We start from the raw sequence: 55,172 nt of genomic DNA on the forward strand, positions 1-55,172 counted from the left end.
GACGAACGACTCGGTGCCGAGCGCCCGGCGCTGCGCGTCGTCGGGCATGCGGAGCAGGAAGATGTTCTCCCCCTGGCTGGCGTGAGCCTCCAATGCCTTGACCTTGCGCTCGAAGTACGCCGAGACGTCGACCACGGTGGTGATCTCCTCGTCCGGCGTGCCGAAGTCGTCGGGGAGCTCGAAGTCCGTCATATCGGCGCCGGTGCTGCGGAGATACTCCATCATCTCCTCGATCCCGGCGCGGGGGATGGCGGTGTGGTAGAACTTGCGCGGAATCCCGGTCGACTCGGCGGCGGCGATCGCGATGCGGTGCGCCTGGATGTGGTCGGGGTGCCCGTAGTTGCCGTTCTCGTCGTAGGTCACCACCACCTGCGGGCGGTACCGCTCCATCAGGTCGGCGAGCCGGGCGGCCGCCTGCTCGACGGGCACGTTGGCGAACACGCCGGTGTCGGCGTTCGCGTCCCAGCCGACCATCCCGGAGTCGGGGTAGCCGAGCAGCTCCACGTGGTCGATGGCCAGGTGAGCGACCGACTCACGCAGCTCGCCGAGTCGGCGGCGGCTGACGTCGGCCGGGTCGTGGCCCGGCTCGCCGGGCTTGACCCCGCCGGGGCCGTCTCCCTGCTCGCCATTGGTACAGGTCACCAGGACCGTGCGAATGCCCTCGTCGGCATAGCGCGCGAAGACCCCGCCGGTGCTGATCACCTCGTCGTCGGGGTGCGCATGAACGGCCATCAGTGTGAGTTCGGATTCCATGAGCCCCAGCATGCACGGCCGGGGCGACAGATATGGACCCTCAGCGGAAACGGCGGCGACGGCGTCGCCAGATCTTCGCGCACTCCGCGCAGGTGTCGGGCGGTGGCGCGGAGGACGACTCCCCTTTCACCGTCATCACCACGCCGCAGTAGGCGACCACGGTGCTCCCGACCGGCCGGGCGGGCGGCGGATAGCCGTGCGTGACCTCTTCGCCGCTGTCGCCGGTCGGCCGCAGCGCGAGCTCTGTCGAGGATCTCGGCGTCACCCCTCAACGGTACGACGCGCCGTCCAGAAGATCCGGGACAGGTACCGAACGGAACATCCAGCCCAATCCAGAGACCGCATCTGACCGAACGGCCCATCCGGACCAATCCCGACTGAGCACATCTGACCGCATCCGGCCTCATCGTCCCGCGAGTCAGATTGCGCCCGAATTGATCAACTGCGAACATGCTTTCCTTCCCCCAGGATCACCAGGAGTTCGCATGCGTCGCAGCGCGTGTCTGGTCGCCGCCACCGTCGCGGGGACCCTGATCGGCTCGGTTCCGCTGACCATTCCGAACGCCGTCGCCGCCACCACCGCCCCGAAGGCCCCTATCGCCGCCCAGGCGTCCCAACCGTCCGGGATCGCCGCGAAGGGCGCCTACCTCTACGACTCGACCAAGGGCAAGAAGCTGTGGGGCGTCGCCACCACGACCAAGCGCCCCATCGGCAGCATCACCAAGGTGATGACCGCGCTCGTCGTGATCCGCGCCGGCGGTCTCGACCGCAAGATCACCGTCAAGAAGAGTTACGTCGACCACGTCAAGGGCAACGACGCCACGACCGCCGGACTGAAGGTCGGTGACAAGGTGTCGGTCGGGCAGCTGCTGAACGGCATGCTCCTGCCGTCCGGCTGCGACGCGGCGTACGCCCTCGCCGACGTGTACGGCCCGGGGCAGACGAAGTTCGTCGCCAAGATGAACAAGACCGCGAAGTCGCTCGGGATGACGAGCACCTACTTCCGGACGTCCGACGGGCTGCCCACCTCCTCGCACAAGGAGGGGTACTCCACGCCGAGCAACCTGATGAAGCTGGCGAAGGCGGCGATGGCGAGCTCGTCGTTCCGCGCGGTCGTCGCCCGCAAGACGTACTCGGTGTCGAAGACCAGCGGGCACCGCGCGTACAAGTGGACCAACACGAACCTGCTCCTCGGCTCCTACAGCGGCGCCATCGGCATCAAGACCGGCCACACGGACGGCGCGGGCTACTGCCTGCTGTTCGCGGCCCGGCGCGGCGGCCGTACGCTTTACGGGGTGGAGCTGAACAGCACGACCACCTCCCCGAACCGCCGGTTCACCGACGCGGCCAAGATGCTCGACTGGGCGTACGGCACCAAGTCGGCGCAGATGCGGCTTCGCTCTCTCCCCGCAGGTACGGCCACGGACTGACAGACTTGACTCATGGTTGACGACGAACGCTGGAAGGCCCGTTTCCGGGCCGCCCGGGTGAGCCTGCCCAGCTGGGCGCACGACGCGCCACACCGCTCGGTGTACCGCTCGAACACCACCGGGACCTGGGAGATCTACACCTGGGACCGTACGACCGACGAACGCCGGCAGGTCACCGACCGGCCCAACGGCACCTGGATCGGGGGCATCGACCCGACCGGCGAGTGGATCTGGTGGTTCGCCGACACCGACGGGGACGAGTTCGGGGTGTGGCGGCGCCAGCGGTTCGGCGGCGGGGAGGACGCGCCCGCCGTCCCCGCTCTGGAGCCGTCCTACCCCGCCGGCCTCGCCGTGGGATCCAGCGGTCTCGCCGTCATCGCCCGGTCGACGGACGGCGGCACGACGATCCACGTGTGCCCGCCGGGAGCCGACCCGTACGTCCTGTACTCGCACGCCGAGGACGCGTACGCGATCGACCTGTCCGAGGACGAGGCGCTCGTCGCGATCAACCACAGCGAGCACGGCGACAGTCGGCACATGGCGCTCCGGGTCGTGCGCGCGGACGGCGAGACCGTCGCCGACCTGTGGGACGGCCCGGGCAAGGGGCTGGGCGGGCTGTCGTTCTCCCCGGTCGCCGGCGACCAGCGACTGCTCGTCGAGCACGAGCGGCGCGGCAGGCCGGAGCTGCTGATCTGGAACCCTGTCGGCGGCGACGTGCAGGAGGTCGTCCTCGACCTACCCGGCGAGGTCGGCGCCAACTGGTACCCCGACGGGTCGGCCCTGCTCGTCTCGCACTCCCACCACGCGCGCGACGAGCTGTACCGCTACGACCTGGCGAGCGGCGCGCTGGAGCGGATCGACACGCCGCCCGGGACGATCGGGTCGGCCACCGCCCGCCCGGACGGCACGGTCGAGTTCTCCTGGTCGTCGTCGGCGTCGCCGCCCGTGATCCGCTCGACGTCGGGCGCGGTGGTGCTGGCCCCGCCCGGCCCGCCCGCACCCGAGTCGGTGCCGGTCGAGGACGCCTGGGTGACGGGTCTCGGCGGCGACATCCACGCCCTGGTCTCCAAGCCGGCGGGCTCGGGCCCGTACCCGACCGTCTTCGACGTCCACGGCGGGCCGACCGCGTACGACGACGATTCCTTCTCCCCGGACACCGCCGCCTGGGTGGACCACGGCTTCGCCGTCGTGCGCGTGAACTACCGGGGGTCGACCGGATACGGCAGCACGTGGCGCGACGCCATCGAGGGCCGTCCCGGACTGACCGAGCTGGAGGACATCAAGGCCGTCCGCGACTGGGCCGTCTCCTCCGGGCTGGCCGACCCCTCGCGGCTCGTGCTCACCGGCGGGTCGTGGGGCGGCTACCTCACCCTGCTCGGCATCGGCACGCAGCCGGACGACTGGTCGGTCGCGGTGGGCATCGTCCCGGTGGCCGACTACCTCGCCGCGTACGAGGACGAGATGGAGGCGCTGCAGGCGTTCGACCGGTCGCTGTTCGGCGGTTCGCCGGCCGACGTCCCCGAGCGGTACACGGCCTCCTCACCGATCACGTACGTCGAGCAGGTCACCGCCCCGGTGCTGGTCATGGCCGGCGAGAACGACCCGCGCTGCCCGATCCGCCAGATCGAGAACTACCTCACCCGGCTGCGGGAGCTGGGCAAGGAGCACGAGGTCTACCGCTACGACGCCGGGCACGGCTCCCTCGTGGTCGAGGAGCGCATCCGGCAGATGGCCGCGACCATCGACTTCGCCCGCAAGCACCTCGACATGACGTGAGCCCGGGACCGGCCGGACGCGCGCAAGCGCTCCGCCGGTCCCGCTATGTGCGCAGGTCGCGGTAGGTGGCCAGGGCGTCGCGCACGACGCCCCGCATGCCGGGAACCCGTGCCAGGGCGACGAGGCGGTCGATCAGCGGAACCGTGCGCTCGATGAGCCGGTAGGTCCTGGCCGCGTCCGGCGAGCTGTCGTACACCCAGTGCAGGATCACGCCCATCGAGTAGAGCCACAGCAGCTCCGGCAGGTCGGCGCGGATCTCCGCATCGGCCTTGAGCGTCGAGCCCTCCACGACCTCGCGGTAGATGGCGACGGCGGCCTCGCGGATCGGCGCCGACTCGGCGCTGAACGGGCTGAGCGGGCTCGTCGGCTCGGCCGCGTACTTGAAGAACTTCCCGGCGAACTCCTTGTACGGCTGCAGCACGTCGATCCGCGCGCGGACCACGCCGAGCAACCGCGCACGGAACTCCCGCTCCCGCTCCAGCACGGCCCGGCACGCTTCGGTGTGATCGTCCTGGGAGTGCTCGTAGTAGAGCTGGATCAGCTCTTCCTTCGAGGAGAAGTAGTAGTAGGCGTTGCCGACGGACACCCCGGCCTCGGCGGCGATCGCCCGCATCGTGGTGGCCTCGTAGCCACGCTCGCGGAACAGCCGCAGGGCGGTCTTCGCGATCAGTTCTCTCGTCTGCTCGGACTTGGTCGGTGCGCCCACAGCCGACACTGTACGACCCTCCGCGGACCATCCGTGTCGGTCAGCGACAGGCCATAACTACGTGCGGAATCGGGAAAGCGGCGCGTCCCTTGCCGGAGTGTCGCGCTTGACGCGATCAATGCTGCGACTGGCGCTGCGACAGTACGGGAGGGCTTCATGTCGATTCGCACTACCGTCATCGCCGGCTGCGCCGTGGGGTTCTGCACGTTAATGGCAGGTCCCGCGGCCATGGCGCGCACTCACAACCCGGCGTCCGCCCCGAACCTGCTGCACCAGCGGCTGGCCAGGGTGCTGCTCCGGGCCGGGGGGATCCGCTCGATCTCCTCCGGGCACTGCGCACGGCGCGCGAATCCGCACTGCACCTCGTTCGAGGGGCTGCGGGCGGCGACGTTCAGTGGGCTGCTGGCGCTGAAGCAGGCCAGCCACTGCCATCTGACCGTCTCCGGCGGTACGGAGGCGGGCCACGCTGCGGGCCGCTTCAGCCACCACTCCGGCTACAAGCTCGACGTCCTGCCCAACCGGTGCCTCGACGGCTACATCCCGCGCCACTTCCAGCGTGTCGCGACGCGGGGCGACGGCGCGACGCAGTATCGCGGGCCGGGGCCCGTGACGCTCGCGCGCGAGGGGTCCCACTGGGACCTGACCTTCGGTGCCGCTCCGGGTTCACCGATCGGGCACAGGGGCGTCAAGCCACCGACCGACCAGGGGGGCGGCAAGCCGGGCATCGGGCAGGGCGAGGACAAGCCGATGACCGGGCGCGACGACGACGAGCTCCCGACCGGCAGCGGAGACGACGACGCCCTCACCGGCGGAGCCGAGAAGAGCGGAGGCGGCAAGACCGTCCCCGTGACCGGGAGCGGCAAGACCGTGCCCGCAACCGGAGACAGCAAGATCGTTCCCGTGAGCGGAGACGGCAAGACCGTCCCCACAACCGGAAACGGCAAGACCGTGCCCGTGACCGGAAACGGCAAGACCGTGCCCGTGACCGGAAACGGCAAGACCGTCCCCGCGGCCGGAGGCACCAAGACCGCCCCCGCGACCGGGAGCGACAGGACCGGCACCGGGAGCGGGGACGCGAAGGCCGCACCCCGAACGGGCAAGGAGGAGAGACCGGGCACGCGACGCGGCACCGGCAGGCATGGGCTGAGGCGCGGAGCCCCACCGTCGGTGGGCGCGCCCGGATCCACCGAACACAGGATCGACCGCAGGCACGTCGATGGCGTCTCGGGGTGGTACGACCCTGAGGATGACGACGACGACTGAGGGTTTCCCGTGAAACATGGGAGGCGGGGTCGGACGGACCAGGTCCGTTCGGCCCCGCCGGCCTGTGTGCCTGGGACGTTGCGCCGACCGTGGTCGTCAGTCGTCCAGGTGATCCGCCACGCAGGCCAGATAGAGGGCCAGCCGGTCCGCGTCGCCGTCGGCCCGGTCGCCCTCCCGGCGAGCGATCTTGTCGAGCCGGTAGACCAGCGTGTTGCGGTGGATGTTCAGCGCGGCCGCGGTCCGGACGAGGTTGAAGCCGTGCTCGGTCCACACGGTGATCGTCTGGCGGAGCACGGGCCAGTCGGGGCGCTCGCACAACTCCGCGACGTAGGTCTCGGCGAAACGCCTGCGCACCCGGTGCGGAACCGCCGCGAGCAGCTGATGCACCCGCAGTTCGTCGATGGAATGCACCGAAGCGGCGGGCCGGGTCCGCGATCCGAGCCGCAGCGCGGCCTTCGCGTCCTCGTAGGAGTCCCGCAACTCCGGCACCGAGGCGGCGAGCCCGCCGACGCCGACCCTCGCGGACAGGCCGAGCCGGCGCTGGACGTTGTCGACGAGCGCGCGGCCCAGTGACCGCACGCCGGGCGGATCGTCCACGGCGGCCGGCCTGGCCGGACCCCGGTGGAACACGGCGAACCGACCGGCCGCCACGGCGGCGACGAGGTCCTGCGGAGAGGCGAACGTCTCCCGGATGAGGCGCAGCAGCGTCGATCGCAGGTTGTGGCCGTCCGGCGCGATGGCGGTCGCGGTGTCCTCGAGCTCGAGGAGCATCGCCGTCCGCGGGACGCCCAGGTCATAGCCGAGTTCCTCGGCGCGGAGCGCCAGCTCGTCGGGGGTGACGAGGTCGGCGTCGAAGTGTGCGATGTCGCGGACGAGGTCCTCCAGGACGCGTTCGCGCAGCAGGTGGGACCGCAGCAGCAGCGACTCCCGCAGGAGGATCTCGGTCTGCCGCTGGACGACCAGCCCGAAGCGCCGCACCTGTGCGGGTGCGCCGGTGATGCCCACGGTGCCGGCCGCCTGCCCGTCGATGACGATGGGCAGGGTGACGCCCGGCCGTACGCCGCGCAGGAGGCGGGCCTGCCCCACCGTGTGCGCCGCGGCCTGCAACGTCCGCATGACCTCCACCGACGCCTCGTGGAAGGAGCCGATACGGCCGGCGTCCCCGCTGCCGATGACGACGCCGTCCGGATCGGTGATCAGGACGTTGAATCCGATGATGGCGCTGGTGTCGCCGGCGATCTCCTGCGCCAGCGCGGGGGTCAGCGCCGAATGCCACCCTGGCCCGAGCCCCTGGGACATGCGCGCTCCTCGGTCGTACGTGTCGTACGAGCACAGGGGCCTATTTACTCACATGTTCGTACGAATCGGCTAATGACCTGGGCCGATGCCGCTCTCTACCGTGTACGCAATCGACGGCGAAGGCCGGCCGGGACACGGTCCGGCGGGTCCTCGCAACGGCTGGAGACCCTTCTCAGAGTTAGGCCGACGTACTCATGTGGTGGAGAAAAACCCGGCCCGGATCCCACGCCCTCATGGCCGCCACGGCGGCGCTGACCGCCCTCGGCTCCCTCAGCGCCTGCGGTGGCTCCGCCAGCGGGAGCAGCGCGAAATCAACCTCCAACCCGTACAACACCCTCAAGCCCGGCGTGCTCAAGGTGACGATAGAGCCGTACCAGCCGTACACCGCCCGCCAGGGCGACAAGCTCGTCGGCATCGACAGCGAGATCCTGCAGGCCGCCGCCGCCAAGCTGAACCTGAAGATCGAAACCCAGGTCACCGACTTCAACGGCATGCTCGGCAGCATCCAGAGCCGCCGCGCCGACATCACGATCGGCGGCATCGCCTGGACGAAGAAACGGCAGGAGCAGGGCCTGTTCACCGACCCGCCGTACTACTCGCCGCCGGCCATGGCCGTGCACAGCGGCAAGCAGTACTCCACGGTCCAGAGCCTGCAGGGGCTGAGCCTGGGCACCGTCACCGGCTACGTGTGGGTCGACTCGATCAGGTCGATCCCGGGCGCGAAGCTGCACGCCTACCCCAACGCGCAGGGCGTGTTCAACGACCTGTCCGCCGGCCGCATCCAGGTCGGCTTCCTGGACCCGCTGTTGGTGATCTACACCCAGCAGAAGCGGCCCGACATGCACTTCACGACGCAGTACCTCACGCCGCCGACCGACGCCGAGGTCAAGCAGAAGCCCACGTACGACGCCCTCCGGCCGTACATGACGAGCTTCTACATCCCCAAGCAGGAGCCGAAGCTGGAGCAGGCCATCTCGACGCAGATCCGGCAGATGTACACGGACGGCGAGATGACCGCGCTGATCAAGAAGTACGGCGGCGACCCGAACCAGTTCCTCAAGCCCTCCCCGTGGATGGCGGGTCAACGGCAGGGCGTCGACCGGCCGGCCGGGTGGCAACCCCCGTCGATCTGACGGCGAGCGGAAGGACCGCGATGTTCAAGGTTCCCTGGTCCGACTACACCGGCTCGCTGGTGCAAGGACTGCTGCACACGCTGGAGTACACGGCGCTCGGATTCGCAGGCGCCGTGATCCTCGGGCTCGCCGTCGCCCTCCTGCGGATGAACCGCCTGCGGATCGTACGGCTCCCCGCGACGATCTACACCGAGGTGTTCAAGAACATCCCGTTGCTCGCGATCATCTTCATCACCTACTTCGGGCTGACCTCCGTGGGCGTGAAGCTCAGTGCGCTGGAGGCCGGGTCGCTCAGCATGGTGATCTTCTACGCGGCGTACCTCTCGGAGATCTTCCGATCCGCGCTCGCCGGCGTACACGACGGCCAGCGGGAGAGCGCTCACGCCCTCGGCCTGAGCGGCCTCGGCACCCTCACGCACGTGGTGTTCCCGCAGGCGCTGCGCCTGGCCCTGCCCGGTACCAACACGATGCTGGTGGACCTGCTCAAGTCGACCTCGCTGCTCGTGACGATCTCCGCGGCCGAGCTGATGACCCAGGCACAGCTCATCACCTCCGACACGTTCCGTGCCCTGGAGGTCTACATCGTCATCGCGGCGATCTACTTCGCCGTCTGCTACCCGCTGTCCCAGGCGTTGCTCTGGCTGGAACGGCGGGTGCGCGCGGGCACGCCGCTGTTCCCCGGGCGACGTCGGCGCCTGCGTAAGGCCCGCGCGCTGCTCGCGGTCGCCGAGGCCGAGCCCGTGCTGGAGGCGAAATGACAATCGAAAGGCCCGCCGTGACGAAGGCCGCTCAGCCCGCCGACGACGGCCCCGTCGTACGGATCGACGGTCTCGGCAAGTCGTTCGACGGCCGGGTCGTCCTCGACGACATCGGCCTGGACGTACGGTCCGGCGACATCGTCAGCATCCTCGGCGCCAGCGGGGGCGGCAAGAGCACCCTGCTGCGCTGCGTCAACCTGCTCGAACGGCCGGATCGGGGGACCATCGAGGTCGCCGGCGAACCGGTCTTCGCGAACGGCCGCGTCGCGTCCGGCGACCTGGCCCGCCTGCGGCAGCGCGTCGGCATGGTGTTCCAGCGGTTCCACCTGTTCCCGCACCTCACCGCCGTCGAGAACGTCGTGCTCGCGCAGATCAAGGCGGCCGGCGTCCGCGAGGACGAGGCGATCGCCACGGCCGTGCGCCTGCTCCGCCGTGTCGGCCTCGCGCACCGAGCGCTCGCCTTCCCCGAACAGATGTCCGGCGGCGAGCAACAGCGGGTGGCGATCGCCCGCGCGCTCGCGCTCCGGCCAGCCGTGCTGCTCTTCGACGAGCCGACCTCGGCGCTCGACCCGGAGTCGACCGGGGAGGTGCTCCGCGTCATGCGCGACCTCGCCGACGACGGCATGACGATGATGATCGTCACGCACGAGGTCCCGTTCGCCCGGGAGATCTCCGACTGGGTGGCCTTCATCGACAGTGGGCGCGTCGTCGAGGAGGGCCCTGCGGCGCAGGTGCTGGACGACCCGCGGCAGACCCGTACGCAGGCCTTCCTCCGGTCCTACCGCAGTTCGGGAAGGTGAACGGTCCTGTCTGCTGAAAGCCGTGCTCCGGTCGTCGTCATCGGCGGCGGAGCGATCGGGCTGTGCACCGCCTTCCACCTCCGGCGCCTCGGCGTCCCGGTGCACGTCGTCGACCGGGGGCCCGTCGGGGGCGGCTCCTCGTGGGGCAACGCCGGCTGGGTCTGCCTCAGCCACTCCGCACCGGTGCCCGCGCCGGGGGTGATCTGGTACGCCGCGCGGTCCATCGGCCGGCCCGACTCCCCGCTCTACCTGCGTCTCCAACCCACACCGGCGTTCCTCCGCTGGCTGGTGCTGTTCCAGCGCAGCTGCGCCCGTACGGTCTTCGACCGCGGGTACGCGGCCGTCGCCGAGTTCGCCCAGGCCACCTTCGAGCGCTTCGCCGAACTCGCCGACGCCGACGTGGTGACCACCCTGACCCGCCCCGGCCTCGTCCACGCCTACTCGTCCATGGCGGAGGCGCGACGGACGCACGGGATCCAGCGGGCGATGGCGTGGGCCGGGTACGACGTTCCCGGCGAGATCCTCACCGGCAAGGAGGCCATGGCGCTGGATCCCGCCCTCGGCGGCAAGGTCGAGGCGGGCTACCTCGTCCCCGGCGAAGGCGTCGTGAACCCGACCGCGTTCGTGGCCTCGCTCGCCGACCGGCTGCGGCACGACGGCGTCGGCGTCACCGAGCACGAGGCGGTCCGCGGGTTCCGCATCCGCGACGGCCGGATCGCGGCGCTGCGCACCACGAGCGGCGACATCGAGTGCTCCTCCGTCGTCGTGGCCGCCGGCGCCTGGTCGGTGGACCTCCTGCGGTGGCTCGGCGTCCGCCTGCCGTTGCAGGCGGGCAAGGGCTACAGCTTCTCCATCGACCTCGACCCGGCTCCCGAACATCCGCTGTACCTCGGCGACAAGCACATCGCGGTCTCGCCCATCGGGGGCGCCACCCGCATCGCCGGGACGATGGAACTCAGCGGCAACAACCGGCGGCTCGACTGGCGGCGTGTCGTCGCGATCGCGCACGCCAGCCGTGACTACCTCGGTCACTGGTACGACAGCGCCGACGACCTCATGGCCCTCATCCACGATCCGTGGGTCGGCGGGCGCCCCATGATGCCGGACGGACTGCCCGTGCTCGACCGGGTGCCCGGCAGCCCGAACGCGTACGTGGCCACCGGCCACGGCATGCTCGGCATCACGCTCGCGCCGGTGACCGGCAAGGCGATGGCGGACTACGTCGTGACCGGCCGGCGCCCGGCCGAACTCGCCGCCTTCCGCGCCGACCGGTTCCGCGGCCTGCTGGCACACCGACCGGGTGGTGGCGTCACGTCCGGCGGAAGAGCACCTGGCCCGGCCAGTTGCGGACCGTGAACGTCTCGGCCGGGGTGAAGCCGTTGCCGCGGTAGTAGTCGACCAGGCGGCCGTCATTACCGGCGTAGCAGTCGACGCGCAGCAGGCCGACGCCCAGGCGCCGGGCTTCCGCACATGCGTGTTCGAGCAGCGCGGCGCCCACGCTCTGACCCGCGAAGGGACGGGAGGTGACGAGCCAGTTGATGTACAGCTCCGGCTCATCGGCGGCCGGGACGTGATGCGGTGCCACCGACGAGACGGTCATGGCGCCCGCCGGCGCCTCCAAGACCTCGGCGATCCAGGCGGTGCCGGTGCGCACCTTGTCGGTGATGCTCCGCACCTGTTTCGGGTTCGCCGACCACGGCTCGGTGCCCCACTGGTCCGAACGGCCGATGGCGGTCAGCCAGGCCACCGCGGCGTCCAGCATCTCAATGATCACTGGCACGTCGGCCACTCCGCCCTGACGGATCCTCACTCTTCCGGCTCCTTCCGCTCAAGCTTGAGCTCAGTAGGTCTGCCGCCGCGCACCGAAGGGGCGCTACCGTTCGGGCCCGGCGCTCAACAGCGCGAGGGCGTTCTGGATGCCTTGCTCGAGGATGTCATCGGCGAGCCGCCGGTCGGTCAGAGCGCGGGATAGTTGCAGCGTCCCGACCATCGCGGCAAAGACGCTGAGCGCCTTCGTGCGTGCTGGCCGCGAATCGTCCGGCGCCAGACGAGCGGCGATGTCGTCGATGACGACCAGCAATCCGTTGGTGAACGCCTGTCTGGTCGGATCCGTGCAGCGCCCGATCTCGTCGAGCAGGGCGGCAGATGGGCAGCCGTCCTCGAGGTTGTCGCGGTGCTCGACCGAGAGGTACGTACGCACGAATTGTTCAAGTCCGGCGAGGCCTGGCCCTATCGCGCCGAGGCTCTCGCACTGTGCGCGGAGTTGGTCGGCGACCACGGAGGTGACCAGGTCGTCCTTGGAGGCGAAGTGGGCGTAGAAGGCGCCATTGGTCAGTCCCGCGTCCGCCATGAGTGTGGCGACCCCTGAACCGTCGATGCCGTCGCCCTTGAACCGGCGGCCGGCCGTCTCGATGATCCGCCGCCGCGTCGCCTGCTTGTGCTCCTTGCCGTACCGCACCACCACATGCTCCTTGTCCGGCCAGCTGGCTGCATGCCCACCGACCCACCCCGGATGAGAGTACGACCATAATCTAATTTCCCGAAGACTCTTGCCCCCTGAACCCGTCTCACTCTATGGTCTTACGATCATAAGCTAAAACCCAGGAGGCAGACGATGACAGCAACTCGACCGGTGGCGCTCGTGACGGGTGCGTCCTCGGGCATCGGGAAGGCCACCGCCCTCGCGCTCGCCGAGGCGGGCTTCCAGGTGGTCGGAACAAGCCGGAACACGACGAAGGTCACCCCTATCAAGGGCGTGACCTTCCTCGACCTCGACGTGGTCAGCGACGAGTCCGTCACGACCGCGGTCGGGCAGGTGATCGAGCGGTTCGGCCGGATCGACATCCTGGTCAACAACGCCGGTGTCGGCTCAGCGGGCGCCGCCGAGGAAAGCTCCGTTGCCCAAGCCCAGCGCATCTTCGACACCAACGTCTTCGGCGTCATCCGCATGACCAAGGCCGTCCTGCCGCACATGCGCGCTCAGGGAAGCGGCCGCATCATCAACGTCTCGTCCGTCCTCGGGTTCCTCCCCGCGCCCTACGGAGCCGTCTACGCCGCGTCCAAGCACGCGGTCGAGGGCTACTCCGAGTCCGTGGACCACGAGGTCCGCCAACACGGCGTCCGGGTCCTTCTCATCGAGCCCGCCTTTACCGAGACCGCGTTCGACGCGAACCGCCCGCAACCCGAAACACCGCTGGGGATCTACGCGCAGCAGCGGCAGATCTCTGACCAGGTACTGGCAGCAGCGATCAAGGACGGCGACGATCCCGCCCTCGCCGCCAAGGTGATCGTCGCAGCGGCGACCGATTCCAAGCCGAAGCTGCGGTACACCGCCGGCGCGCTGGCCCGACGCGTCAGCACGTTGCACCGCATCGTTCCCTCCCGGGCCTTCGACCGGCAGATCCGCAAGCTCAACCGGCTCCCCGGTTGACAGAGAAAACCATCAATTCACCAGGAGTATTCAGTGGACCTTTCCACCAGTACAGTCCTTGTCACCGGAGCCAACCGGGGGCTTGGCCGAGCGCTCGCCGCCGAACTGCTCACCCGCGGCGCCACGGTCTACGCCGGCGCCCGCAACCCCGACCAGGTCGACCTGCCGGGCGCCAAGCCGATCGCGCTCGACATCACCGACCCCGCCTCCGTCGCCACAGCCGTCAGGGCAACCGGCGACGTGACGGTCCTGATCAACAATGCCGGCTCGAACACCTACACCGACCTGCTCGCAGGCGACCTGGACAATATCCGCCTGGAGATGGACACCCACTACTTCGGCACCCTCTCGGTGGTCCGTGGCTTCGCCCCCCAGATCGCGGCCAACGGCGGCGGTGCGATCCTGAACGTCCTGTCCGTCCTGTCCTGGCTCAGCTTCGGGCCGGGCGGTGCCTACTGCGCTGCCAAGTCCGCACAGTGGTCGCTGACGAACGCGCTGCGCCTGCAACTCGCCGACCAGAACATTCGGGTCGCCGGACTACACGTCGGCCTCATGGACACCGACATGACCCGAGGAGTCACTGAGCCCAAGTCCGACCCTGCCGACATCGCCCGGATCGCCGTCGACGGCATCGCCGCCGGCGCCCACGAGATCGTCGCGGACGACTTCAGCCGCCAAGTGCAGTCCGGACTGGCCGCGGGCATCGAAGCGCTCTACCCGGAGCTGGCTGGGATACCGGGCTGAGCCGGACCCAGGCGCACCCGTTACGGACGCACCTGGTCAGGCTTGGCAGTGTCTCCTGCATCAACCGGGAAGGCACTACGTGTGAAGACCATCGGACTGCTCGGCGGCATGAGCAGCGTAGCCAGCGCCGAGTACTACCGACTGCTCAACGAGCGAGTCAACGCGCAACTCGGTGGCCACGCCGCGCCCGAGATAGTGCTGCGCAGCGTCGACTTCGGCATCTTTGAGCGCTGTGTCCGCACCCAAGCCTGGACCGAGGCAGCCAACTATCTCAGTGAACGGGCCCAGCAAGTCGAGCGGGGCGGCGCGGACTTTCTTCTGCTGGCGGCCAACACCCCGCATCGGGTAGCGCCACAGATCGCCGCCGCCATCAGCATCCCGTTCATCCACATCGTCGACGTGACCGCCGACGCCGCACGCGCGGCGGGCAATACCACCCTCGGCTTGCTGGGCACCGAACCCGTGATGGAACCCGGCTTCTACCGCGACCGGTTCGCGGCGGGCGGCATCGACGTCGTCGTGCCCGAGATCGAGGACCAACAACTGGTCCACCACAGCATCTTCGCGGAGCTGACCAGGGGCGTGATCAGCGACCGCACTCGGCAGCAGTACATGCGGATCATCGACGGCCTGGTCGAACAGGGCGCACTGGCGCTGGTACTCGGCTGCACCGAACTCGGTCTGCTGATCACCCCGAATGACGTGTCCGGCCTACCGCTGTACGACACCACCAGCCTGCACGTAGACCGAGCCATCGAACTCGCCCTTGAACTACGGCCCCTCCCCAGCTGATCCGTCACCGCGCCACGCGCAGCAGCCGGTTCCCGTGATCGTCGTTTTTGCGCTGGAAGCTACGACGACCCCAAAGGTCCGGCGATCCTCAACCGGCCGTGGGGCTCAGGTCAGGAAGCCGCGGAGCAGCGCGCCGGTGCCCTCCAGGTGCTCGACGATCGCGCGGCGCGCCGCCTCCGGGTCACCGTCCAGGATGGCGTTCACGATCGCGGCGTGCTGTGTCGAGGCGTGCTCGATGTTGCGCTCGAGCACCGGGATGGCGTTCAGCAGGTCGTTCAACCGCATCCGGGCGTCGGCGCAGGCACCCGCGAGCAGTGGCGAGCCGGTCAGCTCGGCGATCGTCAGATGGAACCGGGTGTCGAGCCGCCGGTAGTCCTCCGGCGCCGCCGTGTCGGCGTCCCGCAGGCACGACCGGAGCCGGTCGACCTGCTCGTCGCGCAGCCGCCGGCCGGCCAGCAACTGCCCCGCTCCGGTCTCGACCGCCATGCGGTAGATCAGAGCGTCGCTGAGCTCCTCGCCCATGCCCGCGGCGACCCGCTCCAGGTCGCCCCGTCGCGGGGCTCGGGGCCGGTAGGTCACGAAGGTCCCGCCGAACCTGCCGCGCCGGGACTCGACGTAACCCTCCTCCTGCAGGGCGCGGATCGCCTCGCGCAGCGTGACGCGACTGATGCCCAGCTGCGGGGCGAGCTCCCGCTCCGGAGGGAGACGCTCACCGTGGCCGACCACCCCGAGCTTGATCGCCTGGAGGAGGCGCTCCACGGTCTCCTCGAAGGCGTTGCCCGCGCGGACGGGCCGGAAGACCGTCGAGGGCGCCAGAGCGGCCGGATCCCGCTCGTCACTCAACGAAGACCGCCCTTCAGCACCGGCGACGCCCCTGCCCGGCGGACGCGATCCGGCCGGGCGAGCGGCGCGGGGGACGCGGTCCTGGGCTCATGCGCATCAGCGTAATGCGGTCGGCGAAACGGACGGCCGGGCCACCGCTGGACAGGCGCACGGTCTGCCGCGCCGCCACGACACCGCCGGGCGGGCTGTTTCGGGCCCGCCCGGCGGATGCGGTCAGGCCTGCGACGCTTCGGGGGCGGGTCCGCCGGCTGCGGCCGGACCGTCGGCGATCGTCGGTTCCGGCTCGTCGATCGTGCGGCGGGGCCCGGTGAACCAGGTCCGCGCCGACAGTGCCCACCAGCCACCGACCAGGGCCAGCACGATACCGAGGGCGATCGGGGCGTAGTTCACTGCGCTCCAGTCCCATTTCTTGTTGCCGGGAACGCCGGCCGGAGCGATCGGCAGGATGAAGTAGATCGAGATGACGGCGATCTCGATGATCGCGATCCAGCCGAACAGCTTGTACTTGCGTCCGAGCGTCCACGGCCCCGGCTGGAACCGGTCGCCCATCCGTACGCGCAGGTAGATGGGGATGAGGAAGGCCAGGTACAGACCGATGACCGCGATGGACACGACGGCGTAGAACGCGACGGGCGTGCCGGTCGGGCTCTTGTAGAGGGCCGGAAGGGTGAGGACCAGGGCCGCGATCGACCCCATGATGATCGCGTTCACCGGAGTGCGGTTCTTGTCCACCTTCGACCAGAGCCGCCAGCCGGGCACGCCGCCGTCCCGCGAGAACGCGTACGTCATCCGGGACATGCTCGTCACACAGCTCATGCCGCAGTAGAACTGGCCGATCACCGAGATCGCGATCACGATCTTGGCGAGCGCCGGGCTGAGCGCACTGGTGAAGATCGCCGGTGCGAAGCCCTGTGCGGCGTTGATGCCCTTGACGTCCGTCGCGGCGAACAGGAAGGACAGCAGCAGGATCCAGCCGCCGACCGCGGAGTAGGCGATGGACCGCCACAGCCCCTTGGCGGCGGTGCGCGCGGCGTCCTGGGTCTCCTCCGAGACGTGCGCGCACGCGTCGAACCCGGTGATCGTGTACTGCGTCAGCAGGAAGCCCAGCGGCAGCACGTAGAACCAGTAGGTCCCGCCGGAGAAGCCCGAGTTGTTGATCCGCTCGGTGAACACGAACTTCAGGCTCTGGTGCGAGTCCGGGCCGAACACCAGGATGAGCACGATCGCGGCGACGCCGAACACGTGCCACCAGACGGAGATGTTCTGCAGGATCGCGACGAGGTGGTGCCCGTAGATGTTGATCAGCGCGTGCAGGGCCAGGATGACCAGGAACAGCACGAACACGAAGCCGAGGCCGCCGTCCCAGCCCTTGTGCAGCATGCCGAGCAGGACGTTGAGGAACGTCGCGCAGCCGTAGTCGACCGACGCGGTGACGGCGATGAGGCCGATCAGGTTGAGCCAGCCGGTGAACCAGCCGTGCACCGGCCTGCCCATGGTGGCCGCCCACCAGTAGATGCCGCCGGCGGTCGGATAGGCCGAGACCAGCTCGGACATGCAGAACCCGATGATCAAGATGAAGCCGGCGATGAGCGGCCAACCCCAGGTGATGGCGACGGGACCGCCGTTGTTCCAGGCCTGCCCGAAGGTCGTGAAGCACCCGGACAGGATCGAGATGATCGAGAAGGAGATGGCGAAGTTGGAGAAGCCGCTCCAGGACCGCTCCAACTCCTGTTTGTAACCGAGTTCTGCGAGTCGTCTGGCGTCATCGTCGAGACCGGTGGCCATGGGGCCTCCTCGGATCGGGGGTGGTGGAGGTCGGGGGTTGGCCGGCGCGCGCCGGGTCTGCGGAGCGTCGGGGGTCTTGGGCTGTCCGTAACCCGTTCGAAACACGGCCCGTAGCGGCCCTTTCACTGTCCCGGAAGTGTGCGAGCCGGAAGACCTCCCGTCAAGGGGGTACTCACTCAGCTGTGGACGCCAGGGGTTGACAGATGCCCAGGTCTAGCCATCAATGGTTCTAAACCAAACCATTCCCCCTGGGCCGCCTCCCCGGTCCGGCGTCCGGAGAGGACGAAGCGTGGTCGACCGAGGTCTGCTCACACTCGAGCAACTCAAGGACGAGGCGGCGGCGGGCCGGATCGACACGGTCCTCATCGTCATCCCCGACATGCAGGGACGGCTGCAGGGCAAGCGCCTGTCCGCCCGGTTCTTCCTGGAGGAGGTGGCCGGGCACGGTTCGGAGGGGTGCAACTACCTGCTCGCGGTGGACGTCGACATGAACACCGTCGACGGGTACGCGATGTCCTCCTGGGAGCGCGGCTACGGCGACTTCGTCATGCGCCCGGACCTGGCCACTCTGCGCCGCATCCCCTGGCACGACGGGACCGCGATGGTCTTCGCGGACCTGGAGTGGGGCGGCGAGGCGCACGACGACGAGGCCGGGGCGCACGGAGACGACGCCGATGCGTCGCACGGCGCCGACGTCGTCGCCGCGCCGCGGCAGATCCTGCGCCGCCAGCTCGACCGGCTCGCACAACACGGCTGGACGGCCTACGTCGGCACCGAGCTGGAGTTCATCGTCTACCAGGAGTCCTACGAGGAGGCGTGGAACCGCCGGTATCAGGGTCTGACACCGGCGAACCAGTACAACGTCGACTACTCGGTGCTCGGGACCTCGCGCGTGGAACCGCTCCTGCGCCGGATCCGGAACGCCATGGACGGCGCCGGTCTGTACGTCGAGTCGGCGAAGGGCGAGTGCAACCTCGGCCAGCACGAGATCGCCTTCCGCTACACCGACGCGCTCTCCACCTGCGACAACCACGCGCTCTACAAGACCGGCGCCAAGGAGATCGCCGCCCAGGCCGGCATGTCGATCACCTACATGGCCAAGCCGAACGAGCGGGAGGGCAACTCCTGCCACATCCACATCTCGCTGCGGTCCGCCGACGGCACGCCGCTGCTCGCCGGCGACGGGCCGTACGGGCTGTCGCCGCTCGGCGAGCACTTCATCGCGGGGCAGCTGGCCTGCATCAGGGACTTCACGCTGCTGTACGCGCCGAACATCAACTCCTACAAGCGGTATGCGCCGGGCTCGTTCGCGCCGACCGCGCTCAAGTGGGGGCTGGACAACCGGACCTGCGCGCTGCGGCTGGTCGGGCACGGCCCGTCGCTGCGCATCGAGAACCGTGTGCCCGGCGGCGACGTCAACCCGTACCTGGCGGTGGCCGCCCTGGTCGCCGCGGGCCTGCACGGCATCGAGAGTGAGCTGCCGTTGGAGGACCCGTTCACCGGCAACGCGTACGCGTCCGGCGCGGAGCAGGTACGCCCGACGCTGCGCGAGGCGTACGAGGACTGGTGCAAGAGCTCCCTGGCCCGCGAGGCGTTCGGCGACGAGGTCGTCGAGCACTACGCCAACAACGCCCGCGTAGAACTCGACGCCTACGACCGGGCAATCACCGACTGGGAGCTGTTCCGCGGCTTCGAGCGGCTTTGACCAGGCAATCCACCGGGATAGAGATCGTGACCGACTTCAAAGTGATCAATCCGGCGACGGAAGAGGTCGTCGAGTCCGTGTCGATGGCGAGCGCCGGAGAGGTCGACGCCGCCGTCGAGCGCGCCGCCGCCGCGTACGAGACCTGGCGGAACGTCGCGCCCGGCGACCGCGCGCGACTGCTGCGCGCCTTCGCCGCCAAGGTCGAGGAGAACATCGACGCGCTGGCCGCCCTGGAGGTCGCCAATGCGGGCCACCCCGTCGGCCAGGCCCGCTGGGAGGCCGGGAACGTCCGCGACCTGCTGACGTACTACGCGGCCGCGCCGGAGCGGCTGTTCGGGCGGCAGATCCCGGTCGCCGGCGGGCTCAACGTGACCTTCCAGGAGCCCCTGGGCGTGGTCGGCGTGATCGTGCCGTGGAACTTCCCGATGCCGATCATGGCGTGGGGAATGGCGCCCGCGCTGGCCGCCGGCAACACCGTCATCGTCAAGCCCGCCGAGGCGACGCCGCTCACCGCGCTGCACATCGGCCGGCTCGCCCTGGAGGCCGGCCTGCCGGAAGGCGTCCTGCAGGTGCTGCCCGGCGAGGGCCCGGTCGCCGGGCAACGGCTCGTCGAGCACCCCGGAGTCCGGAAGATCGTCTTCACCGGGTCGACGAGGGTCGGCAAGCAGATCATGGCGGCCTGCGCCACGGACGTGAAACGGCTCACCCTGGAGCTGGGCGGCAAGAGCGCCAACATCGTCTTCGCCGACGCCGACCTGGAGCGGGCGGCGGCGACCGCGCCGTACGCCGTGTTCGACAACGCCGGGCAGGACTGCTGCGCGCGTTCGCGGATCCTCGTCCAGCGCGACGTGTACGACCGGTTCATGGAGCTGCTGGAGCCCGCGGTGCTGGGCGTGCGGGTCGGCGATCCGCGAGCCGAGGACACCGAGATCGGTCCGTTGATCAGCGCCGCCCAGCGGGAGCGGGTACGCGGCTACGTCGCCGGCGACATCGCGATCCAAGGCCGATGCCCGGAAGGTCCCGGTTTCTGGTTCCCGCCGACCGTCCTCGCACCCGCACCAGATGACGAGGCGTTCCAGCGGGCCTGGAACGATGAGATCTTCGGGCCGGTCGTGAGCGTCCTGCCGTTCGACGACGAGGCCGACGCCGTACGGATCGCCAACGACACGGCGTACGGCCTGTCGGGATCGATCTGGACCCGCGACGTGAGCCGCGCCCTTCGCCTCGCGCGGGCGATCGAGGCCGGCAACCTGTCGGTCAACTCCCATTCCTCGGTGCGGTACTGGACGCCCTTCGGCGGGTTCAAACAGTCCGGGTTCGGCCGCGAACTCGGCCCCGACGCGCTCACCGCCTTCACCGAGACCAAGAACGTCTTCATCGCCACCGACTGATCGCAGCTTCACCATCGGAGGGAACACGAATGCAGCGTCTGCAGGACCGCGTCGCCGTCATCACCGGCGGCGGCAGCGGGATCGGGCTGGCGACCGCGCGGCGCTTCGCCCAGGAGGGCGCCAAGGTCGTCGTCGCCGACCTCGACGAGACCACGGGCAAGGCCGCCGCCGATGAGGTCGGCGGCCTCTTCGTCCGGGCCGACGTCACCAGCGAGGACGACGTCACGGCCATGTACGCCGCGGCGAACGAGACGTACGGCTCGGTCGACATCGCCTTCAACAACGCCGGGATCTCACCGCCGGACGACGACTCGATCCTCGAGACGGGACTGGACGCGTGGCGGCGCGTGCAGGAGGTCAACCTGACCAGCGTGTACCTCTGCTGCAAGCACGTCATCCCGTACATGCGCGCGCAGGGCAAGGGCTCGATCATCAACACCGCGTCCTTCGTCGCGGTGATGGGCGCGGCCACCTCCCAGATCTCCTACACGGCGTCCAAGGGCGGCGTGCTGGCGATGTCCCGCGAGCTCGGCGTGCAGTTCGCCCGGGAGGGCATCCGCGTCAACGCCCTCTGCCCCGGGCCGGTGAACACCCCGCTGCTCCAGGAGCTGTTCGCCAAGGACCCCGAGCGGGCCGCCCGCCGCCTCGTACACGTCCCCGTCGGCCGCTTCGCCGAGGCCACGGAGATCGCCGCCGCCGTCGCCTTCCTCGCCAGCGACGACGCGTCCTTCATCACCGCATCGGAGTTCCTCGTCGACGGCGGCATCTCCGGCGCGTACGTGACGCCGCTATGAGCGTCCCTTCTCCCGTCGTGGGCATCACGGCGTACGTCGAGCCCGCCCGCTTCACCGTCTGGGACATGACGGCCACGTTGCTGCCCCACTCCTACGTCGAGCACGTCGTCCGGGCCGGCGGGCAGCCGGTGCTGCTGCCGCCGGTCGGCGATCCGGCGCCGCTGGTCGAGCGCCTCGACGCCCTGATCGTGGCCGGCGGGGGTGACCTGAACCCCGCCCGGTACGGCGCCGAGGCGCACGAGCGGACGGCCCAGGTCCGCGACTTCCGCGACGAGGCGGAACTCGGCCTCGTACGGGCCGCGCTCGAACGACGGCTCCCCGTCCTCGGCATCTGCCGTGGACTGCAGGTGCTCAACGTCGCGCTCGGCGGAACGCTCCACCAGCACCTACCGGAGGTCGTCGGCGACACCCGGCACTGCCCGGCACCAGGCGTGTACGGCCGATTCCCGGTGAAGATCGGATCCGGGACACGGCTAGCCGCCGTGTGCGCGGAGGAGCGGATCACCGTGGCGCACTATCACCACCAGGCGATCGATCGGCTCGGCACCGGGCTGATCCCGACCGCGTGGGCGGACGACGGCCTGGTGGAGGCCGCGGAGCTCACGGGATACCCGTTCGGGATCGGCGTTCAGTGGCATCCGGAGGCGGGGGACGACGGCGCCCTCTTCGCGGCTCTGATCGCCGCGGCGGACGGAGGAGCCCGCTCCGGACCGGACGACGGAGCCCTCGACGATGATCGCGCTTGGCCGAGGTCCGACGCCTGACGCTGCTAGGGCCTGTCTCGAAGTCCGCTGTCCTACTGCGCGGCTGTTGCAGGCGTTAGCCTTGCGCGAGTTCGTAGCTGTAGTACACCAGGCCGTCACCGAGCTGTCGGGTGTTGACCAGGTGCAGCGGCTTCTTGGCGCTGGCCTCATCGAACAGACGCCGGCCGGTTCCCACCACAACCGGAAAGACGACCAGCCGCAGTTCGTCGAGCAGGTTGTGTTCGATCAGTGTGCGTGCGAGCTGGTAGCTGGCGTAGATCAGGATTTCCCCGTCCACTTTGCCCTTCAGCTCCGAAACCTCCTTGACCGCGTCGCCGCGCAGGACGGTGACGTTGGTCCACCGAGGGTCGTCGACAGTCGAGGACACGACGTACTTGGGCATGCTGCGCACCCTGTTCGCCCACTCGGGGCTCACACGGCCCTCCGCCAGGTTCTGCTCTGTCATCCGGTCCGCGAACCACTCATTGGTCCGCCCGCCCAGCAGCAGCACCTCGGCATCCAGCGCCTCCTGCGTCTCACGGACGGTCCAGTCTTCGAGGTCCTTGGCTCCCACGAACTGGTGGAACCAGCCGCCGTGTTCGAAGCCCTCCGCGCCGTCCGGGTCTTGGACCACTCCGTCGAGTGTGACGTTCGAGGTGAGGACGATCTTTCCCATTTCCGTGCTCCTTTGACGAGGTTGTCGGTTGTCACGGGTATGGACGCCGCGATACCGGAAAAGGGGGCGCTGCCCGAGCGCCCCCTTCGCGCAGCGGCCGGCGTCTGTACGGGGTGGAACCGCACACACGGAGAGAGGCGGCGGGAGTGGAGTTGGCGAGAACGGACCTGGTGTCGAGGGCGCGGGCCGGCGACGGCGAGGCGTTCCGAGCGCTGACCGAGCCGCATCGTCGCGAGCTACAGGTGCACTGCTACCGGATGCTCGGATCGTTTCAGGATGCCGAGGACGCTCTTCAGGACACGATGTTGGCCGCGTGGCGTGGCCTCGACCGATTCGACGGCCGCGCCTCGGTTCGCACATGGCTCTACCGCATCGCGACCAACCGGTGCCTCGACGCGTTGCGCGCCGAGCGCCGGCGTCCCGCGAAGCAGTGGGACGTTCCGGGAGTCGAACCGCCGGAACCGACGGGCTTCGGCGAAATCCATTGGCTCGAGCCCTATCCCGACACCCTTCTGGACGGTGCGATCAGTGTGCCGCTGGGTCCGGAGGCCCGCTACGAGCAATCCGAATCCATTTCCCTGGCGTTTGTGACCGCCCTGCAGATCCTGCCGCCTCGCCAGCTCGCCGTTCTCATCCTGCGCGACGTCCTCGGATTCCACGCCAACGAAGTAGCCGACATGCTCGACACGACCGTCGAATCGGTCAAAAGCGCCCTCAAACGCGCACGTGCGGGCATGCAACATCGACTGCCGGTGACGGCTGCCGGAGCCCAGCCGCCCGCCGCCGACTCGCCTGCCGAGAACGCGATCGCGGCGAAGTTCGTCAGCGCCTACGAATCCGCCGATATCGATGCGTTGGTGGCGCTGTTGACCGACGACGTCTTCATGTCGATGCCACCGATACCGTTGGAGTACCGGGGCCGAGACAGCGTGGCCCGCTTCTGCGCCCTTGTTTTCGGCTCGGCACCGAGATTTGAACTGGTGCCGACGCGAGCCAACGGTCAACCGGCGTTCGGTGTCTACCGACCCACCCCCACCGGTAGTCAGGGAGTCGGCCTGTTCGTGCTCACCCTCGCCGGCGACCGAATCAGCGCCATGACCCGCTTCGAGGAGATCGTCCTCCCTACGTTCGGGCTGCCGCCATCCCTGCCACGTGCACGGTAGAACGCCGTCGACTCATGCCACGTACCGCCGTCATGTCCACCCGATTTCGTGGCGCGTGCCGCCCAGTTTTGCCCGTCGGGTGGGATCTATCTGGGTGACGAGTCATCCGGCGCACCCCGCCGTCACCGACTGACAGGAGTTCGTATGACCCCCGCATCTCTGACGTTCGTGCTGGTCCATGGCGCATTTATGACCGGCGATATGTGGAAGCAGACCGCAAGCGTGCTGCGCGGCGACGGGCACATCGTGCACACCCCGACCCTGGCCGGGCACGATCCGGGCGATCCGATGACGTTGGCGCACGCCGACGCCGTCGCCTCCCTGACCGGGTATCTTCACGACAATGGCCTGTCCGACGTGGTCCTGGTCGGCCATTCGATCGGGGGCGCCTACATCGCCCAAGCCGCCGCACAGGCGCCGACCCGGATCAAGCGGTTGGTGTTCTTGAGCGCGTTCGTTCCCGGTGTCGGCCACGCACTGGCCGACGAATTCCCACCAGCGGACGCCGCCTTCTTCGACATGACCGATCCGGCACAGGGTTTCCTGCTGCCGTTCCCGGTGATCCGCGAACGCGCGTGCAACGACATGGATTCCGCTGCCGCGACAGTGATCTACGCCCAGATGTCGCCCCTTCCGGTCAGATATTTCACCGACAAACTCGACCTCGACACGTTTCACGAGCTGATCGCGTCGGGCGGACTGCACGCCAGTTATGTGAATCCGATCAGCGACATGGCGCTGCCGCCCGGCGAATACGCCTCCTTCCCCCGATTCGCCCAACGTCTGGGTCCGCTTGCCCGGATCCTGCAGATCCCGGGCTCGCACTACGTGATGTTCAACCGACCCGCGGACCTGGCCGAGACGCTCGTCTCGGCAGGCTGCGACTGATTCGATACGAGGACGATGCGGTGACAGCGGAGTTGATCGCCAGGTGCCGGGCCGGTGACGCCGACACGTTCCGCGAGCTCGTCGAGCCCTTCCGTCGAGAACTGATGTCGCACTGTTACCGGTTCCTCGGTTCGATTCACGACGCCGAGGACGCCCTGCAGGAGACGTTGCTGGACGCTTGGAAGGGACTGGGCGCGTTCGAGGCGCGGTCCTCGGTCCGGACTTGGCTCTACCGCGTCGCGACGAACCGCTGTCTCAAGATATTGCGGTCGGCGGGCAGGAGGCCTCGAATGGCGAGTTCCGGTGAAAGCTCGGCCAGGTTCGAGCTGCCCGAGCCATCCGCGCACGGCGAGGTGGTGTGGCTCGAGCCGTACCCCGACGTCCTGCTCGAGGGCCTCAGTGACCCCGCTCCCGGCCCCGAAGCGCGCTACGAGTCCACACAGGCGATATCGCTTGCTTTCGTGACCGCCGTCCAGCTTCTACCGCCACGTCAGCGGGCCGTGCTGATCCTGCGCGACGTGCTCGGCTACCGTGCCGCCGATGTCGCCGAATTCCTCGACACCACGGAGGGATCGGTCACCAGCGCCCTCAAACGCGCCCGCGCCGCCATGCAACAGCGGGCACCCCGAGACGCGCAGCAACCGCCCTCACCCGACTCACCCGCCGAGCGGCTGCTCGTTGAGCGGTTCACCCGGGCCTTCGAAAGATGCGACGTCGACGGCGTCGTCGCATTGCTCGCCGACGACGTTCGCTTGACGATGCCGCCGCTGCCGGTCGAATACCTCGGCCGCGAGGCGGTTACCCGTTTCCAGGCCGCCGTTTTCGCCCAAGCCCCTCGTTATCGTCTGGTCGCGACGCGAGCCAACGGCCAGCCGGCCTTCGGCGTCTATCTCCTGGACGCCCGCACCTCCGCCTGGCACGCCACGGGCCTGATGGTCCTCACCCTCGCCGCCGACCGCATCACCGCTCTGACCCGGTTCGACAACAGCATCCTGGCCCGATTCGGCCTCCCCCGCACCCTCCCCGGATGAGCGCCGCCCACTTCTGCGTGGCGGTGGGATCTGAACGGATGACGGCGCACTGCACGGTGCACCGAAACGTTCAGACGAGATCGAAGGAGCCGACGATGGCCAAGTTCGTGTTCACCTACCGGATGCCCCCGTAATTCACCCAACCGGAACACCGGAAAATCGACTACGGAGGCAAGCGCTATGCGGAAGATAATCGAGTACGTCCTGGTCTCGACCGACGGGGTCTACGAAGACCCCGTGGGCATGATGCGGGTCGGCGAATACCAAGATGAGGCATACCTGCGTGACGGCTTGGGCCTGCTGACCGCGTGCGACGCAATCCTGTTCGGCCGCAACACCTACGAGGCATTCGCCGAACTCTACGGCGGCGGCGGAACCCACAAGCCGATGTGGGCCGACCGGCTCAACACAATCCCGAAATACGTGTTCAGCTCCACACTGGACACGGCCGACTGGGGCAATCCCACCATCGTTCGAGGCGACGTCGTCACCGAAGTGACCCGGCTCAAACAGCAAGACGGCGGGAACCTGCTCATCCTCGGCCACGGCCAGTTCGGGGAAACCCTACTGCGGGAACGGCTGATAGATGTCATAGACCTCACCATCTACCCCCTCCTGCTCGGACGCGGCAAGCAGTACTCCCAAGCCGTTCAACCCGCCAAACTGAAGCTCGCAGCCGTGAAGACCTTTTCAAAGGTCGTGAAGCTGACCTACGAGACCACCAACTGAGACCACGTTGTCACGGGCCGCCGACGACCGGCCCACACTCTGCGGACGCCGTGACCTGGGTGGATCCGTGGGCGACAGTGTCGCCCACGGATCCAGCTGGCTTGCTCGCTCCGGTAAGAGGTGGACCAGGGTGGTACGGCCGGCGCGTGCTTGCGGGCGAGGGCGGGCGTGATCGAGGTGCCTTGGTCTCGGCAGACCGCCCCGGATCTCTTCGAACTGGGTCCCTGCGAGCGTGGCGCCTGATTCTCAGAAACCTTCCATTCTCAGAGCAAGATCAACGAGTGGCCGCGGGGACCATGCGGGCCGCCGATCTGTGTGTCAATCGGTCGTGCTGGCGTGCGCGGCGATGATTCGCCAACCGTGCGTCTCGTCGTATAGCCAAGTACGGGTGTAGCGCATCCTGGCCGCGAACGGCGCCCCGGAGACGGTCCCTTCGACGGTGCCGAGGAACCACGTCACCCCGGTGCGCCCGTCGGCGAGCACGGTCAACTCCTCCTCGGCCACCCTCGTCACCACCTGCGTCCGAGTGCGGTGCAGTTCCAGGTCGTCCGTCTTGGTCTGAACGTTCGCACCGAAGGTGAAGATCAGTCGATCATCCAACAGCCCATCCAGCGCCTCGACATCCCCAGCGAGCTGCGCGGCCTGGAGTCGGCGCTCGGCGTCCCGCAAGTCCTCCATGAGGCACACCCTCCCAGCCGGCGCCGTATCCGCGCCAGGACGTTCACGCTCGGCTGATCTTCGCAATCCGATCCAGGACTCCGATCGCCGGTGAGAATCCACTCCCGATGACATGGCATTGGACACGTAGGACACCTCCTGCCGCGCCGCTCAACGCAAGATTCAGGGAACGAGACGACCAGCGCCTCAGCCCTGCCCAAGGTGAGGTCGGCGACGGCACTTGGCGGCTGACGACATGACCCCAGGCGCGTTCAGTCCGCCGTCGCACCGGCTGGGTTCGCGTCATCGCCGAGATAGGTCCCGTATCCCTCGACCACCAGCGGGCCGTCGAAGATCAGCACCTCGTTGACCAGGCCGCCCTTCTGATTGCGGTAGTTGATGACGAGGCAATCGACGCCAACGTAGGTGTGGAGGACCTCAAACCGCAGGTCGGGAATGCGCCGCAGCCCCTCCGTCCAGTAGGCGCGCAGCGCCGCCTTGCCCTGGATGGTCCCATCACCACCGACAAGCTGAGCCGCGACCGGCGAACGGAACGTCACGTCCTCCGCGAAGTGGGCCAGCAACGCGTCCAAGTCATGGGCGTTCCACGCCGCCACCCAGCCGTCCACGAACTCCCGCACCGCAACATGATCCATGCACGGATTATGTCCGACGCCCTGGCGGCCGGCTGCGTCGGCGCGTCCCGGCGGTGCGTCGCACCGCCGGGACGGCCCTGAAAGATCAGGCGGTGAACTCGGCGGCGACCACCTCGGCGATCTCCGCGGCGTTCAGCGCGGCGCCCTTGCGCAGGTTGTCGCCGCAGACGAACAGCTCCAGCGTGTTCGGGAAGTCGATCGCCTGGCGGATCCGGCCGACGTACGTCGGGTCCGTGCCGACCACGTCGGCGGGCGTCGGGAAGACGCCGTTCGCCGGGTCGTCCATGACCACGACGGTCGGGGCGGCGTCCAGGATCGCGCGCGCGCCCTCCACCGTGACCGGCCGCTCGAACGTCGCGTGGACGGCCAGCGAGTGGGTCGTGATCACGGGCACCCGTACGCAGGTCGCGGAGACCTTCAGGTCGGGGATGCCGAGGATCTTCCGGGACTCGTTGCGGAGCTTGAGCTCCTCCGAGGCCCAGCCGTCCTCCTTGAGCGAGCCCGCCCAGGGCACGACGTTGAGCGCCATCGGGGCCGGGAACGGCGACTCGGTCTCGCCGAGGCGGTTCTGGATCGCCTTGCGCACGTCGCCGGCGGTCTGGCCGAGCGTACGGTCGCCGGCGACGGCCTCGATCTCGGCGTACATGCGCTCCGTGCCGGCCACGCCCGCGCCGGACACCGCCTGGTACGAGGCGACGACGAGGGACTCCAGGCCGTACTCCTCGTGCAGCGCGCCCATCGCGGCCATCATCGACAGGGTCGTGCAGTTCGGACAGCAGATGATGTTCCGGGGCCGGTTCCGTACGGCCTCGGCGTTGACCTCCGGGACGACGAGCGGAACGTCCGGATCCATCCGGAACGCGCCGGACTTGTCGACGACCACCGCGCCGCGCTCGGCGGCGATCGGCACCCAGACCTTCGACACCTCGTCGGGCACGTCGAACATCGCGATGTCGACGCCGTCGAAGACCTCCGGGGTCAGCTCCTGGACGACGAGCTCCTCGCCGCGTACGGGGAGCCGCTTGCCGGCGGACCGGGCGGAGGCGACGAGACGGATCTCGCCGTAGACGTCCTCGCGGGAGGACACGATGTCGCGCATGACGGTGCCGACCGCGCCGGTGGCGCCGACGAGCGCGAGAGTGGGCTTCCTGCTCATCGGCCGGTACCCCCGTAGATAACGGCCTCCACCTGGTCGGCGTCCAGGTCGAACGCGCGGTGGGCGGCGGTGACGGCGGCGTCCACGTCGTCCTGGTCGACGACCACCGAGATCCGGATCTCCGAGGTGGAGATCATCTCGATGTTGACGCCCGCGTCGGCGATCGAGCCGAAGAACTTGGCGGTCACGCCGGGGTGGGACCGCATGCCCGCGCCGATCAGCGAGACCTTGCCGATCTGGTCGTCGTAGCGGAGCGAGTCGAAGCCGATGCGCTCCTTGATCTTGTTGAGGGCCTTGATCGCCGTCTGCCCGTCCGTGCGCGGCAGGGTGAAGGAGATGTCCGTGCGGTTGGTCGCCGCGGCCGAGACGTTCTGCACGATCATGTCGATGTTGATCTCGGCGTCGGCCAGCGTGGAGAAGATCGTCGCCGCTTCGCCGACCTTGTCGGGAACCCCGACGACCGTGATCTTCGCCTCGCTCCGGTCGTGTGCGACGCCGGAGATGATCGCTTGTTCCATCTGGCTTCCCTCGATGCTGTTCTTGACCCACGTGCCGGTCTTGTGGCTGAACGACGACCGGACGTGGATCGGCATGCCATACCGCCGGGCGTACTCCACGCAGCGCAGGTGCAGGATCTTCGCGCCGCACGCAGCCATCTCCATCATCTCCTCGTAGGAGATGTCGGGGATGCGGCGCGCCGCGGGCACGATCCGCGGGTCGGCCGTGAAGATGCCGTCGACGTCGGTGTAGATCTCGCAGACGTCCGCGCCGAGCGCCGCGGCCAGCGCCACCGCCGTCGTGTCGGACCCGCCCCGGCCGAGCGTGGTGATGTCCTTGGAATCCTGGGAGACGCCCTGGAAGCCGGCGACGATCGCGATGGACCCCTCGTCGATCGCGTCCCGGATGCGGCCGGGCGTGACGTCGATGATCCGCGCCCTGCCGTGCGTACCGTCCGTGATCACACCGGCCTGGGATCCGGTGAACGACCGCGCCTCGTGCCCGAGGTTGGCGATGGCCATGGCCAGGAGTGCCATGGAGATGCGCTCGCCGGACGTGAGCAGCATGTCCAGCTCACGTGCGGGCGGAAGGGGGCTGACTTTGTTGGCGAGATCGATGAGCTCGTCCGTCGTATCACCCATGGCGGACACCACGACAACGACGTCGTGGCCGTCCCGCTTCGTGGAAACGATCCGCTGGGCGACGCGCTTGATGCTTTCAGCGTCGGCGACGGAGGAGCCACCGTACTTCTGCACGACAAGAGCCACGCGTGAGCACTCCTCGGATGGGGATCAGGCAGTCGAGACCCGAGTCTACCGAGGTCAGCCCAATACCCGGCCAGATTTGTCCCGATATGCGAGATTTCCCGAAAGTCGTGTAACGCTCCGGAAACCTTGCGACGGAAAGGGATCCACGACGGATCTACCCCGCGACGGGCTCCTCCATGACGTCGAGCCGCGCGCTCGCCGACACGGCGTACAGCGCCCGAAGCGCCGCACCACAGTGGTTGCCCCAGTGGTTGAAGTAGCTGTACTGCCACCACCACAGCGCCTCGAGCTTGCGGTCGGCGTCATAGTGACGCAGCCCGTGCACCAGGTCGCTCGCCACGTCCACGAGATCGTCCGAAAGGCGATATGCGGTGGTCTCGGGATCCTTGTACGGATCGAAGACCTCGGTGTACTCATCGACGTCGGTCAGGCGCTCGGCAAGCCCCTGACGGGTGGAATCGAGATCCGGGTCCTCCCCGACGTCCGGCTCCCAGTTGTCCGGCAGGATCACGTCGGTGCTGGCCCCGAGCTGGGCCCCGGCGAGCGCGATCTGCGACACCTCGAGCAGCAGCAACGGCACCGCGTGGCCACCGGCCTCGCCACGCGCCACGGCGGTCAGCCCCGTCAGGTAGTTTCCGGCGTGCTTCGCCACACGGTCGGCGAGCGTCATCCAGCTGAGCTCAGACTTGCTGTCCTCAGACATCGAGCAGCCTCCGTCCTTCGAACGCGCGACCGAGCGTGACCTCGTCGGCGTATTCCAGGTCGCCTCCCACCGGCAGTCCGCTGGCCAGCCGGGTGACGGTGAGTCCCATCGGTTTCACGAGCCGGGCAAGATAGGTGGCGGTCGCCTCCCCTTCGAGATTGGGGTCGGTGGCAAGGATCAGCTCGGTGACCTCACCGTCGGCGAGGCGCTGCATGAGCTCCCGGATGCGCAGATCGTCGGGGCCGACGCCCTCGATCGGGCTGATCGCCCCGCCGAGCACGTGATAGCGGCCTCGGAACTCCCGCGTCTTCTCGACCGCGACGACGTCCTTCGGCTCCTCCACCACGCAGATCACGTGGGTGTCGCGGCGGGCGTCACGGCAGATCCGGCACTGTTCGGCCTCGGCGACGTTTCCGCAGACGCTGCAGAACCTGACCTTGTCCTTGACCTCCCGCAGCGCCTCGGTCAGCCGCGTGACGTCGGCGGGATCCGCGGCGAGCAGGTGGAAGGCGATCCGCTGTGCGCTCTTCGGTCCGACGCCGGGCAGCCTGCCCAACTCGTCGATGAGGTTCTGGACAACCCCTTCGTACACGGCCCCTCCCTTCTCCTCGTCGACGCGCTCACCGGGAGCGCCGTCTTCGGTGATGTCGTCCGGGAGGCTCTTCTGACCTGGGCAGTGGGCGGACGATCCTCATGCGACGCTCGGCGACCATGAGTCACATCCCCGGACGTCCTTCGAGACCTCCCTGATCGAAGCGCGTCCGGCGAGCGTGGCGAGGCGGGTGCCGCCGCGAGGACGGCACCCGGCCGCCCGAGCTCACATACCGGGCAGACCCAATCCACCGCCCAGGCCGCCCAGGCCCTCGGTCAATGGTCCCATCTTCTCCTGCGCCAACTTCTGCGCCTCTTCCACGGCGTTGTGGATCGCCGCGAGGACCAGATCGGCGACCGTCTCGGCGGTGTCCGACGGGTCCGCGGGGTCGATCGCGGCCGGATCAATGACGATCTTGGTCACTTCGTTCTGCCCGTTGACCGTCGCGGAGACAAGGCCGCCACCGGCGGTGCCCTCGACCTCCGCCTGCGCGAGTTCGCGCTGCAGGCTCATGAACTGCTCCTGCATACGCTGCGCCTGCTGCAACATGTGCTGGATATTCGGCTGGCCACCGGGTTCCACGGTGCTCTCCTCATTCAGATCGTCCAATGAGACGAGACTACGGGGTCCGCCCCGAATCCGGTATGTGGCTCTGCGCAACCGGTACGGCCGTGCCGAAACGCCTCCCGCCCGCCCGACGAGGCCCGTACGAAAGGCGCGGGACCGATCGAGGCGGGGCGGCATGACCGCGTCGTTACCGATCCTTTTGCCGATCGTCAGGTGTTGTCGAACTCCTGGATGACCTTTCCGCCGAGCACCTGCTCGATCAGGGCCATCCCGGTGAGCACGGCCTCGCTGTCCGCGTCGGCGTCGCCTTCGGGGTCGACCTCGTCCGCCTCGTCCACAGGCTCGGGTGGCGGTGGCGGAGGCGCGCTGGGCGGCGGAACCGGCGCCGACTCAGGCGGCGGCGTCGTACGGGTCTCGCGCGGCGGGGTCGCCGGGGCACCCCACCCACCGGGATCCGGTGGCGGCGGTGCCGGCCGCGAGGCCTGCCCCGAACCGCCCTCGAGAACCGCGTCGATGCGCCACTCGACGCCGAGGATCTCCTTCAGCGCGTCACGGAGGACGGCGTCCTTGCCCCCGGTCGTGAAACCGCGCCGCTTGCCCTCGTTGGCGAACGCGAGGGTCAGCACCTCCCCCTGCAGCGACGCGACCTCGACGCCCTCCATGAGGACGATCCAGGCGACCTTGCTCCGCTGCTTGACCGCCTCGAGAATGTCGGGCCACATCCGCCGGATCGCGGCGACGTCCACCCCACCGGCCGGGGCACTGGGGGCCGCCGACGGCTCGGAGGCGGACTGGCCGTACGAAGACGCAGAGCCGGAGGACTGGCCGGGCGCCGATGTCGATGCTGACGGCTGACCGTGGGAGGACGCCGGGCCGGCCTCGGATGGCCGGCCGGACGACTGCCCGCCACTGGAGGGCCGAGCGGGAACCGGCCAGTCCGCACTCCCGCCCTGGACGCCGGCGGGCCCGTCACCGCCGGGGGGCCGCCGGTCCCCCTGGGACGTCCGGGTCTGACCTGTGGCCTGCGACCCATGCGCGGCGGAGGGCTGCGGCCGATCGGCCTCGGGCGGAGCCGCGACCCGTGCCTGCGGAGACTCCGACTGCGGCCGCCCTTGGGCAGGGGGCGGCTGAGACGAGGCCACGGGCGAAGGCTGCGGCGCGGATGCCGCCGGGGTCTGGGGGGTGTGCGGCATCGGCGCGGCGGCCGGGGCCGCGCCGCCGACCGCGACGCGGCGCTCGAGCCGCTCGAGGCGGGTGAGCAGCGACGCCTCGTCGTCGTACGCGCCGGGCAGCAGGATCCGGGCGCTGATCAGCTCGAGCAGCAGCCGCGGCGACGTCGCCCCGCGCATCTCCGTGAGGCCGGTGTGCAGCAGATCGGCGGCGCGCGTCAGCTCGGCGGAACCCAGCCGCGACGCCTGCGCCTGCATCCGCTCCAACTCGTCCGGCGGAACGTTCAGCAGGCCCGTCGCGCCGGAGTCGGGGACGTTCGACAGGATGACGAGGTCACGGAAGCGTTCCAGCAGGTCGGCGGCGAACCGCCGCGGGTCCTGCCCGCCTTCCATCACACGGTCGATCGCGGCGAACACCGCCGCCCCGTCATGAGACGCCACCGCGTCCACGACCTCGTCCAGCAGGGCCGAGTCGGTGTAGCCGAGCAGCGACACCGCGCGGGCGTACGTGATGCCCTCTTCACCCGAGCCCGCCAGGAGCTGGTCGAGGATCGACTCGGAGTCACGCGCCGACCCCGCGCCGGCCCGCACGACCAGCGGGATCGCGGCGGGCTCGTACGGCACGGCCTCCTTCTGGAGGATCTCCTCCAGCAACTCACGGAGGGTGCCCGGCGGGATCAGCCGGAACGGGTAATGGTGGGTCCGCGACCGGATCGTCCCGATGACCTTCTCGGGCTCGGTCGTCGCGAAGATGAACTTCAGGTGCGGCGGAGGCTCCTCGACGAGTTTCAGCAGCGCGTTGAACCCCTCACGGGTCACCATGTGCGCCTCGTCGATGATGTAGATCTTGTAGCGCGCAGCCACCGGCGCGAAGAACGCGCGCTCCCGCAGATCACGGGCGTCGTCGACACCACCGTGGGACGCCGCGTCGATCTCGATGACGTCGATGTGGCCCGCGCCAGAGGGCCCGAGCGCCACACAGGACTCGCACACGCCGCACGGATCCGGAGTCGGACCCTTCTCGCAGTTCAGCGAGCGGGCGAGGATGCGCGCACTCGACGTCTTGCCGCAACCACGCGGCCCACTGAACAGGTAGGCGTGGTTGATGCGCCCATTGCGCAACGCCTGCTGAAGCGGCTCGGCGACGTGCTCCTGCCCCTTGAGCTCGGCGAACGTCGCTGGCCGGTACTTGCGGTACAGAGCCAGACTCATGGGGGTCCGTCCTCGTCGAAAAAGAGGACCCCCCGCACACCCGTCAGAGCCTGCTTATCCTTGCTGCCTTCCGGCCCTGGGGAGGTTCACAGGATGGACGCCGTGCGAGGGGTCTGCCCCGAGTCTATGGCATCCGGCGGACGGGTTCGGCCCGTACGCTCTGCTTCATGGCAGGGGATCTCGAGGACACGCGGACACCTATCTTCCACATCGCCGAGCGGTCAGAGTGGGAGGCCGCACGCGACGCCGGCCGCCCGTACGAGGTGTCGACCCGCGGCCGTACGCTGGCCGAGGAGGGCTTCATCCACGCCTCCCGGGACGAGGAACAGGTACGCAAGGTCCGACGCGCCTTCTACGCCGACCTCGACGATCTGGTACTTCTGGTCGTCGACCCGGAGGGTCTGGACGTCCGGCACGAGCCCGTCGGAGACGACGTCTTCCCCCACATCTACGGCCCGATCCCGCCGAGCGCGGTTATCGAGGTTCGCACACTGCCGGAGAACCGGTAGGCTCTTCGGCGGAGGATTCGCCTAGTGGCCTAGGGCGCACGCTTGGAAAGCGTGTTGGTGGCAACGCCTCGCGAGTTCGAATCTCGCATCCTCCGCCAGCTGATCAGGCACGATGCCGGGCCGGTACCCCTGGGGTACCGGCCCGGCATGTCTCTAGTCTCATTTGCGCTCACTCAGAGGCCGGTGCGACGAGGCATTTTACGGACTGTCTTCAGGCCACGGCGGCGGTGGAGGCGGAGGGACACGCCCGGCGCTGATACTCGCCGGACGTACACGGCGCCCGATAGGGTCGGATTGCCTCTCTACAGTGAGAGTGGCGTGGGGTCTCTTCTCGACCGTAGGAATCACCGAAAGGTGATCACAACCGAGGAGGTCGCATGCCTCTCTGGCGTCGGAAGCCCGACTCCCGTCGGGGACTTGGCAAGAGGGGCTGGAACCACTCGGCCATGCGACGGGCGCGTATGGACATGAGAGCGGCGGTCATGAATCTGGTCGCTGCGATCATCCTCTTGGCCCTCGCCGTGTGGCCGATGGCGCACCATCTTCTGATCGCGCGCCACGGCCGCTAGATCGCGCCAACGATCTAGCGGACGCAACGGTTTCAACCTGCCCTCCGCTGTGACGCCTACCAGTGACATAGCGGAGGGCACCTTTGTCCCAATCAAGCTGCCGTCAGCGACGACGCTAAACCGGTGTACACACACAATGCCTGTTGGACGCGACAGGTGGCAAGCCACCACGCCGCCATCGATCGACCCAAATGCACGCCACAGACCCTTCCCATCGCATGCATTTGCGCAGCTCAGAGGAATTTTACCCTCGCCACCCAACTAGGCAACCAGCCAACGATGCCAAGCCGGGTACAACAGTAAATCCCCCCACAAGGGACACATGCCCCTCTGACACGTTTGCCCAGCTCAGAGCCGTACCGATCGGCCCACCGGCTGCCAGCAGGCGGCTCGCTAGCAGCGGCATTGGCCGATTGACGACAAATGATCTTTTTCGCCAGCAGGTAGTCAGGTATCAACAGGCAGCCCAGTAACACGTACAGGTGCACGCGCACCTGTACGTGCAGGAGATACAGCAACCCCAGACACGTTCGTCCAGCTCAGAGCCATGTCGGCCAGCCCTTTGGCTGTCAGCAGGCGCCTCACTTCGCCGACAGCGGCGATGACCGGTTGAAAGTCAGGTGCTGGCTCGTTAGCTGCAGAAGGAGCCCACCAAGGCCAACCTACGCACGACGATCGCCGCAATGATCGACATCAAGCGAGGGGGGTCTTCGATCAACGAGGCGCCACGGGTCGCGGTTGCGTGCACGGACGTGGTGTATGAGTTTCCGCTGATCAGAGGCATAGCGTCGTGAACTGAGACGGCCATCGCGTGATCCTTCGAGATGCGAAGTCAAGGGAGACCAGCGCGATGGCCGTGGACAACAGTGTGGACCCTGCCGGGTGGTTCGCCGAGCAGATCGGGGCGTGTGAGCCGGATCTGCTGCGGAAGATGGTCAAGACCATGGCCGAGGCGCTGATGAGCGTCGAGGCGGATACGATCTGCGAGGCCGGCTACGGCCAGCGCAGCGACGGGCGCGTCAACCGGCGTAACGGCTACCGGGAGCGGGACTGGGACACCCGCGCGGGCGCGATCGAACTCGCGATCCCGAAGCTGCGCTCGGGGTCACACTTCCCCGAGTGCCTGCTGGAACGCCGTCGTCGGGCCGAACAGGCCCTGATCTCGGTGGTGGCCACCTCGTATCTGCTGGGCGTCTCGACCCGCCGCGTCGACAAACTCGTCGACCAGCTTGGCATCAAGGGCATCTCCAAGAGCCAGGTCAGTGAGATGAGCAAGGTCTTGGACGTTCAGGTCACCGCGTTCCGCAACCGGGCTTTGGACGCCGGTCCTTACACGTTCGTGTGGATGGACGCCCTGACCCAGAAGGTCCGCGAGGGCGGCCGGACCGTCAACGTCTACGTGCTGGTCGCGACCGGCGTGAACGCCGATGGGCACCGGGACGTCCACGCGGGTGGTGTATGAGCCAACCTTCCCGTGATCCTGTTTCTGCAGGTCGCGACACGGTCACTACTTCCGCAACGAAGATCTGATCACCCGATCGGTACGTCAGTCTGTGCCGCTGTCCGAAGGAATTGCTGGGTTTCACGATCGGTCGAATAGATTATCGTGCCAACCATGCCCCGAGTGAACAGCACCTTATATATATTGCGGACCAGTCGATCGGCCGCCTCGTCCGTTACCGTACGTCGCCGGAGTGCAGGGTCATGATTTTCTCCGCGTACAGTAACCAGACGCCCTTCACGATATACAAGATCTGGGCCGATAATCACGCCGTTCCAGTCGTACTCGAAGCCCTGAGCGGTATAGACGGACCCGACCTGTTCGAAGCCACCGTCCATCGTTGACCACAACGCACTGGGCGGCGCGGTTCCGACAGCCCGTTCGCCCTTAACACTCCAGGGCCTGGCCCAGTCGCCAATCGCCACGTCCGGGACTAGGGTACGGTGGTCACGCGGGTCACTCCACGGCCAACAGTAGCCAGCGGTAATCCGGGCCGAATATCCGCGCTCTAGATTGCCACGCAGTACCGCTTCCATTTCATTTGGCGAATCAGCCAGGATGATTTTAAATCGATCATCGCCTGTCCACAGCAGCGGTCCACCTTCAGCCAGGCCGAGCAGCCTCAGCACCCATTCCTCGTATTTGCGGCTGCCGCCGCATCTGAATTGCTCGTTAAGTACGACTTCGATGACTTTCAGCCCCTTAGCTTCAGCGTGGCCGCGAATCTGCGCCAGGGAACCCATCTCTCCAGGGTGTACAACCTGATATTCGTCAAGAAGGAAGACCGGCACACGTGCCGCGTCAATCAACTCCTCGACTTGCGGTCGGTCAGTGCGCAGCGAAGCTGGAGTAAAGCGGTTGGATGACACAGCCCGAATCCGGTGCGCCTCATCGCAAATGAGGACATCCAAGCCGTTCTTTGGGGCGTCGATGAAGCTATTGAAATACTTGAAGAGATTCTTTGTCTGGGACGAGCCTCTGGCCACATAGCGGCGCATCGTCTGCGTAAATGCTCTAGACCCCGTGGCATGCGCAACGGAGAGGCCTTGCCGGGATAGGTTTCCAAGCAGCGATAGTCCGATTGTACTTTTCCCGCTGCCAGGCCCACCGGTGACAACAACAATGGTCTTCTGATCCCCCAACCTTGCTTTTTGAACTGCGTGCAATACGAGCTCGTAAGCCAGACGCTGCTCGTCGAGCAGGGTGAACTGCTCTCGATTCCTGATCTCCTCTCCAGCGAGTTTTAGGAGCTGCTTGGATGGCCGCACCTTGCTTTGCAGCAGCCGGTCGCCCGCCTGTCGTCCTGGCTGAGCGGCGAACCGACGACGAAGGTATTCCAGAAACGCACCCCGAGTGGCTGCGGTGAACAAGCGCGCACGGCTATCTTCTGCGGCATCGTGGAGATCGGCTACATCATCCGGGGCCACGTCGTACAGGTACGTCACGGCGTGTACCGCGTCCGGCCGATCTGCCAGGGCAGGGATGAAGTCGACGATGTAGTCGCGGTAGCTCTTGGCCTGAAGCATCGGGTGCAGAACGGGCTGGTCAGACGCGCCACCGCCCACGAGGCTTCGACGAGGGTCGTCCTCCCATATCTCGGCACGGCTCCACTGCTTGAGCTCCAGCACTACGTAGGTGTCGGCACCAGTCCGTCGATCAAGTCCGGCAAGTACGACGTCGGCCCGTTTGCTGGTTAGAGGAAGCTGATACTCGATCAGCATCTCGATCTGGCCGAGCCCCGCATCGACAAGATCCCATGCCAAGGTGGGCAAGCTGCGATCCCACGACCGACGCTCTGACCTCGAGGCCAGCAGATCGTTCACCGTCCGGAGATGTTCAGCGATCGCCTCGCTGACCGGTCGCTCGGATAGCAACAGCAGTGCCTCAGCGGTACTACGAAAGGCCGTCATTGAGCTCCTGCCTGGCATACACGAGACCTGAGGTTACCTCGACGCCAGTCTGACGGGTTGCCATGTTCGAACGCTTGGGCGACAAGCACGCCCTGGTCGGCTATGGTTTCGCCTGAAACCACGGCCCACCAGGCTTCCGCCCCAGTGCGGACATGCCTTCACCCGGAGGAGTTTCATCATGCTTTCGTGCTGCACGCAGGCGGTCGCCGCATGAGCGAACTGCCCAAGCCCTCAGAGCCTTTCACCGGACGGATGCGCCGTATGGAGCGCAACGTAGATGCCTTCACCGGGCTCCTCTTGAAGATCATCCGACACTGCTGCCAGGTACTGGACACTTCCTGGCCTCTGATCTGGAGGATTGCCCTGCTGTGTCTGGCGGTCTCCCTTCTCCTGAAGGGCCAGCCGCTAGCGGTGCTTGAGCGGTTCCGTCGTTAGTCGCCTGAAGGCCCGGAACCGAGCAGCCACGATGCTTCCGGTATCTCAGACCGGATCGACGTAGTCTCATTTCTCGCCTCATTCGCCCTCGTTCACGAGCGTCTGCAGGCACCCGCTGGACTGCTCCGGCCCTGGCCGTGGACGCTCCCGATCTCGGCTGTACGTACATCCGCAGACTTGGAAAGCGTGTTGGTGGCAACGCCTCGCGAGTTCGAGTCTCGCTTCCTCCGCCAGCCTGAGCAGGCAGAACACCGGGCCGGTACCCCTGAGGTACCGGCCCGACGCGCTTTCTGGTCTCGGTTGGCCATGTGAACTTGCGAGCGGCGACATCGCCGCACGGCGGCATACGAACAATCCTCATGTCGTCCACCAGTGCCGCAACGTCGTCGAACGTTGCTTCCGCCGCCTCAAACCAGTGGCTGTCGCCAGGCATAGCGCCAGGGCCGGTGTCCGACGGACACTGGCCCTTCGTGATCTCTGGTCTCAGTCGCCTCGTCACGGCCGGCCTGGGCTGAGCATCGCAACCCGGCGTCTTTGGCGGGTCTATCACTCGTGATGAGGTCACAGCGCGGTCACAGGTTCGCGGACCGGGGTGTGACCGCCTGTTGCCTAGAACGGTTCACGACGTGACTCCCAAGCAAAGGATCATCGTTGTGAATCGTGCGACGACGGCCCGGGTCGCTGGTTTGGCCTGCGCGATGCTGACGCTGAGCATCGCCGCGCCCGCGACCGCCGCCACCGCTGAGCGGGCCGGCCGCAGCCGGCCTCAGGTCGGGAATGTGCGGAAGGCGATGGAAGCCCTCGCCAAGTCCGCCGGAGTGGTGGGCGCGATCGGCGAGGTGTACGTCGACGGCAAGCGCGTCGGCAAGGGGTCGGCCGGCTCCCGTCTGCTCGGAGGTAAGCGCGGCAGGATCCCCGCCGGTTCCCGCTACCGCATCGGGTCGCAGACGAAGCAGATCACCGCCACGGTGCTGCTGCAACTGGTCCAGGAGGGCCGGCTCAGCCTGGACGACAAGCTCAGCAAGGTCCTGCCGGAGGTGGCTGCGCAGGGTCTGGTGGAGCGGGCCGATGACATCACCGTGCGGGAGTTGATCCGGCACACCTCCGGCATCCCGGATTTCTTCGACAGCGGACGGTTCGACGACTTCGACTTCACCACCTACTACCGTCCGGTCGATCTGGTGAAGGCCTCCCGGAGCCTGCCCCGGACCGGGGAACCGGGAGAGAAGTTCTCCTACTCCAACACCAACTACGTGCTCATCGGAATGATCATCGAGCGACTCACCGGCCGTACCCTGTCGGATGAGTTCACCCGGCGGATATTCGCACCGCTCAGGATGAAGAGCACGTATCTGACCTTCAAGCCTCCGCAGGGCATCAAGGGGCCGCACGGGCATGGCTACTTCCCCGATGCCGAGGGTAGGCCACGCGACGCGGATCGGCAGAATGCGAGCTTCGGCGGCGCGGCCGGAGGGATCGTCTCCACCGCGCATGACATCAGCGTCTTCCGGCGTGCGTTCAGTCAGGGCAGACTCCTGCCGCCCGCGCTTCAACAGGAGATCGTGCCGCCGGCGCCCAAGCCACAGGCGAGTGGGGCGACGCCGCCCCCTCGCGTATGCGGCGGTGAGCCCGCGCTGGAGCTGCAGGCGGGAAGTGGGCCGGGATTCGCCGCCGTCACCTTCGCCACGCCCGACGGCCGCCTGCAGTTCGCCGTGTCGGCCACGCTGAGCGTTTCCAACATGACCTTCGACCCGGCCGCTCTCAACAAAGCCGCCGAAGCAGTGCTCTGCCCCACGAAATAACCTAGGTCGGCGCACCTGGCGGACTCAGGTCACCAGGCCGTTGCGGTAGGCGTAGACCACCGCCTGCACGCGGTCGCGCAGGTCGAGCTTGGTGAGGATGCGGGACACGTACGTCTTGACGGTCTCCTGACTGATCACCAACGTCGCGGCGATCTCGCGGTTGGACAGGCCGTCGGCGATGAGGCGTAGTACCTCCAGTTCGCGCGGGGTCAGCGCATCCTCGTCCGGCGTGCTCTCCGCGGGGCGGATCCGGGCCGCGTACCTGCCGACGAGCTGTCGGGTCACCTCGGGTGCCAGCAGCGCGGCGCCGGTCGCGACGGTGCGGATGCCGTGCAGCAGTTGTGCGGGTGGGGCGTCTTTGAGCAGGAATCCGCTCGCTCCCGCGCGGAGCGCCTCGTAGACGTACTCGTCCAGGTTGAACGTCGTCACCACGAGCACCTTGGTGGGATGTTCCACCCCGGCGCCGGCGAGCAGGCGGGTCGCCTCGATGCCGTCGAGGACCGGCATCCGTACGTCCATCACGACCAGGTCCGGGTTCAGTCGGCCGGCGAGGTCGACCGCGGCGCGGCCGTCTCCGCACTCGCCCACCACCTCGAGATCGGGTTGCGCGTCGATGATCGTGGCGAACCCGGTGCGGATCAGCGCCTGGTCGTCGCAGACCAGGACCCGGATCGGCGCGTTCACGACGGGTTCTGCGCGGGGATGCGTGCCCGCACGAGGAAGCCGCCGTCCGGCCGTGCGTCCGCGCTGAACTCGCCGTCCAGGGCCGCAACGCGTTCGCGGAGCCCGGCCAGGCCCCGGCCGCTCCCTCCGAGGGAGCCGGTCGGTGAGCCGGAACCGTCGGTGCTGACCTGCACGGTGATCTCTCTTTCGTCGTAGCGCACGCCGACCACGGTGCGGCTGCCGTGGGCGTACTTGAGGGCGTTCGTCAGGGCTTCCTGCACGACCCGGTAGGCCACGAACTCGGCGCTGCGGGCCGAGTGCGCCGGCCTGCCCTCCTTGGTGAACTCCACCGGTTGTCCGGCCCGGCGGGTCTGCTCCACGAGCGTGTCGAATTCGCCGACGGACGGTGTCCTGGCGTCGGTGTCGTGGTCGGGTTTGAGCAGGTCGAGCAGGTGCCGCAGGTCGGTGATGGCCTGCCGGCCGGTGTCGGTGACGGCGGTCAGGGTCTGATCGAGGCGTTCGGGGGCGGCGGTCAGGTAACGTGCCGCCTCCGCCTGCACGACCATCGCGGTCACGTGGTGGGTCACGACGTCGTGGAGTTCGCGGGCGATTCGGGTGCGCTCGGCGGTGCGGGTGGCCTCGGCGACGTGGCGGCGGCGTTCGGCCTCGGCGGCCCGGGTGGAGCGCAGCCAACATCCGATCCCCCAGGCGAGGACCAGCGCCAGGTAGAACACCACGAATCCGGACAGCCGCTCGGCCCCGCCGAGCCGATGAAGCGCGATCGCCAGCGGAACGTACGCCGCTGAGAAGAGGACCGCGGTGACGCGCCGGTGACGTTCCAGGTGGGCGCCCGTGCTCATCAGCGCGATGGGCAGTGCGGTGCCCGCTACCTCGTGGTAGCCGCGGAGCTGATCGAGGGCGAAGCCGACCACCACCAGGACGGCACAAACGGCCGGCCACCGTCGGCGCACGGCGAGTGGGAGGCACTCCAGGGCGACCGCCACGACGGCCAGCGCGTCGAAGGGGCGGGTCGGCAGGTCGCCGAGCTGCGTCCCGAAGCCGTGGAAGGCCGGCAGGAGCGATCCGACGGTCAGCACCAGCGCGAGCGGAAGATCCCGGACCATGACGTCACACCGCCGCCACAGGTCCGTGACCCACCGGAGATCGATCACTGGGCGAGGGTAGCGGCCGCGGCGGCGCGGGCGCTGCGCCGGCGAGGGACCAGGTTGCCGCGCCGGTGGGCCACCCACAGGAACACGACCGTCATCAGCACGCCGATCACGACCGTGTACGGGCTTGCCTCCGGTCCGAACCGGCCGCCGGTGAGCAGGGCCGGGCCCGAAGTCACGCCGTGCAGCAGCCCCTCGGTCTTGCCATTGCCGGACACTTCGGTGCCGAAGATGCCGGCCTCGGCGAAGTTCCAGCCGAAGTGCAGGCCGATCGGCACCCACAGGGAGCGGGTGGCGGCGTACGCGGCGGCGAGCGTGCCGCCGGCCTCGATCGCGATGGCGATCGCGCCCCACAGGGTGGCGTCCGGGTTGAGCAGGTGCCACCCGCCGAAGAGCACGCTGGTCAGCACCAGTGCCATCCACGTGCCGACGCGTTCCTCCATGATCCGGAACAGGACGCCGCGGAACATCAGCTCCTCGGTCACGGCGGCAGCGGCCATGAAGCCGAACAGCCCGACCGCGCCCGTCACCGACCCGAAGCCGTCGACCCGGTAGTCGCCCAGGAAGGCGATGTTCACGATGACGGCGCCGAACCATCCGACGCCGATCAGCACCCCCAGGCCGATGCGGGTGGTGGCGCCTTTGGCCGCCACCTCCACCGGTGCGCGGCGCTCGGACCACCGCACCGTCCAGGCGTACACGAACACCGCGAGCACGGCCGTCGCGACGCCGACGACCAGGCTCAAAAGTGCGTTCCCCCGCACCGCGGTCACGACCTGGCCGCCGACGAAAGCGACCGCCACTACGGGCAAGAGTTGCTTCAACAAGCGCATGACGACTCCCTTGCGCGATTCCTCTGCGCGATTCCTCTGCGCGATTCCGCTGCGAGATTCCGCGGCCGGAGCGCCGCGGCGATGTCGAGAACGCTATGGATTCGACGGCTTGGAATCGTCACCGCGCAGTGGACACTCGCGGGTAGCTCGCACGGGGGACAACGGGATCCCGTCGCGTGTCACTGAAACAGGTCGCCAGACCGGTCAGGAATCGAGAAGCGCCGGTCAGCGGGCCGCGCCTAGCGTTACGGCCATGGACATCACCATTCACTGGACCTTTCTCCCGCACGACGACCCGGACGCCTCCCTGGCCTTCTATCGCGACGCTCTCGGCTTCGAGGTCCGCCAGGACGTCGGAAGCGGCAAGATGCGCTGGCTCACGGTCGGCCCTCCCGGCCAGCCCGGAACGTCCATCGTCCTGCACCCGCCGGCCGCCGACCCCGGCATCACCGAGGACGAGCGCCGGATCATCGCCGAGATGATGGCCAAGGGCACCTACGCCCGCCTCGTCCTGGCCACCGCCGACCTCGACGGCACGTTCGAGAAGGTACGGGCGGGCGGCGCCGAGGTCGCCCAGGAGCCGACGGAGCAGCCGTACGGGACGCGCGACTGCGCCTTCCGCGATCCCGCGGGCAACATGATCCGCATCAACGAACTCCGCTGAGCCTCCCGGACAACGCATCGGGCCGGCACCCAATGGGGTGCCGGCCCGATGCGTTAACAGCTCTCATTCAGGTCGAGGACCAAAGCGCCTCTGTGGAGAGTCGCGCGTCTCGATCGCCGATGTCAGATGAAGCCGTCAGCACTTGATCATGTACAGCCCCGACTGGCGCTTGTCACCGATCTGCTCGTGGTTCTTGTTCTCGAACCACGCCACCGACTTCACCCCGTGCCAGGTGCCCTTCTTGCCACACTTCAGGTCCTTCGACCCGATGCCGCCCGAGACAGGGTGGGGGACCGAGCCGCAGTTCCTGGTGGACTTGTAATTGCTCACCTGCACGCAGACCCGGGTGATCGAGGTCTTGGCCTTACTGAGCTCGTAGAAGGCGCTGGCGTGCAGCCAGACGACCTTCTTCTTCACGAGGCGACTCGGCTTCTGCGCCGTGAGCTTCACCGACTGCACGCTGACGGAACCGGTCGCCGCGGTGGCGGCGTCGGCGGCCGGAGCGGCCAGTGTCATCGCTGCGAAACCCGCGGCGATGGCGACAGGCGCCAGCTTCGCTCGTTTCATGAGTTGTACCTCCTTGGCGGGGAAGCTGCGTACAAGGAGTTGATCTTGCCCGACCGGCGACGGCCTGAGACAGAGTCCGAAGGCCCATCTATCCAGGCTGCGAGTTGAAGCTCAGGACCTATGGAGAACGCCGGATCGGGCCGTACGAACACGTCGCGACGGAGCGAGAGCGGGCGGCCGCTACGCGCCGGGTGCCGACAGTGAGGCATTGATGTTCGCGACGCGGCCGTGCTGGTCGAAGTCGATGGCCGCTTCGAAACCGGGCCCGGTGAGGGTGAGCTTGGCGTAGTCCGGGCTGAACGCCGCGCCGAGCCCCCGCCGTACCGCGTAGGCGTGCAGCGCGCGCCGGTGGTCGGTGATCCAAAGGCCGGAAAGCGCCTGCTGGATGAGGCGCATGACGCGGGCGGGCTCGGGCGGTGGCAGCTGGAAGTCCGGGTGCTCGATGAGGAACGCGGCGCGGGTACCGCCGCCGACCGGGCCGTTGTAGGAGGTCCAGTTGGCGCTCACGGCCTTGGCGGCGTCGGTGAGGATGCCGACGACCACGGCCGGTTCGGTAGGTGAGCCGGGCAGCGCGTCGAACGGGACCTCGGGGGACGAGAGCTCCGCGATGCCGTGCTGCTGCCCGAAATCGCGCAGCGTCGCGGACAGCGCCGTCACCGGCTCCGGGAATCCGGACGGGTTCGCCCAGCCCCACATCCACGACTGTGGGCCGGGAGCGGCGCTGCCGAGCAGGTGGAGGCCGGTGCAGGTGAGGGGCCGGCTCCCGGTGAATTCGAACAGCGGAGCCTGCAGGTCGGCGTGCCAGCTGTGCTCGCCGAGGACGTCCCCCAGGTGCAGTTGGTGTTCGAGGGAGAATATCGCCGCGTCGTCGAGGAGATCGGCCAAAGTGAGGGCTTCAGGCATGTGCGGCAGCGTACTTCTCGTCCTCGAGCACCCAGGCGCAGACCTGATCGGCGGTGGCCGGGGCGGTGGCGCTCGTCGTGTCCAGGAGCCGCACCGGCGGTGTCATCGAGGCGGCCTCGGCGCGGACCCAGTCGTTGTACTCCAGCATCTCGGCGATCCGCGGCTCGGACCATTCCCGCCACGCCGGGCGCGTCCGGAGCCGGGCGGCGAGGACGTCCGGGTCGCAGGTCAGCGCGAGGTATCTGATCTCCGTGAACAGCGCCCGCTCGGGCAGCGGCTCGAACTCGGGCGGCACGACGGTGCCGCACAGCAGCACCGGCCGGCCGTTCTGCTGGATCATCGCGGCCATCGCCAGCCACGCCGACCGGAAGCGTACGGGGTCGTGGAGGCCCGCCTGCCAGAGCACGTCCTGTTCCAGAACGACGAAACGCCCGCCCAGCCGCTCGACGAGAAGCCGGGCCACGGTCGACTTGCCGCAGCCGCTGGGGCCGGTGAGGGACCACAGGGGAAGCCGGACGAACGGCTGCCGGTGACCGCACTCGGCGCAGATGACGGCCGGCGGCTCGGCGACGACCTGGGGTGAGTCCGCGCGGGCCTCGCAGCGTGCGCAGATGAGCGGATTCACCGGACGCTCAGTCGAAGAGCTCCTCGAGGAAGCTCCGTTTACGACCTTTGCGGCCGTACGGCGGGGGTGAATCCTTGTAGTGCCCATGTTGGGGGGCGTGGCCCGGGTGGTACGGAGGCGGCGAATCACGGTGCCTCTGGTACGGGGGCGGAGAGTCGCGATGCCCCTGGTACGGAGGCGGGGAGTCGGAGTAACCGCCGGGGTAGGGAGGCGGCGCGGCATAGTGCCGTTGCTCCGCCGTCATGATCTGCTCGAGCTCACCACGGTCGAGGAAGATGCCGCCGCAGCCGGCGCACTGCTCGATGTGGATGCCTTGTCGGTTGAACGTCTGCATCGGGCTGTGGCACTTGGGACAGGTCACAGCACAAGAGTAAACGATTGGCAAAGTCCCCTGGTAATGGATCGGGCGACCCGCCCGCAGCGGGGAGCCTTCCGACGACCGCCTGCCCGGCGGCCGTGGACCCCATCGGAACGGCCGGCCCTACGCGCCGGGGCCTTCGGCGGATCCGACCTCCTCCGTCTCCACGCTCGCCGCCCAGCTCGCGAGGAGGTTGAGCGCGTCCTGGGCCGGAGAGCCGGGTTCGGCGCTGAACGCGGTGAGGGTCAGGCCGGGGTCGGCCGGCAGCGGCATCGCCTCGAAGGGAAGGGTGAGGTCGCCGACGACGGGGTGGTGGAAGTTCTTGACGCCGGTGTGGTGCAGGCGGACGTCGTGCGCGGCCCACAGGGTGCGGAAGTCCTCGCTGCGGGTGGCCAGCTCGCCGATGAGGTCCTGCAGGGCCCGGTCGTACGGGTCGCGGCCGGCCTCGGTGCGCAGCAGGGCCACGGTGGTGTTGGCCGAGTCCTCCCAGTCGGGGTAGAAGTCGGCCGCGCGGGGGTTGAGGAACCGGAACCGGGCGAGGTTGACGGGCCGCGCCGGGTCGTCGAAGGCCGGTGAGTACAGGGCGCGGCCGAGCCGGTTGGCGGCGAGGACGTCCAGGCGCCCGTTGCGCACGAACGCCGGTGCGTCGGTCATCGAGTCGAGGAGGTGCTGGACGCCGGGGCGGATCCGCTGCTGCGGGGAACGGCGGCGCCGCGGCGTGGAGTTCGCCGCGCGGGCCAGGTCGAAGAGATGCTCGCGCTCGGCCTCGTCGAGCCGCAGCGCGCGCACGATCGCCTCGAGGACGCTCTCGGAGACCCCGCTGAGGTTCCCCCGTTCGAGGCGGTTGTAGTAGTCGACGCTGACCCCGGCGAGCATGGCGACCTCCTCCCGCCGGAGCCCGGGAACGCGCCGCTTGCCGCCGTACGCGGGCAGTCCCGCCTGCTGCGGAGTGATCCTGGCGCGCCGGGAGGCCAGGAACTCCCGAACGTCGTTCCTTCGGTCCACCGCCCCAGGCTACGTACGCCACGGGCGCTTTGGGGTGTCCTGTCATTACATGTAACGGCAGAGCCTTCTTTGCCCTGAGCACCGGTTGTTACATGGGTAGTGCGAGCGAAGCCACGCCTTGCCGCCGGTCGCCGACCTGGAGCGACCCGGCTACGCGCCGCTGCGGCAGGCGGCGGGCCTGAGCCGCACATATCCGCTTCCGCCGTGCGCGCCGAAGCGGCGACACCTCACCTCAGCGCGAGATCAAGGAGAACGCGATGGAACTGCTTAAGCAGCCGCCGACCGCCAAAGGGCCGGCCGAGTGGTTCACCGGTGACGTCTGGTTCAACGCGATCTACCGGGGCGATGAGCCCTCTCGGGCTCGGGCGAACCTGGTCAGGTTCACGCCCGGGGCCCGTACCGCCTGGCACTCGCACGGGCTCGGCCAGACGCTCTTCATCGTCGAGGGCGTCGCGCTCATCCAGTCCCGTGGTGGGGAGCTCATCGAGGCCCACCCGGGCGACGTCGTCCACACCCCGGCGGGTGAAGAGCACTGGCACGGGGCCGCCCCGGACCGGTTCATGAGCCACCTCGCGCTGTGGGAGGGCGACGACGTCTCCTGGCTCGAGCATGTCACCGACGCCGAGTACGAGGGCCCCCGCGTCAGCACGCGCCGCTGACCCATCGATCACATCGACCGAGCGGGCTCGGCCCGCCCGAGAGCAAGGACACCAAAATGCGCGGAGCCGTCATTCACGCTCCCGGGGACGTGCGCTTCGAACAGCGCGACGACCCGAAGATCATCAAGCCCACCGACGCGATCATCCGTACGGTCGCGACCTGCGTATGCGGGTCGGACCTGTGGGCGTACCGGGGCATCGATCCGGTCACCGAGCCACAGCCGATGGGCCACGAGTACGTCGGCGTGGTCCAGGAGGTCGGCGGCGAGGTGACCTCGGTCAAGCCGGGCCAGTTCGTCATCGGCTCGTTCGCCACCTCGGACAACACCTGCCCCAACTGCCGCAACGGCTACCAGTCCTCCTGCGTGAACCGTGAGTTCATGAGCACCTGCCAGGCCGAGTACGTCCGGATCCCGCAGGCCCAGGGCACCCTGGTGGCCACCCCCGACCGGCCCGCCGACGAGCTCGTGCCCAGCCTGCTCACCCTCTCGGACGTCATGGGCACCGGCTGGTACGCCGCCATGGCGGCCGAGGTCAAGCCGGGCTCCACGGTCGCCGTCGTCGGTGACGGCGCCGTCGGCCTGTGCGGGGTGATCGCGGCCAAGGAGCTCGGCGCCGAGCGCATCATCGCGATGAGCCGTCACGAGTCCCGTCAGAAGCTCGCCCGCACGTTCGGTGCCACCGACATCGTCACCGAGCGCGGCGACGAGGGCGTGGCCCGCATCAAGGACCTGACCGACGGCGTCGGCGCCGACTCCGTGCTCGAATGCGTCGGCACCAGCGAGGCGATGCGGCAGGCTCTGCGCTCGACCCGTCCCGGCGGGAATGTCGGCTTCGTCGGCGTTCCGCACGGCGTGGCCATCGACGGCGAGGAGCTGTTCTTCTCCCACGTCGGGCTGCGCGGCGGACCCGCCCCCGTACGCGGCTATCTGCCCGATCTCATCGACCGGGTCTGGGCCGGCCGGATCGACCCCGGCAAGGTCTTCGACCTGACCCTGCCGCTCGAGGAGGTCGCCGAGGCCTACCGCGCCATGGACGAACGCCGCGCCATCAAGGCTCTCCTGCACCCCTGACGCCCAGCGGTGGCAGCTGCATCGAACCTGCGGCTGCGGCCATCACCGCCGCTACACGAAGGAGGCAGACCGATGACGACGTGGACGAGCGACGAGCTCGACAGGATCGCGACGGCGGACGAGCTGCGGATCGCGCCGCTGCGAGACGACGGCACGCCGCGCACGCCGGTGCCGATCTGGGTCGTCCGTGACGGCGACGACCTGTACGTCCGCTCCTACCGGGGCCGCGACGGCTCCTGGTTCCGCGCTGCGCAGGCGAACGGCGAAGGCCACATCCGCGCCGGCGGCGTCGACAAGGACGTCGCCTTCGTCGAGGAGGCCGACCCCGGCGTCAACGACCGGGTCGACGCCGCGTACCGCACCAAGTACGGCCGCTACAGCGCGGCCTACGTCGACCCGATGGTCGCCCGCGACGCGCGCGCGACGACCCTCAGGATCGTGCCGCGTTGAGCGGAGGTTCCGAGGGCCCGTGACGCGGGCGACTGAGCCGTCGCGCGCCAGATCAGGGGGCGCTGATGCCGAGGACCGACCGGACGACGTCGTCGGTGTCGGAGAGGTCGGCGAGGACGAGTTCCGCACCGGCCGCCCTGAGCGCCGCCTCATCGCTCGCACCGGTCGCCACGGCGACGACCCGGGCGCCGCCCCGGTGACCGGCCAGGACGTCGTGCGGCGTGTCACCGATCAGAACGGTGTGCGCGGGATCGAACGAGCCGCCGTACTTCTCGGCCGCGCGTTCGCGGGCCAGCCCGACGAGCGGCGGGCGTTCCACGCCGTCGAACCCGAAGGCGCCGATGTCCAGGTCGACGAAGCGGTGCAGGCCGAACGCGGTCAGTTTGGCGGACGCGATCGAATCCATGTTGCCGGTGAGGACGGACTGCACGACCTCGGGCCGGGCCGCCAGTGCCGACAGTGCCTCTTCGACGCCCGGCAGGATCCGGCCGCGCCTCCGGAGGTCATCGGCGCGGTCCGCGAAGGCGGCCGCCAGCGCGTCGCCGAAGGCGGTCATCACGTCCTCGGTGGGCGTGAGGGAGTGAAACCCCAGCGTTTCGGAGATGATCGCGCGGTCGGTCCGCCCGGCCATGTGCGCGAGGCGTTCGAGAGGGCGGCCGGTGATCTCCTGGAACACCGCCGCGTAGATCTCCGCGCTGAGTCCGGCGATGCTGACCAGCGTGTGGTCGATGTCCCAGAGGACCAGAGTCCGCACGCCGGAATGCTACTGGTGGCGGTCGGCCCGGCGCCGTAGGAGCTCGGCGGTGTCCTGGTCGGCGGGCAGGAACGCCTCTAGGCGGAGTTCGGCGAGGGTGATGTCGGTCGCGGTGGCGAATGACGTCAGCGTGGTGATCAGCCGGAGTTCGCCGTCCGCCGACGCCAGCCGCATCGGCACGGAGAAGCCCAGGTGCTCCGGGCCGACCGGGACTTCGGGTACGTATCCGGCCAGTTCATCGACGAAGTCGTCGAGGCGGGGGTCCGGGCTGCGGCGTGCCCGGGCGCGGAGGTTCTCGATGACGTGCCGGCCCCACTCGCCCAGATTGCGCACCCTTCGCCCCATGCCATCCGGGTGGAGCATGAGCCGCAGCATGTTGACCGGGGGCTCGAGCAGTGCGGGAGACGCGCCTTCGGTGAACACCTCGACGGCGTCGTTGACCGCCACCACCCGGCCGTACGGGGCGATGACGAGCGCCGGGTAGGGCAGATGGCCGTACAGGATCTGCTCCAGCGCGGTCCGGACCGGGCGCAGCGCCTCCTCGTCCAGGCCCGACTCGCTGAAGACCGGTGCATAACCGGCCGTGGTGAGCAGTTCGTTGCGCTCCCGCAGCGACAGGCCGAGAGCCTCCGCCAGCCGGATCACGATCGCGCGGCCGGGCTGGGAGCGGCCGCTCTCGATGAAGCTCAGGTGTCGCTGGGTCGTGCCGGTGAGGATGGCGAGCTCGAGCTGGCTCAGCCGTCGAGCCCGGCGCCAGCGCCGCAACTCCGCGCCGACGCCGATCCGCTCCGTCGTAGTGGTCACAAACGCAGTTCTACCGGGCGTTCGGGGAGGCCGACGATTCCCTCGAGGGAATTGCCGGACGTCAGGTGCCCTCCGGAGGATCACGTCCGGCGGCCCGCCGTGGGCCGGCCGAGACTGTGAGAGGCCATTCGATGAAGAGCTATCACCTCGACCCCGGCCGGGGACTCGCCGGTCTGTCGGTCCAGGAGCACGCCGAGCCCGAGCCCGGACGGGGACAGGTGGTGGTCAGAGTGCGCGCGAACGCCCTCGGCTTCCGTGACCTGATGGTGCTCGCCGACGACTATCCCCTGCCGATCAGACCGGGCGTGGTGCCCGGGTGCGAGGGGGCCGGAGAGGTCGTGTCGGTCGGGGAGGACGTCGGCCGGGTCAAGCCGGGCGACCGGGTCGCGGCCACCGTCTTCCCGTACTGGCTCGACGGCCCGTTCCGGCGGGACAGGGCCGCGCAGCTCGGCACGATGATCGACGGGATGCTCACCGAGTACGCGGTGCTGAGCGAGGACGGCGTCGTGCCCATCCCGGAGCACCTGTCGTACGAGGAGGCCGCGGCGTTCCCACTGGCGGCGGTGACCGCGTGGAACGCCTTGACCAGCGGCGGCGCGCCCCGTCCCGGCGAAACCGTGCTGACGCTGGGGTCCGGGGCGGTGTCGCTGTTCGTCCTGCGGTTCGCCGGGCTGGCAGGTGCCCGGGTGATCGTGACGACCTCCAGCGCCGCCAAGGCCGCGCGACTGCGGGAGCTGGGCGCCGACGAGGTGATCGATTACCGGGAGAACCCCGAGTGGTCGGAGCGGGTACGCGACCTGACCGGTGGCGTGGGCGCCGATCGCGTCGTCGACGCGACGGGCCCGCTGGAGCAGTCGTTGAAGTCCGTCGCGCCGAGCGGGCAGGTGGCCTTCGTCGGCTACTGGCTGTCCGGTGCGGAGGGGGCGAAGCCGATCGATCCGGGGCTTCTCTTCGGCGCGGGCGCGGTGCTCCACCGCGTCGCCACGGGGAGCCGGGCGCACTTCCTCGAACTGAACCGCGCCGTCGCGGCGCATCGCCTGCGCCCCGTGATCGACCGGGTCTTCCCGTTCGAGAAGGTCCACGACGCCTTCGCCCACATCGAGTCCGGCGGCGGCTTCGGCAAGGTGATCGTCAGCCACGCCTGAGGGGCGACGCGGAGGTCGTGGCCGACCACCGGGCGGCCCTGACGCCGCGTCGCCCGCTCATTCCACTCGATAGACCTGCCCGGTCTGGTGGCCTTCGATGGAACGGATGTACGCGGCGGCGGCCCGGCGTACGGGCACGGCGTCGAAGCCGGCGAACGCCGCGTCGTACTCCGGGAGGGACTCCTCGAAGACCGTGGGGCTCACCGCGTTGATGCGCTGCCGGCCCGGAAGCTCGATCGCTGCGGCGCGCACGAACGCCTCCACCGCACCGTTGGCCAGTGAGGCGACCGCGCCCGTACGGATCGGGTCGCGCGCCAGGATGCCGGTGACGAGCGTGTACGAACCGTCCTCGGCGACATGACGGAGGCCCTGGCGGACCAGCTCGACCTGGCTGACGGCCTTGCCCTCCAGTCCGTCCCGGATGTCTCGCAGGTCGAGTTCGGCGAGGGGCCGCCAGGGGACGGGGCCCGCCGCGCACGCGACCGCGTCGACCGACTCGACCCGCTCGTACAGGGCGCCGATGGAGGCGGGGTCGGTGATGTCGACGTAGAGGTCGCTGTCCCTGCGGGAGGCGGTGATCACCTCGTGGCCGCGCTGGAGGAGGACCGCGTGGACGGCTCGTCCGAGGGTGCCGTTCGCTCCGATCAGGAGGATCTTCATGGCGGGAAGCATGACCCAGGCGACATTGTGAAGTCCAGCTACTTCATCTACAGCACTTGTTAAGCTCAACTCATGCTCGAGGTGAAACGCCTGACGATGCTGCGTGACCTCGCCGAGCACGGCAGGGTGACGGCCGTCGCGGAGCTCCACGGCGTGACCCCCTCGGCGGTCTCCCAGCAGCTGCGGGTCCTGGAGGCGGAGGCCGGCGCGACGCTGATCCGCCGAGAGGGACGCGTTCTGCGACTCACCGCGGCCGGAGCGGCCCTCGCGGCGGAGTCCGAGCACGTGCTCGCCGCGCTGGAGCGCGCCGAGGGCGCCGTCCGCGCCTTGGACGCCGAGCCCGGCGGCGAGCTGGACATCGGCTGCGTCCCCAGCGCTCTGCCCACCGTGGCGGCGCCGCTCGTCGCCGAGCTGGCCGTTCGGCACCCTCGGCTTCGGCCACGGATCGTCGAATCCGAGCCGGAGGATTCCGTTCCGCGGCTGAAGCAGCACGGCCTCGATCTCGTGGTGGCGTACCACTACCACCTGCTCGGTTCGCCGCCGCGCAGCGGGATCACCGCGGTCGCGCTGTTCGACGACCCCCTCATGGTCGCCGTACCCGAAGACCTGCGGCACGCGGTGCAGGAGGACGGACTCGGGCCCCTGCGCGACCGATCGTGGATCTCGGCGCCCGCGTCCAGCGCCTGTGACGAGGTCCTGCTGCACGCCTGCCGCAACGCGGGCTTCACGCCGCGGATCGACCACCGCTACAGCGACCTGCGAGCGGCCCTGTCCCTGGTGGCGACCGGGCTCGCCGTGACGGTTCTGCCGAACCTCCTGTGCACCGCCCCGCCGGCAGGCATCGCGCTGCTGCCGCTCCCCGGTCGGGGACGGACCGTCGAGGCGCTGGTACGCGCGGGCACCGAACACCAACCGGCGATCGCCGCGGCCTTGGCGGCGCTCCGTCAGGTGGGACCGCTCCGTGCCACCTGATATGACGGTCTAAGGCGCCCTCGGACCGCTGGGTCCGAGGGCGTGCGCGCTTTCAAGGCCGGATACCGGCGGACCGAAGCCACTGATCGTCCCGGCAGAGACTCCGTCAGGTGTCTTCGGCGCAGCTTCCGTCGTCGGCGCCGGGCCGGACGCGTTCGAGGATGTGCTGCAGCGTGGTGAGCTCGTCGGGGGCCAGGTCGGCGAAGAGCCCCGCCTCGACGACCGCGACGGCGCGGTCGACCTCTTCGAGCAGTTCCTTGCCCCGGTCGCGGATCTCGACGATGTGCCGGCGGCGGTCGGCCGGGTCGCGGCGGCGCTCGGCCAGGCCGGCGCTCTCCAGGTCGTTGAGGATGGCCACCAGCACGCTCGGGTCGACCCGGAGCTCTTCCACGAGGGCCTGCTGCCCCATGGCGCCCTTTTCGGTGAGGAGCATCAGGACGTGGGAGTGGGCGGGCTTGAGACCGTGCGCCGCCAGGGCCTTCTTGATCCGACCGTTGGCGATCTGCCCTGCGTAGGCGAGGGCGAGGCCGGGA

Annotated in this window: 56 protein-coding genes, 1 tRNA gene, 1 other RNA gene and 1 pseudogene (2 of these 59 running past the window's edge); 28 read left to right on the forward strand and 31 right to left on the reverse strand. The window is 68.8% G+C overall.

Annotated elements, in window-relative coordinates:
• Positions 1-753, reverse strand: the 5' portion of a protein-coding gene (locus ACQP2O_RS54380; protein WP_433178554.1) for a PIG-L family deacetylase. 63 nt of this gene lie to the left of the window's left edge; the window shows 753 of its 816 coding nt (coding positions 1-753); the start codon lies at positions 751-753; its stop codon lies off the left edge, out of view.
• A gap of 40 nt (positions 754-793) precedes the next feature.
• On the reverse strand, positions 794-1,018 hold the full coding sequence (locus tag ACQP2O_RS54385; protein WP_433178556.1) for a hypothetical protein: 225 nt from the start codon (positions 1,016-1,018) through the stop codon (positions 794-796).
• A 220-nt stretch (positions 1,019-1,238) separates the two neighbouring features.
• Between ACQP2O_RS54385 and ACQP2O_RS54390 the strand changes: the two genes are divergently transcribed.
• Both ACQP2O_RS54390 and ACQP2O_RS54395 read left to right on the forward strand, forming a co-directional pair.
• A complete protein-coding gene (locus ACQP2O_RS54390; RefSeq protein ID WP_433178558.1) occupies positions 1,239-2,183 on the forward strand; it encodes a D-alanyl-D-alanine carboxypeptidase family protein in 945 nt (314 codons plus the stop codon).
• A 12-nt stretch (positions 2,184-2,195) separates the two neighbouring features.
• Entirely contained in the window at positions 2,196-3,959 is a 1,764-nt protein-coding gene (locus tag ACQP2O_RS54395; RefSeq protein ID WP_433178560.1) for a prolyl oligopeptidase family serine peptidase, read from the forward strand.
• Positions 3,960-4,002: 43 nt separating this feature from the next.
• Here ACQP2O_RS54395 and ACQP2O_RS54400 read toward each other — a convergent pair whose 3' ends face one another.
• On the reverse strand, positions 4,003-4,665 hold the full coding sequence (locus tag ACQP2O_RS54400; RefSeq protein ID WP_433178562.1) for a TetR family transcriptional regulator: 663 nt from the start codon (positions 4,663-4,665) through the stop codon (positions 4,003-4,005).
• Positions 4,666-4,821: 156 nt separating this feature from the next.
• Here ACQP2O_RS54400 and ACQP2O_RS54405 point away from each other — a divergent pair, with 156 nt between their 5' ends.
• Positions 4,822-5,928: a hypothetical protein gene (locus ACQP2O_RS54405; protein WP_433178564.1), complete on the forward strand. Its 1,107-nt coding sequence runs from the start codon at positions 4,822-4,824 to the stop codon at positions 5,926-5,928.
• A gap of 96 nt (positions 5,929-6,024) precedes the next feature.
• On the opposite strand, the gene ACQP2O_RS54410 is transcribed toward ACQP2O_RS54405, so the two are convergent.
• On the reverse strand, positions 6,025-7,227 hold the full coding sequence (locus ACQP2O_RS54410) for a CdaR family transcriptional regulator (protein ID WP_433178566.1): 1,203 nt from the start codon (positions 7,225-7,227) through the stop codon (positions 6,025-6,027).
• Between the two features lie 233 nt (positions 7,228-7,460).
• Between ACQP2O_RS54410 and ACQP2O_RS54415 the strand changes: the two genes are divergently transcribed.
• From ACQP2O_RS54415 to ACQP2O_RS54430, 4 genes are read left to right on the forward strand one after another with little or no spacing between them, the layout of a single operon-like run.
• Positions 7,461-8,360: a substrate-binding periplasmic protein gene (locus tag ACQP2O_RS54415; RefSeq protein WP_433178568.1), complete on the forward strand. Its 900-nt coding sequence runs from the start codon at positions 7,461-7,463 to the stop codon at positions 8,358-8,360.
• 20 nt (positions 8,361-8,380) lie between these two features.
• Positions 8,381-9,118 carry an amino acid ABC transporter permease gene (locus tag ACQP2O_RS54420; protein ID WP_433178570.1) on the forward strand — a complete coding sequence of 246 codons (738 nt, stop codon included), beginning with the start codon at positions 8,381-8,383 and terminating at the stop codon, positions 9,116-9,118.
• Positions 9,115-9,918, forward strand: a complete 804-nt coding sequence (locus ACQP2O_RS54425; RefSeq protein ID WP_433178572.1) for an amino acid ABC transporter ATP-binding protein — start codon at positions 9,115-9,117, stop codon at positions 9,916-9,918. The genes ACQP2O_RS54420 and ACQP2O_RS54425 overlap by 4 nt, the downstream gene beginning before the upstream one ends.
• 39 nt (positions 9,919-9,957) lie before the next feature.
• Positions 9,958-11,274: an NAD(P)/FAD-dependent oxidoreductase gene (locus tag ACQP2O_RS54430; RefSeq protein WP_433191527.1), complete on the forward strand. Its 1,317-nt coding sequence runs from the start codon at positions 9,958-9,960 to the stop codon at positions 11,272-11,274.
• Here the strand turns inward: ACQP2O_RS54430 and ACQP2O_RS54435 are convergent.
• Together ACQP2O_RS54435 and ACQP2O_RS54440 are read right to left on the reverse strand one after the other, a co-directional pair.
• Positions 11,228-11,728: a GNAT family N-acetyltransferase gene (locus ACQP2O_RS54435; protein WP_433178574.1), complete on the reverse strand. Its 501-nt coding sequence runs from the start codon at positions 11,726-11,728 to the stop codon at positions 11,228-11,230. The two genes, ACQP2O_RS54430 and ACQP2O_RS54435, sit on opposite strands and share 47 nt — an antisense overlap.
• 63 nt (positions 11,729-11,791) lie before the next feature.
• On the reverse strand, positions 11,792-12,379 hold the full coding sequence (locus tag ACQP2O_RS54440; protein WP_433178576.1) for a TetR/AcrR family transcriptional regulator: 588 nt from the start codon (positions 12,377-12,379) through the stop codon (positions 11,792-11,794).
• 153 nt (positions 12,380-12,532) lie between these two features.
• On the opposite strand from ACQP2O_RS54440, the gene ACQP2O_RS54445 reads away from it, so the two are divergent.
• From ACQP2O_RS54445 to ACQP2O_RS54455, 3 genes are all read left to right on the forward strand, one after another.
• Positions 12,533-13,348 carry an oxidoreductase gene (locus ACQP2O_RS54445; RefSeq protein ID WP_433178578.1) on the forward strand — a complete coding sequence of 272 codons (816 nt, stop codon included), beginning with the start codon at positions 12,533-12,535 and terminating at the stop codon, positions 13,346-13,348.
• Positions 13,349-13,381: 33 nt separating this feature from the next.
• The gene (locus ACQP2O_RS54450) at positions 13,382-14,092 is read left to right on the forward strand and encodes an SDR family oxidoreductase (RefSeq protein WP_433178580.1); all 711 of its coding nucleotides are present in this window, start codon (positions 13,382-13,384) and stop codon (positions 14,090-14,092) included.
• 81 nt (positions 14,093-14,173) lie between these two features.
• Positions 14,174-14,884, forward strand: a complete 711-nt coding sequence (locus ACQP2O_RS54455) for an aspartate/glutamate racemase family protein (protein ID WP_433178583.1) — start codon at positions 14,174-14,176, stop codon at positions 14,882-14,884.
• A 105-nt stretch (positions 14,885-14,989) separates the two neighbouring features.
• On the opposite strand, the gene ACQP2O_RS54460 is transcribed toward ACQP2O_RS54455, so the two are convergent.
• The gene (locus tag ACQP2O_RS54460) at positions 14,990-15,727 is read right to left on the reverse strand and encodes a FadR/GntR family transcriptional regulator (protein WP_360882381.1); all 738 of its coding nucleotides are present in this window, start codon (positions 15,725-15,727) and stop codon (positions 14,990-14,992) included.
• A 213-nt stretch (positions 15,728-15,940) separates the two neighbouring features.
• Positions 15,941-17,512 (reverse strand): amino acid permease, encoded by a 1,572-nt coding sequence (locus tag ACQP2O_RS54465; RefSeq protein WP_433178585.1) that lies wholly within the window; start codon positions 17,510-17,512, stop codon positions 15,941-15,943.
• 379 nt (positions 17,513-17,891) lie between these two features.
• Between ACQP2O_RS54465 and ACQP2O_RS54470 the strand changes: the two genes are divergently transcribed.
• The 4 genes from ACQP2O_RS54470 to ACQP2O_RS54485 are packed head-to-tail and all read left to right on the forward strand — an operon-like array spanning position 17,892 to position 22,166.
• Positions 17,892-19,217 (forward strand): glutamine synthetase family protein, encoded by a 1,326-nt coding sequence (locus tag ACQP2O_RS54470; RefSeq protein WP_433191530.1) that lies wholly within the window; start codon positions 17,892-17,894, stop codon positions 19,215-19,217.
• Between the two features lie 26 nt (positions 19,218-19,243).
• On the forward strand, positions 19,244-20,608 hold the full coding sequence (locus ACQP2O_RS54475) for an aldehyde dehydrogenase family protein (protein ID WP_433178586.1): 1,365 nt from the start codon (positions 19,244-19,246) through the stop codon (positions 20,606-20,608).
• 29 nt (positions 20,609-20,637) lie between these two features.
• Positions 20,638-21,402 carry a 3-oxoacyl-ACP reductase gene (locus ACQP2O_RS54480; RefSeq protein ID WP_433178588.1) on the forward strand — a complete coding sequence of 255 codons (765 nt, stop codon included), beginning with the start codon at positions 20,638-20,640 and terminating at the stop codon, positions 21,400-21,402.
• Complete coding sequence (locus ACQP2O_RS54485) at positions 21,399-22,166, forward strand: gamma-glutamyl-gamma-aminobutyrate hydrolase family protein (RefSeq protein ID WP_433178590.1); 768 nt, start codon at positions 21,399-21,401, stop codon at positions 22,164-22,166. Before ACQP2O_RS54480 ends, ACQP2O_RS54485 begins: the two co-directional genes overlap by 4 nt.
• Positions 22,167-22,221: 55 nt before the next feature.
• Here ACQP2O_RS54485 and ACQP2O_RS54490 read toward each other — a convergent pair whose 3' ends face one another.
• Complete coding sequence (locus ACQP2O_RS54490; RefSeq protein ID WP_433178593.1) at positions 22,222-22,821, reverse strand: dihydrofolate reductase family protein; 600 nt, start codon at positions 22,819-22,821, stop codon at positions 22,222-22,224.
• 152 nt (positions 22,822-22,973) lie between these two features.
• Between ACQP2O_RS54490 and ACQP2O_RS54495 the strand changes: the two genes are divergently transcribed.
• The 4 genes from ACQP2O_RS54495 (at position 22,974) to ACQP2O_RS54510 (ending at position 26,632) form a co-directional block, all read left to right on the forward strand.
• Positions 22,974-23,984, forward strand: a complete 1,011-nt coding sequence (locus ACQP2O_RS54495) for a sigma-70 family RNA polymerase sigma factor (protein WP_433178595.1) — start codon at positions 22,974-22,976, stop codon at positions 23,982-23,984.
• A 144-nt stretch (positions 23,985-24,128) separates the two neighbouring features.
• The gene (locus ACQP2O_RS54500; protein WP_433178598.1) at positions 24,129-24,872 is read left to right on the forward strand and encodes an alpha/beta fold hydrolase; all 744 of its coding nucleotides are present in this window, start codon (positions 24,129-24,131) and stop codon (positions 24,870-24,872) included.
• Between the two features lie 20 nt (positions 24,873-24,892).
• Complete coding sequence (locus ACQP2O_RS54505; RefSeq protein ID WP_433178601.1) at positions 24,893-25,903, forward strand: sigma-70 family RNA polymerase sigma factor; 1,011 nt, start codon at positions 24,893-24,895, stop codon at positions 25,901-25,903.
• A gap of 180 nt (positions 25,904-26,083) precedes the next feature.
• A complete protein-coding gene (locus ACQP2O_RS54510) occupies positions 26,084-26,632 on the forward strand; it encodes a dihydrofolate reductase family protein (protein ID WP_433178602.1) in 549 nt (182 codons plus the stop codon).
• A 318-nt stretch (positions 26,633-26,950) separates the two neighbouring features.
• Here the strand turns inward: ACQP2O_RS54510 and ACQP2O_RS54515 are convergent, their stop codons facing one another.
• From ACQP2O_RS54515 to ffs, 9 genes are all read right to left on the reverse strand, one after another.
• Positions 26,951-27,310, reverse strand: a complete 360-nt coding sequence (locus ACQP2O_RS54515; protein ID WP_433178604.1) for a nuclear transport factor 2 family protein — start codon at positions 27,308-27,310, stop codon at positions 26,951-26,953.
• Positions 27,311-27,561: 251 nt separating this feature from the next.
• Positions 27,562-27,945 (reverse strand): nuclear transport factor 2 family protein, encoded by a 384-nt coding sequence (locus ACQP2O_RS54520; RefSeq protein ID WP_433178606.1) that lies wholly within the window; start codon positions 27,943-27,945, stop codon positions 27,562-27,564.
• Between the two features lie 85 nt (positions 27,946-28,030).
• Positions 28,031-29,101 carry an aspartate-semialdehyde dehydrogenase gene (locus ACQP2O_RS54525; RefSeq protein ID WP_433178608.1) on the reverse strand — a complete coding sequence of 357 codons (1,071 nt, stop codon included), beginning with the start codon at positions 29,099-29,101 and terminating at the stop codon, positions 28,031-28,033.
• Entirely contained in the window at positions 29,098-30,366 is a 1,269-nt protein-coding gene (locus tag ACQP2O_RS54530) for an aspartate kinase (RefSeq protein ID WP_433178610.1), read from the reverse strand. The genes ACQP2O_RS54525 and ACQP2O_RS54530 overlap by 4 nt, the downstream gene beginning before the upstream one ends.
• Before the next feature lie 154 nt (positions 30,367-30,520).
• A complete protein-coding gene (locus ACQP2O_RS54535) occupies positions 30,521-31,069 on the reverse strand; it encodes a DUF5063 domain-containing protein (RefSeq protein ID WP_433178612.1) in 549 nt (182 codons plus the stop codon).
• The gene (recR, locus tag ACQP2O_RS54540; RefSeq protein ID WP_433178614.1) at positions 31,062-31,661 is read right to left on the reverse strand and encodes a recombination mediator RecR; all 600 of its coding nucleotides are present in this window, start codon (positions 31,659-31,661) and stop codon (positions 31,062-31,064) included. Before recR ends, ACQP2O_RS54535 begins: the two co-directional genes overlap by 8 nt.
• A gap of 225 nt (positions 31,662-31,886) precedes the next feature.
• A complete protein-coding gene (locus ACQP2O_RS54545; protein WP_433178615.1) occupies positions 31,887-32,270 on the reverse strand; it encodes a YbaB/EbfC family nucleoid-associated protein in 384 nt (127 codons plus the stop codon).
• 167 nt (positions 32,271-32,437) lie between these two features.
• On the reverse strand, positions 32,438-34,609 hold the full coding sequence (locus ACQP2O_RS54550; protein ID WP_433178617.1) for a DNA polymerase III subunit gamma and tau: 2,172 nt from the start codon (positions 34,607-34,609) through the stop codon (positions 32,438-32,440).
• A gap of 20 nt (positions 34,610-34,629) precedes the next feature.
• Positions 34,630-34,726, reverse strand: an RNA gene (gene ffs / locus ACQP2O_RS54555) — signal recognition particle sRNA small type.
• Positions 34,727-34,776: 50 nt separating this feature from the next.
• Between ffs and ACQP2O_RS54560 the strand changes: the two genes are divergently transcribed.
• The 3 genes and pseudogenes from ACQP2O_RS54560 to ACQP2O_RS54570 all read left to right on the forward strand — a co-directional run.
• Positions 34,777-35,118, forward strand: coding sequence for a DUF952 domain-containing protein (locus tag ACQP2O_RS54560; protein WP_433178619.1), 342 nt, complete (start codon positions 34,777-34,779; stop codon positions 35,116-35,118).
• 10 nt (positions 35,119-35,128) lie between these two features.
• A tRNA-Ser gene (locus tag ACQP2O_RS54565) sits at positions 35,129-35,216 on the forward strand.
• Positions 35,217-36,537: 1,321 nt separating this feature from the next.
• Positions 36,538-37,131 (forward strand): annotated as a pseudogene (locus ACQP2O_RS54570) (transposase); the annotation flags it as partial.
• An 86-nt stretch (positions 37,132-37,217) separates the two neighbouring features.
• Here the strand turns inward: ACQP2O_RS54570 and ACQP2O_RS54575 are convergent.
• Positions 37,218-39,098, reverse strand: coding sequence for a DNA/RNA helicase domain-containing protein (locus ACQP2O_RS54575; RefSeq protein ID WP_433178621.1), 1,881 nt, complete (start codon positions 39,096-39,098; stop codon positions 37,218-37,220).
• 1,088 nt (positions 39,099-40,186) lie between these two features.
• Here ACQP2O_RS54575 and ACQP2O_RS54580 point away from each other — a divergent pair.
• A complete protein-coding gene (locus tag ACQP2O_RS54580; protein WP_433178622.1) occupies positions 40,187-41,335 on the forward strand; it encodes a serine hydrolase domain-containing protein in 1,149 nt (382 codons plus the stop codon).
• A 24-nt stretch (positions 41,336-41,359) separates the two neighbouring features.
• On the opposite strand, the gene ACQP2O_RS54585 is transcribed toward ACQP2O_RS54580, so the two are convergent.
• From ACQP2O_RS54585 to ACQP2O_RS54595, 3 genes are read right to left on the reverse strand one after another with little or no spacing between them, the layout of a single operon-like run.
• Complete coding sequence (locus tag ACQP2O_RS54585; RefSeq protein WP_433178624.1) at positions 41,360-42,019, reverse strand: response regulator; 660 nt, start codon at positions 42,017-42,019, stop codon at positions 41,360-41,362.
• Entirely contained in the window at positions 42,016-43,170 is a 1,155-nt protein-coding gene (locus ACQP2O_RS54590; protein WP_433178626.1) for a histidine kinase, read from the reverse strand. Before ACQP2O_RS54590 ends, ACQP2O_RS54585 begins: the two co-directional genes overlap by 4 nt.
• On the reverse strand, positions 43,167-44,000 hold the full coding sequence (locus ACQP2O_RS54595) for a lysostaphin resistance A-like protein (protein ID WP_433178628.1): 834 nt from the start codon (positions 43,998-44,000) through the stop codon (positions 43,167-43,169). Before ACQP2O_RS54595 ends, ACQP2O_RS54590 begins: the two co-directional genes overlap by 4 nt.
• A 253-nt stretch (positions 44,001-44,253) precedes the next feature.
• Between ACQP2O_RS54595 and ACQP2O_RS54600 the strand changes: the two genes are divergently transcribed.
• On the forward strand, positions 44,254-44,664 hold the full coding sequence (locus ACQP2O_RS54600; RefSeq protein WP_433178630.1) for a VOC family protein: 411 nt from the start codon (positions 44,254-44,256) through the stop codon (positions 44,662-44,664).
• Positions 44,665-44,799: 135 nt separating this feature from the next.
• Here the strand turns inward: ACQP2O_RS54600 and ACQP2O_RS54605 are convergent, their stop codons facing one another.
• The 5 genes from ACQP2O_RS54605 to ACQP2O_RS54625 form a co-directional block, all read right to left on the reverse strand.
• Positions 44,800-45,231, reverse strand: a complete 432-nt coding sequence (locus ACQP2O_RS54605; protein WP_433178632.1) for a hypothetical protein — start codon at positions 45,229-45,231, stop codon at positions 44,800-44,802.
• Between the two features lie 180 nt (positions 45,232-45,411).
• Positions 45,412-46,134: a DUF6882 domain-containing protein gene (locus ACQP2O_RS54610; RefSeq protein ID WP_433178634.1), complete on the reverse strand. Its 723-nt coding sequence runs from the start codon at positions 46,132-46,134 to the stop codon at positions 45,412-45,414.
• Positions 46,127-46,759, reverse strand: coding sequence for an AAA family ATPase (locus ACQP2O_RS54615; RefSeq protein WP_433178636.1), 633 nt, complete (start codon positions 46,757-46,759; stop codon positions 46,127-46,129). The genes ACQP2O_RS54610 and ACQP2O_RS54615 overlap by 8 nt, the downstream gene beginning before the upstream one ends.
• A 7-nt stretch (positions 46,760-46,766) precedes the next feature.
• Positions 46,767-47,120 (reverse strand): zf-TFIIB domain-containing protein, encoded by a 354-nt coding sequence (locus ACQP2O_RS54620; RefSeq protein WP_433178638.1) that lies wholly within the window; start codon positions 47,118-47,120, stop codon positions 46,767-46,769.
• A 120-nt stretch (positions 47,121-47,240) separates the two neighbouring features.
• Positions 47,241-48,122 carry a helix-turn-helix transcriptional regulator gene (locus tag ACQP2O_RS54625; protein ID WP_433178640.1) on the reverse strand — a complete coding sequence of 294 codons (882 nt, stop codon included), beginning with the start codon at positions 48,120-48,122 and terminating at the stop codon, positions 47,241-47,243.
• A 257-nt stretch (positions 48,123-48,379) separates the two neighbouring features.
• On the opposite strand from ACQP2O_RS54625, the gene ACQP2O_RS54630 reads away from it, so the two are divergent.
• From ACQP2O_RS54630 to ACQP2O_RS54640, 3 genes are all read left to right on the forward strand, one after another.
• On the forward strand, positions 48,380-48,781 hold the full coding sequence (locus tag ACQP2O_RS54630; protein ID WP_360882335.1) for a (R)-mandelonitrile lyase: 402 nt from the start codon (positions 48,380-48,382) through the stop codon (positions 48,779-48,781).
• Positions 48,782-48,837: 56 nt separating this feature from the next.
• Entirely contained in the window at positions 48,838-49,854 is a 1,017-nt protein-coding gene (locus tag ACQP2O_RS54635; protein WP_433178642.1) for a zinc-dependent alcohol dehydrogenase family protein, read from the forward strand.
• Positions 49,855-49,926: 72 nt separating this feature from the next.
• The gene (locus ACQP2O_RS54640; RefSeq protein ID WP_433178644.1) at positions 49,927-50,304 is read left to right on the forward strand and encodes a DUF2255 family protein; all 378 of its coding nucleotides are present in this window, start codon (positions 49,927-49,929) and stop codon (positions 50,302-50,304) included.
• Positions 50,305-50,356: 52 nt separating this feature from the next.
• Here ACQP2O_RS54640 and ACQP2O_RS54645 read toward each other — a convergent pair whose 3' ends face one another.
• Together ACQP2O_RS54645 and ACQP2O_RS54650 are read right to left on the reverse strand one after the other, a co-directional pair.
• A complete protein-coding gene (locus tag ACQP2O_RS54645) occupies positions 50,357-51,058 on the reverse strand; it encodes an HAD family hydrolase (RefSeq protein ID WP_433178646.1) in 702 nt (233 codons plus the stop codon).
• 9 nt (positions 51,059-51,067) lie between these two features.
• Entirely contained in the window at positions 51,068-51,862 is a 795-nt protein-coding gene (locus ACQP2O_RS54650; RefSeq protein ID WP_433178648.1) for a helix-turn-helix domain-containing protein, read from the reverse strand.
• A gap of 131 nt (positions 51,863-51,993) precedes the next feature.
• On the opposite strand from ACQP2O_RS54650, the gene ACQP2O_RS54655 reads away from it, so the two are divergent.
• Positions 51,994-53,007 carry a zinc-dependent alcohol dehydrogenase family protein gene (locus ACQP2O_RS54655; RefSeq protein WP_433178650.1) on the forward strand — a complete coding sequence of 338 codons (1,014 nt, stop codon included), beginning with the start codon at positions 51,994-51,996 and terminating at the stop codon, positions 53,005-53,007.
• A gap of 57 nt (positions 53,008-53,064) precedes the next feature.
• Here ACQP2O_RS54655 and ACQP2O_RS54660 read toward each other — a convergent pair whose 3' ends face one another.
• Positions 53,065-53,667, reverse strand: coding sequence for a short chain dehydrogenase (locus ACQP2O_RS54660; protein WP_433178652.1), 603 nt, complete (start codon positions 53,665-53,667; stop codon positions 53,065-53,067).
• Between the two features lie 72 nt (positions 53,668-53,739).
• Between ACQP2O_RS54660 and ACQP2O_RS54665 the strand changes: the two genes are divergently transcribed.
• Positions 53,740-54,639: a LysR family transcriptional regulator gene (locus ACQP2O_RS54665; protein ID WP_433178654.1), complete on the forward strand. Its 900-nt coding sequence runs from the start codon at positions 53,740-53,742 to the stop codon at positions 54,637-54,639.
• 106 nt (positions 54,640-54,745) lie between these two features.
• Here ACQP2O_RS54665 and ACQP2O_RS54670 read toward each other — a convergent pair whose 3' ends face one another.
• On the reverse strand, positions 54,746-55,172 hold the 3' portion of the coding sequence (locus tag ACQP2O_RS54670; protein WP_433178656.1) for a MarR family winged helix-turn-helix transcriptional regulator. Its footprint extends 14 nt past the window's final position; only the last 427 of its 441 coding nucleotides appear in the window; the start codon falls outside the window, past its right edge — the gene reads right to left on this strand; its stop codon occupies positions 54,746-54,748.

This window comes from Actinoallomurus sp. CA-150999, assembly GCF_050942425.1.
Classification (GTDB): Bacteria; Actinomycetota; Actinomycetes; order Streptosporangiales; family Streptosporangiaceae; genus Actinoallomurus.

Excerpts from the sequence above, each read along its gene's own strand:
- ACQP2O_RS54390 (WP_433178558.1), top strand. The coding sequence starts at position 1,239 with ATGCGTCGCAGCGCGTGTCTGGTCGCCGCCACCGTCGCGGGGACCCTG.
- ACQP2O_RS54395 (WP_433178560.1), top strand. The coding sequence starts at position 2,196 with ATGGTTGACGACGAACGCTGGAAGGCCCGTTTCCGGGCCGCCCGGGTG.
- ACQP2O_RS54405 (WP_433178564.1), top strand. The coding sequence starts at position 4,822 with ATGTCGATTCGCACTACCGTCATCGCCGGCTGCGCCGTGGGGTTCTGC.
- ACQP2O_RS54410 (WP_433178566.1), bottom strand. The coding sequence starts at position 7,227 with ATGTCCCAGGGGCTCGGGCCAGGGTGGCATTCGGCGCTGACCCCCGCG.
- ACQP2O_RS54415 (WP_433178568.1), top strand. The coding sequence starts at position 7,461 with ATGGCCGCCACGGCGGCGCTGACCGCCCTCGGCTCCCTCAGCGCCTGC.
- ACQP2O_RS54420 (WP_433178570.1), top strand. The coding sequence starts at position 8,381 with ATGTTCAAGGTTCCCTGGTCCGACTACACCGGCTCGCTGGTGCAAGGA.
- ACQP2O_RS54425 (WP_433178572.1), top strand. The coding sequence starts at position 9,115 with ATGACAATCGAAAGGCCCGCCGTGACGAAGGCCGCTCAGCCCGCCGAC.
- ACQP2O_RS54445 (WP_433178578.1), top strand. The coding sequence starts at position 12,533 with ATGACAGCAACTCGACCGGTGGCGCTCGTGACGGGTGCGTCCTCGGGC.
- ACQP2O_RS54465 (WP_433178585.1), bottom strand. The coding sequence starts at position 17,512 with ATGGCCACCGGTCTCGACGATGACGCCAGACGACTCGCAGAACTCGGT.
- ACQP2O_RS54470 (WP_433191530.1), top strand. The coding sequence starts at position 17,892 with ATGCAGGGACGGCTGCAGGGCAAGCGCCTGTCCGCCCGGTTCTTCCTG.
- ACQP2O_RS54480 (WP_433178588.1), top strand. The coding sequence starts at position 20,638 with ATGCAGCGTCTGCAGGACCGCGTCGCCGTCATCACCGGCGGCGGCAGC.
- ACQP2O_RS54485 (WP_433178590.1), top strand. The coding sequence starts at position 21,399 with ATGAGCGTCCCTTCTCCCGTCGTGGGCATCACGGCGTACGTCGAGCCC.
- ACQP2O_RS54490 (WP_433178593.1), bottom strand. The coding sequence starts at position 22,821 with ATGGGAAAGATCGTCCTCACCTCGAACGTCACACTCGACGGAGTGGTC.
- ACQP2O_RS54500 (WP_433178598.1), top strand. The coding sequence starts at position 24,129 with ATGACCCCCGCATCTCTGACGTTCGTGCTGGTCCATGGCGCATTTATG.
- ACQP2O_RS54510 (WP_433178602.1), top strand. The coding sequence starts at position 26,084 with ATGCGGAAGATAATCGAGTACGTCCTGGTCTCGACCGACGGGGTCTAC.
- ACQP2O_RS54515 (WP_433178604.1), bottom strand. The coding sequence starts at position 27,310 with ATGGAGGACTTGCGGGACGCCGAGCGCCGACTCCAGGCCGCGCAGCTC.
- ACQP2O_RS54520 (WP_433178606.1), bottom strand. The coding sequence starts at position 27,945 with ATGGATCATGTTGCGGTGCGGGAGTTCGTGGACGGCTGGGTGGCGGCG.
- ACQP2O_RS54525 (WP_433178608.1), bottom strand. The coding sequence starts at position 29,101 with ATGAGCAGGAAGCCCACTCTCGCGCTCGTCGGCGCCACCGGCGCGGTC.
- ACQP2O_RS54535 (WP_433178612.1), bottom strand. The coding sequence starts at position 31,069 with ATGTCTGAGGACAGCAAGTCTGAGCTCAGCTGGATGACGCTCGCCGAC.
- ACQP2O_RS54550 (WP_433178617.1), bottom strand. The coding sequence starts at position 34,609 with ATGAGTCTGGCTCTGTACCGCAAGTACCGGCCAGCGACGTTCGCCGAG.
- ACQP2O_RS54560 (WP_433178619.1), top strand. The coding sequence starts at position 34,777 with ATGGCAGGGGATCTCGAGGACACGCGGACACCTATCTTCCACATCGCC.
- ACQP2O_RS54575 (WP_433178621.1), bottom strand. The coding sequence starts at position 39,098 with ATGACGGCCTTTCGTAGTACCGCTGAGGCACTGCTGTTGCTATCCGAG.
- ACQP2O_RS54595 (WP_433178628.1), bottom strand. The coding sequence starts at position 44,000 with ATGCGCTTGTTGAAGCAACTCTTGCCCGTAGTGGCGGTCGCTTTCGTC.
- ACQP2O_RS54600 (WP_433178630.1), top strand. The coding sequence starts at position 44,254 with ATGGACATCACCATTCACTGGACCTTTCTCCCGCACGACGACCCGGAC.
- ACQP2O_RS54605 (WP_433178632.1), bottom strand. The coding sequence starts at position 45,231 with ATGAAACGAGCGAAGCTGGCGCCTGTCGCCATCGCCGCGGGTTTCGCA.
- ACQP2O_RS54610 (WP_433178634.1), bottom strand. The coding sequence starts at position 46,134 with ATGCCTGAAGCCCTCACTTTGGCCGATCTCCTCGACGACGCGGCGATA.
- ACQP2O_RS54630 (WP_360882335.1), top strand. The coding sequence starts at position 48,380 with ATGGAACTGCTTAAGCAGCCGCCGACCGCCAAAGGGCCGGCCGAGTGG.
- ACQP2O_RS54635 (WP_433178642.1), top strand. The coding sequence starts at position 48,838 with ATGCGCGGAGCCGTCATTCACGCTCCCGGGGACGTGCGCTTCGAACAG.
- ACQP2O_RS54640 (WP_433178644.1), top strand. The coding sequence starts at position 49,927 with ATGACGACGTGGACGAGCGACGAGCTCGACAGGATCGCGACGGCGGAC.
- ACQP2O_RS54655 (WP_433178650.1), top strand. The coding sequence starts at position 51,994 with ATGAAGAGCTATCACCTCGACCCCGGCCGGGGACTCGCCGGTCTGTCG.
- ACQP2O_RS54660 (WP_433178652.1), bottom strand. The coding sequence starts at position 53,667 with ATGAAGATCCTCCTGATCGGAGCGAACGGCACCCTCGGACGAGCCGTC.
- ACQP2O_RS54665 (WP_433178654.1), top strand. The coding sequence starts at position 53,740 with ATGCTCGAGGTGAAACGCCTGACGATGCTGCGTGACCTCGCCGAGCAC.